This window comes from Variovorax sp. Soil_C_19 (assembly GCF_057657255.1).
Window position 1 is genome coordinate 332,387 of the sequence record NZ_JBDGIV010000001.1, and the last position, 54,942, is coordinate 387,328.

Here is a 54,942-nt window from a genome sequence, read left to right on the forward strand (position 1 = left end):
CTCCTATGCCGACAATGACCCGTCGGCCGACCGCCAAGTTGCCAAGCTCCGGATTCCGCCTCATTCGATCGAGGCCGAGTCGAGCGTGCTCGGCGGCCTGCTGCTCGACAACGGGGCCTGGGACCGCATGGGCGACCTGCTGGTGGACGGCGATTTCTATCGCCACGAGCACAAGTTGATCTACGCCGCCATCGGCGGCCTGATCAACGCGAGCAAGCCGGCCGACGTCATCACCGTCTACGAGCAGCTGCAGGGCCTCGGCAAGGCCGAGGAGATCGGCGGGCTGGTCTACCTGAACTCGCTCGCGCAGTACGTGCCGAGCGCGAGCAACATCCGCCGCTATGCGGAGATCGTGCGCGAGCGCTCGATCCTGCGCAAGCTGGTGTCGGCGAGCGACGAGATCGCGACCAATGCGTTCAACACGCAGGGCAAGTCGGTCGACAAGATCCTCGACGAGGCCGAGCAGAAGATCTTCAACATCGGCGAAGAAGGCACGCGGATGAAGCAGGGCTTCCAGAGCATGGATGCCCTGGTGGTCGAACTGCTCGACCGCGTGACCGAGATGGCCGAGAACCCGAACGACATCACGGGCGTGCGCACCGGCTTCTACGAGTTCGACAAGATGACCTCGGGCCTGCAGCCGGGCGACATGATCGTGCTGGCCGCACGGCCCTCGATGGGCAAGACCTCGCTGGCCATCAACATTGCAGAGCATGTCGCGCTCAACGAAGGCCTGCCGGTGGCGGTCTTCTCGATGGAAATGGGCGCTTCGCAGCTCGCGGTGCGTATCGTCGGCTCGATCGGGCGCATCGACCAGGGCCATCTGCGCACCGGCAAGCTCAGCGACGAGGAATGGCCGCGCCTGACCGAGGCGATCGAGAAGCTGCGCAACGTGTCGCTGCACATCGACGAGACGCCGGGCCTCACGACCAGTGAGCTGCGCGCCAACGCGCGCCGCCTGGCACGCCAGTACGGGCGGCTCGGCCTGATCGTGGTCGACTACCTCCAGCTCATGAGCGTGTCGAGCAGCATGAGCGACGAGAACCGCGCCACCGCCGTGGGCGAAATCTCGCGCGGCCTCAAGATGCTCGCCAAGGAGCTCAAGTGCCCGGTGATTGCGCTGTCGCAGTTGAGCCGTGGTGTCGAGAGCCGCACCGACAAGCGCCCGATGATGAGCGACCTGCGCGAATCCGGCGCCATCGAGCAGGACGCGGACATCATCATGTTCATCTACCGCGACGACTACTACGACAAGAACAGCAAGGAGCCGGGCGTTGCCGAGGTGATCATCAGCAAGCACCGCAACGGCCCCACCGGCACCGTCAAGCTCGCGTTCCTCAAGCCGCTCACCAAGTTCGAGAACCTCGCGAGCTACGGCGGCAGCGACGACTACTGACGATGGGTTGCCGGGCGGGCATCAGGCCTGCAGCGGCGGCCGGTTCTCCTCGGCGTGCCGTGCCTTGAGTTGGCGCAGCATGTCGGCCAGCGTCTTGCCCGGCTCGTCGCGGAAGCGCTCGGGCAGCGCGTCGAGGCCGTCCATGCGGTCGAGGCGGAAAGCGCGGAAGTCGGCACGCAGCTCGCACCAGGTCGAGAGCGTCCAGACCTTCCCCCAATAGAAACAACCGAGCGGGCGCACCGTGCGTTCGCTCGCATCGCCCGACACGTCGCGGTAGCGCAGATGCAGCTTCTGCCGCGCCGCCACCGCCTCGCGCAGCACCTGCAGCCGGGCGCGCATTGCATCGTCCAGCCCCATTCCGGGCGCGTAGAGCGCGAGTGCTTCTGCGCCGACCCGCGCGGCCGGCGGCAGCACCGAGAGGATCTTGCCGAGCCCGGTTTCGATGTTGCGCGCCAGCGCCGGATCGACCCAGCTCTGCGCGACGCGCGCCGCTGCCACGAGCGCCGAGGCTTCCTCCTGCGTGAACATCAGCGGCGGCAGTTCGAAGCCCGCGCCCAGCCGGTAGCCCACACCCGCTTCGCCCTCGATCGGCACACCCTGGTGCTGCAGGTCGGCCACGTCGCGATAGACGGTGCGCTCCGACACCTCGAGGCGCTGGGCCAGGAAAGCGGCCGTGGTGAGCCGGCGGCCGCGGATGAGCTGGACGAGCTGGAACAGGCGGTCGGCGCGGCGCATCGATGTCAGTCGGCAAAAGGGCAGGGCAGGGTCATGCAACCCCGATGTGAATGGCCACCGCATCCGGCCCGTCGTAGGCCTCGAAATCACTGCGGTAGCGGCGCACGATCTCCGGGTGCGCCTCGAAATAGTCCCAGACGCGCTGCCACGCATCGATCACCAGCCGCGGCATCTCGCCGCGCGCAGTGAAGACGAGGTAGTCGCCGGCCTCGATGGCCACGCTGCTGCCCACGCCCTCGGCCACCGACGCGCCTGCGGTCACGTCGAACGCGCCGTGGGCATCCGATTCGTAGCCCGAGTAGACGCCGAACAGGCGCTTGTCGGCATTGCGGTGCGGTGTCGAGGCATAGATCTCCTGGTCGAAGAACCGAGTCCAGAGCGCCGCGAGGCGGCCGCTCGACGGGTCGCTTTCGTCGCCGTTCGTGGTGCGGACCGTGAGGCCCGCCACATGGAACGCCGCTTGGGGTTGACGGACAGGTTCCATGCTTCAGGCGAGCGCGTGCAGCCCGACCTCGTTGCCTTCGGTGTCGCGCAGGTGGGCGATGAAGCCGAGGCCCTTGGGCAGTTCGGTCTTGGGCACGGTCACTTCGCCGCCCGCCGCTGCGATGCGCCCGAGCACGGTGTCGATGCTCGGGTTGCAGTCGAGATAGATCCGGATGCCGCTGCTCGGTGCGGCGCTGCCGCTGGTGCTGGGTTGCAGGCAACCGCCGGTCGCAGGCTCGTCGTGGGGAAACATGGCCAGCGCTTCGGCACCGAACGTCTCGCGGCGCAATGCGCGGCCGAGCACGGTTTCGTAGAAGCGCTGGGCCCGGTCCAGGTCGGCGACCGGGATCTCGAACCAGGTGATGGCGTTTTGCATGAAAGACTCTCTTTCGTTTCTGTGGAAGGGAGCCCGATGGTGCGGCGCGGCTCCTGACAGCGTCTTGTCAGGAGCCTGTCTGCGGCCGCCATCTTCCACAAATGAAAAGGCCCGCAATGCGCAGGGCGCATTGCGGGCCGATCGGCTACCGAAGGCCTGGCGTCGTCAGAGCACCTCGCTCGCGAAGTCGGCCAGCCGGGAGCGTTCGCCGCGCGCCAGCGTGATGTGGCCGCTGTGGGGCCAGCCCTTGAACTTGTCGACCGCGAAGGTCAGTCCGGAGGAGCCCTCGGTCAGGTAGGGCGTGTCGATTTGCGCCAGGTTGCCCATGCAGACGATCTTGGTGCCCGGGCCTGCGCGCGTCACCAGGGTCTTCATCTGCTTGGGCGTGAGGTTCTGCGCCTCGTCGATGATCACGTACTTGTTGAGGAAGGTGCGCCCGCGCATGAAGTTCATGCTCTTGATCTTGATGCGGCTGCGGATCAGCTCGTTGGTGGCGGCGCGGCCCCATTCCCCGGCGTTGCCGCCGTCGCCCTTGGCGAGGAATTCGAGGTTGTCGTCGAGCGCACCCATCCAGGGGCCCATCTTCTCTTCCTCGGTGCCGGGCAGGAAGCCGATGTCCTCGCCCACGCTCACAGTGGCGCGGGTCATGATGATCTCGGTGTAGCGGCGGTCGTCGAGCACCTGCGTGAGGCCCGAGGCCAGCGCCATCAGCGTCTTGCCCGTGCCGGCGGTGCCCGTAAGCGTGACGAAGTCGATCTCGGGGTCCATCAGCAGGTTCATCGCGAAGTTCTGCTCGCGGTTGCGGGTGTTCACGCCCCAGACCGCGTTCTTGCCCGAGCTGTAGTCCTTGAGCGTCTTGAACACCGCCGTCTTGTCGCGGATCTCGGTCACGCGCGCGTACATGCTCGGTTCGCCCGGCGCCTCGAAATACACGAACTGGTTGATGTACAGGTTCGGCACCAGCGGGCCGCTCACGCGGTAGAAGGTGTTGCTGCCGCTCTGCCAGCTCTCGACGGTCTTGCTCTGGCGGGTCCAGAAATCGGGCGGCAGCGCGAGCGAGCCCGAATAGAGAAGGTCGCCGTCTTCGAGCGTCTTGTCGTTCTGGTAGTCGTCGGCGGCCAGGCCCAGCGCGCGCGCCTTGACGCGCATGTTGATGTCCTTCGACACCAGCACCACTTCGCGCTTCGCGCGGCCGGGCTGTTCCTTCGCGTATTCGTCGCGCAGTGCGTGCACCACGCCGAGGATCTGGTTGTCGGCCTTGCCCTGCGGCAGGCTGATCGGCAAAGCGTAGTCGAGCGGGGCGGTCTGGAAGAACAGGCGGCCGCCGGCCTCGCGATGGCCGGTGGTGTCGAGCTTCAGGCCCTTGTCGATGTCGGCGTCCTGCGCGGCTGCCAGTGCGTCGAGCGTGCGGCTGGTCTGGCGGCCGTTGCGTGCGACCTCGGTGGTGCCCTTCTTGTGGCCATCGAGTTCCTCCAGCACGATCATCGGCAGGAAGATATCGTGCTCCTCGAAGCGGAACAGGCACATCGGGTCGTGCAGCAGCACGTTGGTGTCGAGCACGAAGAGCTTGGCGGGGCCGGTGGATCTGGCGCGCTTCGGGCGGGCCGGCGCCTGCGGGGCCGGCGCGACAGGGGCGGGGGGCGCTGCCTGGACGCGCGTCTCGACCTGCACAGCGGCGGGCTGCTGGGGCTGCGGCGGTGCGCTCACGTGCGACGGCGCCGCCCGCGACTTGGTGGCCGCACGGCGTGGCGGGCGCGAGTTTGTGCTGTTGCTGTTGCCGCCGCCCGGCGTCTCGCTGGCGGGGCTGTCGAACAACTCGAGGGGCTGGGGCAGGTTCGGTGCCGCGGCCTCGTCATCGCGTTGATCGCCGGCGCGGCGCGAGCCCCTGTGCGTGGAGCGGGCGGGTGCGTCGACCGCATCCGGCGAGAGCAGTGCGGCGCGTTTCGTAGGGGCGGGAGGCAATGGCATGAGTCAGGTCGCTCGCAGGAAAGTGGAAACCGGAAAACGAAAAAGCCGCCTGAGGGCCAGGCGGCTTCGTTCGGAGGATGCGGTCGTGGAGCTCAACGGCATGAGGCCATTATGCACACCGCAGGTGACGCGTTCTGCGCTCTTTGCACAAGCCGTTGGGCATTCCCCACGGCATGATGCAAAAGCGCACAGTCGGCGCAAGCTGTAACTCGGTCGGCTTTTCAGGCGGCTTTCTTCAGCGCCTTGACGGCCTTGAGCACGTCATCGACGTGGCCCGGCACCTTGAGGCCGCGCCATTCGGCCTTGAGGATGCCATCTGCGCCGATCAGGAAGGTGCTGCGCTCGATGCCCTTGACCTTCTTGCCGTACATGATCTTGTTCTTGACCACGCCGAACATGTGGCACATTTTTTCTTCGGTGTCGGCGATGAGCTCGAAGGGGAGCTCAAGCTTGGCCTTGAATTCGTCGTGCGACTTCATGTTGTCGCGCGACACGCCGAACACCGTGGCGCCGGCTTTCTCGAAGTCCTTGAAGCGGTCGCGGAACTGCATGGCTTCGGTCGTGCAACCCGGGGTGTTATCTTTCGGGTAAAAATACATGACCAGCACTTGGCCGAGATGCGAGGTATTCGAGACTTTCAAGCCGCCCGTGGCGTTGGCGTCGAATTCAGGAATGGGTTTGTTGACAACGATCGCCATGAAACTTGTTTTCTCCGTTGGTTGCCATGGCTCGGCGCGTAGACGCGCGCCCGGACATGGCGTATTGGTCGTTGCTAACTGAGGGCAGCAGGCCTGTTCGCAACCCGGTATTTTACCTCGAAATGGCCCTCAGCTGCCGGTTGCAGGCTCGACCAGAAGGGCTGCCACCACGTGGCGCCCCTCGCCGGCCAGGATGTTGTAGGTGCGGCAGGCGGCGGGCGTGTCCATGGTTTCCACGCCGGTTCGCCGGGCCATCAGCGGCTGGAGCCAGGCGGGCTGCGGGAAGCGGATGCGGGATCCGCTGCCGAAAATGATCAGCTCGGCGCCGAGCGCCGCAAGCTGCGCGAAGTGCTCGGGGCCGATTTCGTCGAAGCGGGTGCAGTTCCACTCGAAACGCTCCCCGTGGGAGCCGACGACGACGCTGCCCTCGACCTTTTCGTTGTTGATCGCGACCCAGCCGGGGCCGTGAGCGGTCAGGGCCTGGGCGTCGGATTTGTCGGGCTGGAGCTTCATCGGTGCACTGGGAACTGTGGTCAAATTATAGGTTTTCCCAGTGACACGGGGCCTCCAAGGGCCTTTTGACATCGAGTAACCCGCGCCCGGGAGGGCCCTTTGAAGCAGTTCAGGAAATCGGCCAAACTGGCCAATGTGCTCTACGACATTCGCGGCCCCATCATGGATGCGGCCAAGCAGATGGAGGAAGAGGGCCAGAAGATCATCAAGCTCAACATCGGCAACCTCGCCGTGTTCGGCTTCGACGCGCCGGAAGAAGTCCAGCAGGACATGATCCGCAACCTTCCGGCATCCGCGGGCTATTCGGACAGCAAGGGCATCTTCGCGGCGCGCAAGGCCGTGATGCACGAGACCCAGAAGCAGGGCATCGCCGGCGTCGCGCTCGACGACATCTACCTGGGCAACGGGGCGAGCGAGCTGATCGCGATGTCCACCAACGCGCTGCTCAACGACGGCGACGAGATGCTGCTGCCCGCGCCCGACTATCCGCTCTGGACCGCCGCCTCGAGCCTGTCGGGCGGCACGCCGGTGCACTATCTCTGCGACGAGGCCAACGGCTGGATGCCCGACCTCGATGACATCCGCGCCAAGATCACGCCCCGCACCAAGGGGATCGTGGTGATCAACCCGAACAACCCGACCGGCGCCCTTTACTCCGACGACCTGCTCAAGCGCATCGTGGCGATCGCGCGCGAACACGACCTCGTGATCTTCGCCGACGAGGTGTACGACAAGGTGCTCTACGACGGCGTGAAGCACACCGCGATCGCGAGCCTGTCGACCGACGTGCTCACGCTCACCTTCAACTCGCTGTCCAAGAGCTATCGCTCCTGCGGCTACCGCGCGGGGTGGCTCGTGGTGTCGGGCGACAAGAAGCGCGCGCGCGACTACATCGAGGGCCTCAACATGCTCTCGAACATGCGGCTGTGCGCCAACGTGCCGGGGCAATGGGCGATCCAGACCGCGCTGGGCGGCTACCAGAGCATCAACGACCTCGTCGGCGAGGGCGGCCGTCTGCGGCGCCAGCGCGACCTGGCCTACGAGCTCATCACCGCGATCCCGGGCGTGAGCTGCGTCAAGCCGAGCGCCGCGCTCTACATGTTTCCGAAGCTCGATCCCGCGGTCTACCCGATCGAGGACGACCGGCAGTTCTTCCTCGAGCTGCTGAAGGAAACCCGGGTGATGCTGGTGCAGGGGACGGGCTTCAACTGGGCGACGCCCGACCATTTCCGTATCGTGTTCCTGCCGCATGAAGACGACCTGCGCGAGGCCATCAACCGCATCGCCATGTTCCTGGAGACCTACCGCCTGCGCAGCAAGAGCGCGTGAGGCCTTCGCCGACCGCTGCTGCTGCGCCGCTGACGAGGCCGCCGCGCGGCGGCGGGCCCTGTTGTCCATTTCTACGAAACCATTGAACCCGAATCTCCCATGAAACCCATCCAGGTAGGCCTGCTCGGCGCAGGAACGGTCGGCAGCGGCACCTTCAAGGTGCTGCTGCGCAACCAGGAAGAAATCAAGCGCCGTGCCGGCAGAGGCATCGAGATCACCATGGTCGCCGACCTCGACCAGGCGCGCGCACGCGAGGTGGCGGGCGCGGGCGTTCAGGTGGTGGCCGACGCGCGCGCCGTCATCGCCAACCCCGACATCGACATCGTGATCGAGCTGATCGGCGGCTACGGCATCGCCAAGCAGCTGGTGCTCGAGGCCATCGCGGCCGGCAAGCACGTGGTCACGGCCAACAAGGCGCTGCTCGCGGTGCACGGCACCGAGATCTTCGCGGCCGCCCATGCCAAGGGCGTGATGGTGGCCTTCGAGGCTGCGGTGGCCGGCGGCATCCCGATCATCAAGGCGCTGCGCGAAGGCCTCACCGCCAACAGCATCCAGTGGATCGCCGGCATCATCAACGGCACCACCAACTTCATCCTCTCCGAGATGCGCGACAAGGGGCTCGACTTCGCGACCGTGCTCAAGGAGGCGCAGCGCCTCGGCTATGCCGAGGCCGACCCCACCTTCGACATCGAGGGCGTCGACGCCGCGCACAAGGCCACCCTCATGAGCGCGATCGCGTTCGGCATCCCGGTGCAGTTCGACAAGGCGCACATCGAGGGCATCACCAAGCTCGCGGCGCAGGACATCAAGTACGCCGAGCAGCTCGGCTACCGCATCAAGCTGCTCGGCATCACCAAGCGCACGGCCCAAGGCGTCGAACTGCGCGTGCATCCGGCGCTCGTGCCGTCGAAGCGGCTGCTCGCCAACGTCGAGGGCGCGATGAACGCGGTGGTGGTGCACGGCGATGCCGTCGGCACCACGCTCTACTACGGCAAGGGCGCAGGCAGCGAGCCGACCGCGAGCGCGGTGATCGCCGACCTGGTCGACATCACCCGGTTGCACACGGCCGACGCGGCCCACCGCGTGCCGCACCTCGCCTTCCATCCCGATGCGATGAGCGACCTGCAGGTGCTGCCGATGGCCGAGGTCGTCACCAGCTACTACCTGCGCCTGCGCGTGGCCGACGAGGCCGGCGTGCTGGCCAAGGTGACGGGCCTGCTCGCCAATGCCGGCATCAGCATCGACGCGGTGCTGCAGCGCGAAGCCGACGAAGTGGGCGGCGAAGGCTCGAACCAGACCGACCTCATCATCCTCACGCACGATGCGCGCGAAGGCACGATGGACGATGCGCTCGCGCATCTGCAGGCGCTGCCCACGGTGCTGCAGCCGATCGTGCGCATCCGCAAGGAAGAGTTGAAGTGAACTACCTGAGCACCCGCGGCCATCCCGACCGCAAGCGCTTCTGCGAGATTTTGCTCGAGGGCCTCGCGCCGGACGGCGGGCTCTACCTGCCCGCGCACTATCCGCAGGTCGACGCGGCCACGCTCGCGAAGTGGCGCAGCCTGCCGTACGCCGAACTCGCCTTCGAGATCCTCTCGCTCTACATCGACGACATTCCGCCGGCGGACCTGAAGGCGCTCTGCGCCAAGACCTACACCGCGGAGGTCTTCGGCTCCGACGAGATCGTGCCGCTGCGCGAGCTCGAAGACGGCGTCTACCTCGAAGCCCTGTCGAACGGCCCCACGCTGGCCTTCAAGGACATGGCGATGCAGCTGCTCGGCAACCTGTTCGAGTACGAACTGGCTCGCCGCGACGCCGAGCTCAACATCCTCGGCGCCACCAGCGGCGACACCGGCAGCGCGGCCGAGTACGCGATGCGCGGAAAGAAGGGCGTGCGCGTCTTCATGACCTCGCCCGACGGTCGCATGAGCCCGTTCCAGCAGGCGCAGATGTTCAGCCTGCAGGACGCGAACATCCACAACATCGCCATCACCGGCGTGTTCGACGACTGCCAGGACATCGTCAAGGCGGTGTCGAGCGACCTGGGCTTCAAGCGCAAGTACCGCATCGGCACGGTCAACTCGATCAACTGGGCGCGGCTGCTCGCACAGGTGGTCTACTATTTCGCGGGCTACTTCCAAGCCACGGCATCGAACGACAAGCCCGTGAGCTTCGCGGTGCCCTCGGGCAACTTCGGCAACGTCTGCGCGGGCCACGTGGCGCGCATGATGGGCCTGCCGATCCACACGCTGGTGGTCGCCACCAACGAGAACGACGTGCTCGACGAGTTCTTCCGCACCGGCGTCTACCGCGTGCGCGCTGGGGCCGACACGCACGAGACCTCCAGCCCGTCGATGGACATCAGCAAGGCCAGCAACTTCGAGCGCTTCGTGTTCGACCTGGTCGGACGCGATGCCGGCAGGCTGCGCGCGCTGTTCGTCGACCAGCTGGGCCGCGAGGCGAAGTTCGACCTCGGCGCCGACCCGGTCTTCGCGCAGGCCGCCGAGCGCTTCGGCTTCCGCAGCGGCCGCAGCACGCATGCAGACCGGCTCGCGACGATCCGTGACACCGAGAAGCGCTTCGCCACGCTGATCGATCCGCACACCGCCGACGGCCTCAAGACCGCGCGCGAGCACCTCACGCCGGGCGTGCCGATGGTGGTGCTCGAGACCGCGCTGCCGATCAAGTTCGCCGCCACGCTGGTGGAAGCGCTCGGGCAGGAGCCCCCGCGACCGGCCAGGTTCGAGGGCATCGAGTCGCTGCCCAAGCGAGTCGTCAGGCTTGCGGCCGATGCGGAGGCCGTGAAGGCCTACATCGCCGAGAACTGCGATTGAACGGCGCCGGCCAGCACGTCGTGATGGCCGCCTTGCATCAGCATTCGGCTCGCGCTTGACGCGCGGCCTCAGGAACTCGTCATGAAGGTGATCGGTTTTTCCGGGTATTCGGGTTCGGGCAAGACCACGCTCGTCGAGCGCCTGATCCCCGTGCTCAGGCTCCATGGGCAGCGCGTCTCGGTCGTGAAGCATGCGCACCACAAGTTCGACATCGACCACCCCGGCAAGGACACCTACCGCCACCGCGAGGCCGGCGCCTTCGAAGTGGTCGTGGCGTCCGACCGGCGGCTGGCGCTGATCCGCGAATTCGAGCAGCCCGCGCAGCTGTCGGTGCACGCGCTCATCGCCGAGCTCTACGACGGTGTCGACTGGGTGCTGGTCGAGGGCTTCAAGCACAGCGACTTGCTCAAGATCGAGGTCTGGCGCGCGCCCGAGCCGGGCCAGAAGCCGCGACCCCTGCAGTACATCGATGATCCGTTCGTGACCGCCGTTGCCACCAATGCGCCCGAGAGCCTGCCCGAGCCCACCGAGCGGCCGCTGTTCGACCTCGACGACATCGAGGGCATCGCCCAGTGGCTGATCGACAGCGGCGATCGCTTCGACTACAAACCGAGGCACCATGGCTGATTCACCGCCTTCTCCCATATCGTCGCGCCCGCCGTTGATGGCGCTCGACGAGGCGCTGGCCATCCTGCTCGCCAAGGCCAGGCCGATGCTGCCGGCCGAGAGCGTCGGCACCTTCGATGCCGATGGCCGCGTGCTCGCCCAGGACCTGGTGGCCGCGATCACGGTGCCGCCGCGCGACAACAGTTCGATGGACGGCTACGCGGTTCGCGTGGCCGACTGCGCCGCGCCAGGGGCCGTGCTGCAGGTCGCGCAGCGCATCCCGGCGGGCAGCGTCGGCACGCCGTTGGCAGCCGGCACCGCGGCGCGCATCTTCACCGGCGCGCAGGTGCCCGAGGGTGCCGATGCCATCGTGATGCAGGAAGACACCGAGCCGTTGCCGCAGGAGGGAGGCCTCGGCGCCGTGCGCATCGCCTCGGTGCCCTCCGCCGGCCAGTGGATCCGCCGTGCCAGTGAGGACGTGGCGGCCGGCCATGTCGTGCTCGGCAAGGGCGAGCGCCTGACGCCCGCAGGGCTCGGCCTTGCGGCCAGCGTCGGGTTCGATCGGCTGCAGGTGGCGCGGCGCCCGCGTGTCGCGCTGCTGTCCACCGGCGACGAGCTGGTGATGCCCGGCGAGGTCGCACCCGAGGCCATGAAGCCCGGCGCCATCTACAACTCAAACCGCTTCTTCATGCGCGCCTTGCTGCACAGGCTCGGCTGCGAGGTGAACGATCTCGGCATCGTGCCCGACCGGCGCGACGCCACCATCGAGGCGCTGCGTGGCGCGGCCGAAGGCAACGACCTGATCATCACCACCGGCGGCGTCTCGGTCGGAGAGGAAGACCACATCAAGGCCGCCGTGCAGGCGCTCGGCGAACTGCAGTTGTGGTCGCTCTCGATGAAGCCCGGCAAACCCTTTGCCTACGGATCGATCCAGCGGGCCGGCGGCGAAGCGCAGGGGCGCTGCCACGTCACGGGGTTGCCCGGCAACCCGGTGTCGAGCTTCCTGACCTTCCTGCTGCTCGTGCGCCCGTTCCTGCTGACGCTGCAGGGCGCAAGCCGGGTGGCGCCCGAACCCGTGCCGATGCGCGCCGACTTCGACTGGCCGCGTGCCGACCGGCGCCGCGAGTTCCTGCGCGCGCGCCGCAATGCCGCGGGCGGGCTCGACCTGTTCACCAACCAGAGTTCGGGCGTGCTGACGTCGATGGTCTGGGGCGATGGCGTCATCGACAACCTGCCCGGCCAGACCATCCGGGCCGGCGACACCGTCAACTTCATTTCCCTGGCCTCGCTGCTGGCCTGACCGAGGCTGCTCCCATGAAGGTCCACATCCGCTATTTCGCCTCGGTGCGCGAGGCGCTCGCCACGGGCGGCGAGACCGTCGACACCACGGCCGACACGCTGGCCGCGCTGCGCGACGAACTCATCGCACGCGGCGGCGCCCATGCCGCGGCGCTCGCACGCGGCAGGGCGGTGCGCATGGCGCTCGACCAGGTCATGAGTGCCGAGTCGGCCGCGCTGCACGAAGGTGCCGAGGTCGCGTTCTTCCCGCCGGTCACCGGCGGCTGAGGGCGGGCTCGAGCGCTGCGAGCCGCTCCCCCAGCGCCGCCGAGGCGCGCGTCATCGGCAAGCGCAGTTCGTCGCGCACCGACCCCTGCTGCGCCAGCAGCGCCTTGAGCGGCCCGGGGTTCGGTTCGGCAAACAGCATCGCGATCAACGGCAGCAGCGGCTGCCATTCGGCGCGCGCCTCCACCAGCCGGTTCTCGGCCAGCAGGCGCAGCACCTGGACGAAGCGCCGCGTCTGCACATGCGCGCTGGCCGCAATGGCGCCTGCGCCGCCTTCGGCCACGGTCGCGAAGATCTGGTGGTCTTCGCCCGCGAGCACCTGGAGCCGGCCGTCGGCGATCAGCGCGCGCGTCTTGGCCATGTCGCCGCCGCAGTCCTTGACGCCGCGGATGCGCGGGTGCTCGGCCAGCGCCAGCAGCGTGTCGCGCGCGAGGGTCGCACCGGTGCGGTAGGGAATGTCGTAGACCAGCAGCGGCACCGTGCTGGCGTCGGCAATGGCGCCGAACCACGCGCGCAGGCCGTCCTGCGATGGCCGGATGTAGTGCGGCGCAGGCACCAGCAGCCCGGCCAGCGGCCGTTCGGCCAGCCGGCGCACCCAGGCCGTGGTCTTGCCCAGGTGGTAGCCCGACAGGCCCATGACGATCGGCAGCCCGCCTGCGGCGGCATGAACGGTGTCGAGCGCGGCGAGCTGCTCGGCCTCGTCGAGTGCGGCAGCCTCGCCGGTCGAGCCGCAGACCACGAAGCCGGCCACGCCGTCGCCGGTGAGCCGCTGGGTGAGCGCCGACAGCGCGGCATGGTCCACCGCGGCGCCATGGAACGGCGTGACGAGCGGAATCCAGAGGCCCGAGAAATCAGGCGCGGGGTCGACGGGAACGGATGATGGTTGTTGCGGCACGTGGGCCTCCTTGCGGGATCGACCGATGGACAGTAACCGTCATCGTTCGGTGCGCGCGCAACCCATTCGGGGCCAAGGCCTTGGCAGGTTCCGTCGCTCATCCGACGACGGAACCGCAGCTCCGGTCAGACGAGCTTTGGTTTTTTGGGGGCTTGGCTGCCCTGGCGCGCACGGGTGCTCTCGGCGCGCGAAAGCACGGGCAAGAGCGTGGCGAGGCAGGGCATTGTCGAAGTATAGGAGGCGGTCGGGCTTGGGCATGGCCCCGCGCCGCAGGCGGCCCGAAGGGTTGCGCGAGACAGGGCGCATGCGGCGTTGCCAATGCTCGCTGGACATCAGTCCAGCTTGCGCTTGGCGCCTTGCCTGCACCCTGTCTCGCGCAACGCAGGGCCATGCCCAAGCCCGACAGCCTCCTGGCGCGGTGCCACAATCCCGGCATGAATGGCCCACGCGTTTCGATCCAGACAGCCGATTTCAACCTGGCGGAGGAGGTTGCCGCGCTGCGTGCCGGCGACAAGCGCGTGGGCGCGGTCTGCAGTTTCATCGGCACGGTGCGCGACCGCAACGACGGCAGCACGGTGGCGTCGATGGAGCTCGAGCACTACCCCGGCATGACCGAGAAGGCCATCGAGGCCATGATCGACGAGGCGCACCGGCGCTTCGACATCCTCGGCGTGCGCGTGATCCACCGCGTGGGCCTGTTGCAGCCGCTCGACCAGATCATGATGGTCGCGGTGGCCTCGGCGCACCGCGGCCAGAGCTTCGAGGCCTGCGAATTTCTGATGGACTACCTCAAGACCCAGGCACCGTTCTGGAAAAAAGAACAGACGCCCGAAGGCGCCCGCTGGGTCGATGCGCGCGTAGCCGACGATGCGGCGCTCGCGCGCTGGGGTATCACGGCCCCGAACGCCTGACGCGCGTGGTCAGAGGGGCTTGAACCCGCTGGCCTGGATGATCCGCTCCCAAGTCTGCGTGTAGCTGCGCACGCGGCCCGCGAACTGGCCCTGCGGCTCGTAGCCCACCGTGAGGCCCATGGCCGTGAGCTTCTGCTTCACGTCGGGCATGGCCAGCACTTTCTGCAGTGCCTCGCCGTAGCGGTCGATGACCGGCTGCGGCGTGCCCACGGGCGCGAAGATGCCGTAGTAGGGCAGGTCTTCGAGGTTCGAGAAGCCCAGCTCGGTGAAGGTCGGCACGTTGGGCAGCACGGCCTGGCGCTTGGCGCCGATCGACGCGACGATGCGCACCTTGCCGGCCTTGTGGTTCTCGATGAAGTCGGGCACCGACGCGATGCCGGCGGTGATCTGGTTGCCCAGCATGTCGGCCGTCATCGGCGCGCTGCCGCGGTAGGGCGCGGGCTGCACGTCGATCTTGTACTTCTCCGAGATCATCTTCACCAGGAACTCCGGGATCGAGGCGGGTGCCGGGATGCCGATGGTTTCCTTGCCGCCGCGCTGGGTGCGGACCCATTTCACGTACTCGTCGATGCTCTTGGCCGGCGTGCCGCCCGAGACGGCCAGCACGTTGGCGAAGGTGGCGAAGCCCGCCACCGGCACGAAGTCGGTGGCCGGGTTGAAGCCCGGGTTCTTCACCACCTGCGGAAGGATCGAAATCGAGTGGTCGTGCGAGATGAACAGCGTGTGGCCGTCGGCGGGCGCCGCCTTCAGCGCCTGCGCGGCGATTTGACCGCCCGCGCCGGCGCGGTTCTCGACCACCACCGGCGTGCCCAGCACGTCCTTGAGCTTCTCGGCCAGCGTGCGCGCGATGGCATCGGTGCCTGCGCCCGCGGGAAAGCCCACCAGCAAGCGCACGGGCGTGCCTTGCGCTTGCGCAAGCCCGGACAGGCCCAGGCCCGCCAGGATGAGGCTCGCGCTGAGCGCCCGTCGGATCGCTTTGGTGCGCTGCATTGAAAAAACCATGTTCGACTCCAATGGAAAGAGGAAAGGGGCACAGTGCAATCGCCGTGCCCGAAAGTGCTGGACACCTTGAATCGTGCCCGAACAGCCCTATTTTGGATGCAGGAATACCACCATGCGACAAGACAAACTCACCACCAAATTTCAGGAAGCGCTCGGCGACGCCCAGTCGCTTGCGCTCGGCAACGACAACGCCTACATCGAACCGGCCCACCTGCTGGCGGCGATGCTGCGCCAGGACGACGGCCCGCGCGCGCTGCTCGAGCGCGCCGGCGTCAACGTGCCCGGCCTTGCCAAGGCGGCCGAGGAGGCCATCAAGCGCCTGCCGCAGGTGCAGGGGCACGATGTCGTGCAGGTCGGTCCCGAGCTCGGAAAGCTGCTGCAGGCCACCGAGAAGGAGGCCATCAAGCGCAACGACCAGTTCATTGCGGGCGAACTGTTCCTGTTGGCCGTGGCCGACAGCAAGTCGGACATCGGCCGCATCGCCAAGGAGAACGGGCTCTCGCGCAAGTCGCTCGAGGCGGCCATCGACGCGGTGCGCGGCGGCCAGGGCGTGAACAGCGCCGATGCCGAAGGCCAGCGCGAGGCGCTGAAGAAATACTGCCTCGACCTCACCGAGCGCGCACGGCTCGGCAAGCTCGACCCGGTCATTGGCCGCGACGAGGAGATCCGCCGCGCCATCCAGGTGCTGCAGCGCCGCACCAAGAACAACCCCGTGCTCATCGGCGAGCCCGGCGTGGGCAAGACCGCGATCGTCGAAGGCCTGGCGCAGCGCATCGTCGCGGGCGAGGTGCCCGAGTCGCTCAAGGGCAAGCGCGTGCTGTCGCTCGACATGGCCGCGCTGCTCGCGGGCGCCAAGTTCCGCGGCGAGTTCGAGGAGCGCCTGAAGACCGTGCTCAACGAGCTGGCCAAGGACGAGGGCCAGACCATCGTCTTCATCGACGAGCTGCACACCATGGTGGGCGCCGGCAAGGCCGAAGGCGCCATGGATGCGGGCAACATGCTCAAGCCCGCGCTCGCGCGCGGCGAGCTGCACTGCGTGGGTGCCACCACGCTCGACGAATACCGCAAGTACATCGAGAAGGACGCCGCGCTCGAGCGCCGCTTCCAGAAGATCATCGTGGGCGAGCCCAGCGTCGAGGCCACCATCGCCATCCTGCGCGGCCTGCAGGAAAAATACGAGGTGCACCACGGCGTGCAGATCACCGACCCGGCCATCGTGGCCGCGGCCGAGTTGTCCGACCGCTACATCACCGACCGCTTCCTGCCCGACAAGGCCATCGACCTGATCGACGAGGCCGCGGCCAAGATCAAGATCGAGATGGACTCCAAGCCCGAGGTGATGGACCGCCTCGACCGCCGCCTGATCCAGTTGCAGATCGAGCGCGAAGCCGTGCGCCGCGAGAAGGACGAGGCCTCGCAGAAGCGCTTCGGCCTGATCGAGGACGAGATCGCCAAGCTGCAGAAGGAGATCGCCGACTACGACGAGATCTGGCAGGCCGAGAAGGCGCAGGCTCAGGGGAGCGCGCACATCCGCGAGGAGATCGAGAAGCTCAAGATCGAAATCAAGGAATGGGAGCGCAAAGGCGATTTCAACAAGCTCGCCGAGCTGCAATATGGCCAGCTGCCGGCGCTCGAGAAGCGCCTGCGCGAGGCCGAGGAAAGCGAGGCGAGCAAGGGCAAGTCGAGTGCGCCGACGCTGCTGCGCACGCAGGTCGGCGCCGAGGAGATCGCCGAGGTGGTGGCGCGCGCCACCGGCATTCCGGTCGCCAAGCTGATGCAGGGCGAACGCGACAAGCTGCTCGTGATGGAAGCCAAGCTGCACGAGCGCGTGGTCGGCCAGGACGAGGCCATCGGTGCGGTCGCGAACGCGATCCGCCGCTCGCGCTCGGGCCTGTCGGACCCGAACCGTCCCACCGGCTCGTTCCTGTTCCTCGGCCCCACGGGCGTGGGCAAGACCGAACTCTGCAAGGCGCTCGCGGGCTTCCTGTTCGACAGCGAAGACCACCTGATCCGCATCGACATGAGCGAGTTCATGGAGAAGCATTCGGTGGCCCGCCTGATCGGCGCGCCGCCGGGCTACGTGGGCTACGAGGAGGGCGGCTACCTCACCGAGGCCGTGCGCCGCAAGCCCTACAGCGTGGTGCTGCTCGACGAGGTCGAGAAGGCGCATCCGGACGTCTTCAACGTGCTGCTGCAGGTGCTCGACGACGGCCGCCTGACCGATGGACAGGGCCGCACCGTCGACTTCAAGAACACGGTGATCGTGATGACCAGCAACATCGGCTCGCCGATCATCCAGTCGATGGTGGGCCAGCCTGCCGAGGAGATCAAGGAAGCGGTCTGGGACGAGCTGAAGAACTACTTCCGCCCCGAGTTCCTGAACCGCATCGACGAGACGGTGGTGTTCCACGCGCTCGACGCGAAGAACATCGAGTCGATCGCCGCGATCCAGCTCAAGGTGCTGCAGGCGCGGCTTGCCAAGATGGACCTGGGCCTGGAGGTGTCGCCCGCCGCGCTGGCCGAGATCGCGAAGGTCGGCTTCGATCCGGTGTTCGGTGCGCGCCCGCTCAAGCGTGCCATCCAGCAGCGCATCGAGAACCCGCTCTCGAGGCTGCTGCTCGACGGCAGCTTCGGGCCCAAGGACACGATCGAGGTCACGACCGATCCGATCCGCTCGCCGGGGCAGTTCGGCTTTGCAAAAGCAGGAAATTCCGGCAAAAACGGGGAACCTGCGGCCGAAGCCTCGGCCTAAGATCGGATGATGAACTTTATTCTTCGCGTGATCCTGCTGATGCTGGGCCTGGTCTTTGCGGCCAGCCTGGCGGTGGCCGTGATGCTGTTGGCCGCCGTGTGGGGCGTTCGCTACGCCTGGGCCCGGCTCACGGGCAAGCCCGTGTCGCCCTGGGTGATGCGCTTCAACCCGCGTTCGGGATTCGAACGTTTTCGCACGGCTGCGCAGCCGGCCGAGCCTTCGGCCGCCGACGTGGCCGGCGCGCGGGCGCGGGGCGAGTCGGTGCGCAGCCCGCTGCTGCGCAACCGCGGTGCCGGCGACGACGTGACCGACGTGCGCGCACGCCCGGCCACGCGCGGCGAGTAGTCTCCCCGCCTACCTGGGGCGCTCAGCGGTACAGCGCCTCGATCTCCTCCGCATACGCCTTGTAGATGCTCGAGCGCCGCACCTTCATGGTCGCGGTGACCTCGCCATCGTCATGGTCGAGTTCCTTGGTCAGCAGATGGAAGCGGCGCACCTGGGACACCTGCGCGAGGCGTGCATTGCCGCGCTGGATTTCGGCATCGATGAGTTCGCGCACGCGCGGCAGTTCGACCAGCGAACGGAAGTGCGTGAAGGCCAGGCGTTCGGCCTCGGCCCATTTCCCGACCGTCTCGTAGTCGATCTGCACCAGCGCCGAGACGAACTTGCGCCCCTCCGCCACCACGATGCATTCCTTCAGGTAGGGGCTCGCCTTCATGGTGTTCTCGATCTCCGAGGGCGTGAGGTTCTTGCCGCCCGCGGTGATCATGATGTCCTTGAGCCGGTCGACGATGCGCAATTGGCCGTCGGCTTCCTCGGCCACCACGTCGCCGGTGTGCAGCCAGCCCGCTTGCACCGACGCCGTCGTGGCTTCGGGGTTCTTGTAGTAGCCGCAGAACACCATCTCGCCGCGGATCTGCAGCTCGCCCTGCGCACCCACGCGGTATTCGACGCCCTCGGTCACCGGCCCGACGGTGCCCACCTTGACCTGGTCGATGCGGTGGCCGCAGACCATGCCGGTGGATTCGGTGAGGCCATACACCTCGACCAGCGGCACGCCGAGCGTGCGGAAGAAGCGAACCACGTCGGGCGGGATCGGCGCCGCGCCGGTCAGCGCCACGCGCGCATTGCGCAGGCCGATGAAGTTCTGCAGCGCGCGCAGCACCGTCCAGTAAGCCAGAAAGAAGCGCAGCCGTTCGCCGGCGTTCCATTGCGCGCGCGGTTTCTCGGCCAGTGGCGCACAGCCGGCCAGCGCGCGGCGGTAGAGCGCGCGCCGCAGCCGGCCGGTCTCCTGCATCTTGATGCTGATCGCGGCATGCAGCTTTTCCCAGATGCGCGGCACGCCGAGGAACATGCTCGGCGCCACCTCGCGCAGGTCTTCCTGCACGGTGCGGATCGACTCGCCGAAGTTCACCTGCGAGCCCAGGTAGAGCGGCACGAACGTGGTGAGCATCTGCTCGGCCACGTGGCACAGCGGCAGGTAAGACAGGTGCGTGGTGCCGGCATCGAGCTGCAGCCGCTCCACGATACCGGGCACGACGCCGCGGATGTTGCGCCAGGAGATCATCGCGCCCTTGGGCGCGCCGGTGGAGCCCGAGGTGTAGATCATGAGCCCGATGTGGTCGAGCGACTGCGCTGCCAGCGCGGTGTCGATGCGCGCATCGCCCTCCTGCGCCTGCAGTGCGGCGCCGGCCGCTTCTAGCTCGGCGAAGCTCATCATCCGGTCGCGCTCCGCGGGAGCGTAGCTCGCGAGGCCCTTGGTCTCGATCACGATGATGCGGCGCAGCTTCGGCAGCGCATCGATCGCCTCGAGCACCTTGTCGGCCTGCTCCTGGTCTTCGCAGACCACGACCTCGACGTCGGCATGGCCGACCACGTAGGCCACCTCGTTCGTCGGGCTCGTGGGGTACACGCCCACCGTCACCGCACCGAGCAGGCCCGCGCCCATCTGCGCCAGCACCCATTCGACCCGGTTCTCGGAAATGACGCCCAGGTGGCCGCCGGCCTGCATGCCCAGCGCCGCGAGGCCCAGGCCCACGTGCGCCGCGCGTCGGTGGTAGTCGGCCCAACTCAGCGGATGCCAGATGCCGAAGTCCTTCTGGCGGATCGCGATGCGCGCGCCCTGTGTGCGCGCCTGTTCGCGCAGCATCTGCGGCAGTGTGCGTTCGGGCAGGTTCATGACAGCCAGCGCTTGCGACGCTTGTAGTGCTTGAGCCCGCGGAAGCTCCTGGATTCGCCCGCGCCACCCACGCCGAGATAGAACTCGCGCACGTCGGGGTCGGCCGCGAGCCGCTCGGCGCTGCCGTCGATCACGATCTTGCCGTTCTCCATGATGTAGCCGCTGTCGGCCACCGCGAGCGCCAGGCTGGCGTTCTGCTCCACCAGCAGCATCGACACGCCGCGCTCGGCGTTGATGCGCGCGATGATGCCGAAGATCTCTTCCACCAGCTTGGGCGAGAGGCCCAGCGAAGGCTCGTCGAGCAGGATCAGCTTGGGCTCGGCCACCAGCGCGCGGCCGATGGCCAGCATCTGCTGTTCGCCGCCCGAAAGGTAGCCTGCGAGGCCTTTGCGCCGCTCGTGCAGCCGCGGGAAATACGCGTACACCGCATCGAAGTCGCGCGCCTGCGCGCCGCGGCCGACGCGTGCATAGGTGGCGGCCACCAGGTTCTCCTCGACGGTCAGGTCCTCGAACACGCGGCGGCCCTCCATCACATGCGCGAGCCCTCGCCGCACCAGCTGCTGCGGCGCGAGCCGGTCGGTGGGCTGGCCGTCGAAGGCGATGCGGCCGGCCTCGAGCGCGCCGTCTTCCAGTGGCAGCAGGCCAGAGATCGCCTTCAGCGTGGTCGACTTGCCCGCGCCGTTGCTGCCCAAGAGCGCCACGATCTGCCCGCGCGGCACGGCCAGCGACAGGCCGCGCAGCACCTGCACGACCTTGTTGTAGACCACCTCGACGTTGTTCACCTCCAGGATGGGCTCGCCGCTTGCGCTCATGACCGCTCTTTCGCTCACTTGTCCAGCGAAATCCAGTCCGACGCCGGCACCATCTTCTGCGCCTTCATGTCGGCGCGGTAGACGCGGCCCACCGGGATCGAGTTGCCCTTAATGGTGATCGGCACGCCGATCAGGCCGCCGGTGTCGAAGTCCTTGATGCTGTTGAGTGCGGCCTTCAGGTTCTTGCCGTCGAGTGGCTTGCCGGCGTCGAGCGTGCGCTTGGCGGCCTCGGTGAACAGCATCGCGGTGAGAAAGCCCTGCGTGTAGGCGGTGCTCTGGTACTCGGGGCGCATCGCGCGGATCTTCTCGAGCATTGGCGCCTTGGCCGAGGTGTCGTAGTAGTAGCGGTAGGGCATCACGCCCATGAAGCCGTCGCCGGCTTCGCCCATCTTCATGACGGTGGAGCTGTCCATGGTCCAGAAGGTGCCCATCCACTTGCTGGTCATGCCCATCTGCTTGCCCTGCTGCACGAACTCGGGAATCGGCGCAAGGATGTAGCCGTGGAAGATCGTGTAGTCGGGCGCGGCGCGGCGCAGCTTGATGACCTCGGTCGACACGTCGACGCTGCCGGCCGGCGTCATGATCTTGACCGGCACCGTGAGGCCCAGCTTCTTGGCGGCCGCCTCGCTGGCCTCGATCGGGTCGCGGCCGAACTCGGAGTCGGAGTAGACGAACGCGACCTTGGCACCGGGCTTCTCCTTGGCGATGTGGCGCAGCAGGATGCCGATCATTTCGGTGTAGTCGGGGCCGACCAGGAACTGGTGCGGGTACTTGGCGGGGTCGTTGAGCTCGGAGGCGAACGAGGCGCCGGCCATCAGGATCTGGCCGCTGCGGTCGAGCTCGGGGTTGATGGTCTTCGAGAAACCCGTCGAGTCGCCGTAGTAGAGGTTGACCTTGTTCTGGCTCGTGATCTTCTTGAAGGCGGCCACCGAGACATCGACCTTGTAGCCCGTGTCCTCGGGCACGTAGCGCAGCTTGCGGCCCTTGATGCCGCCCGCGTCGTTGACGATCTTCACGTAGTCGGCAATGCCGGCGTTGATGCCGATGCCCGCGAAGGCGAACACGCCGGTCATCGGGATCGAGCCGCCGATGACGATGTCTTCGGCGCTGCCTTGCGCGTGCACGGCGAGCGGCGCGGCGAGTGCGGCCGCAGCGGCCAGCACGAGTGCGCGGCGGCGCAGGGCGGGAGTCTTCTTGAAGTCGGATGCCATGTTCGTCTCCTTGTCAGTTCTTGAAAGGCCACAGATGAAAGAAACGGCGGATGCGCCGCCACACTTCGGCGAGCCCGTGTGGCTCGAAGACCAGGAAGCCGACGATCAGCAGGCCGAAGACGACCGTGCGCACCGGCGAGAGGAAGACCGTCATCTCGTGCCCGCCCGGCAGCAGGTCGAACACCAACTTGAGCAGCTCGGGCACCATGGTCATGAAGACGGCACCGAGGATGCCGCCCAGGATGGAACCCATGCCGCCGACGATGATCGCGGCCAGGAAGAAGATCGACATCAGGAGCGGAAAGCTCTCGGGCGTGACCACGCGGAAGAAGTAGGCCCACATGCCGCCGGCCACGCCGGCATAGAACGACGACAGGCCGAACGAGAGCAGCTTGTAGCGCAACAGCGGAATGCCGAGCACCTCGGCCGAGATGTCGCGGTCGCGAATGGCGATGAAGGCGCGGCCCACGCGCGTGCGAAAGAGGTTGGCCGCGCCCAGCAGCATGAGCAGGGTGATCGGCACGATGAGCCAGTAGAGGCGGAACGAGGTGTCGAGTGCGAAGCCGAAGATCTGCGCCGGCGGCAGCGAGAGGCCCGAGGTGCCGCCGGTGAGCGTGAGGTTGGCAAAGAGAAAGTGCGCGATGAACGAGGCCGCGATGGTGGCGATGGCCAGGTACAGGCCCTTCACCCGCAGCGACGGAATGCCGACGATCAACCCGCCGACCATGGCGACCACGCCGCCCGCGAAAATGTTGAGCAGGAACGGCGTGCCGAAGCGGATCTGCAGGATGGCGACGGTGTAGGCGCCCAGCCCCATGAAGGCGGCCTGGCCCATGCTGACCAGGCCGGTGTAGCCGGTCAGGATGTTGAGGCCGGTGGCGCTCGCGACGTTGATGGCGACGAGGCAGGCGAGGTACAGCCAATAGGCGTCGGCCATGAACGGAAACAGCACGAGCAGCGCGGCGCCGATGGCGAGCCAGGTCTTCTGGGTGCGCGAGTCGAACAGCGCGGCGTCGGCGGTGTAGCTTTGCTTGAGGGTGCCTATGCGCATCTCAAAGCCTCTCGATCTCATGCGTGCCGAACAGACCGTACGGACGGATCATCAGCACGACCACGAGCACGACGAAGGTCGCCAGCAGCTTGTATTCGCCGCCGAGGTACGTGCCCGCGAGCGCTTCGACGAGGCCGATGAAGAGGCCGCCCACCAGCGCGCCGAGCACGCTGTCGAGGCCGCCGACGATCACCACCACCAGCACCGACAGCCCGAACACGCCCATCGACGACGAGATGCCGCCGATCGCGCCGACCACGATGCCCGCGACCGCGGCGATCATCGCCGAGGCCACCCAGGCGAGCGAGAACACGCGCGGCACGTTGATGCCCATCATGTAGGCCGCGCCCTGGTCGGAGGCCGTGGCCCGCAGCGCCACGCCACCGCGCCAGAAGCGAAACAGCAGCAGCACCAGCGCGATCAGCACCAGCGCAGCGAGCGCGCCATACGCCACCTTGGGCGCCAGGAAAGCATCGCCCACCATCACCGGCGCATTCGGCATGAACTCGGGCAGGCGGCGCTGGTCGGCGGTCCAGACGATCTCGACCACGCCGACCAGCACCGAGGCCAGCCCCACCGTGACCATGAAGGCGGAGATCGGCGGTTGGCCGAGCAGCGGCCGGATCATCGTGCGCTCGACCACCGCGCCCAGCAGTCCGGTGCCCAGCACCGAGCCGAGCATCGCGAGCCAGATCGGCAGCGAGAAGCTCGCGGCGAACGCGAAGAAAAGGTAAGCGCCGATCATCAGCATCTCGCCGATCGCGATGTTGACCACGCGCGTGGCCTTGTAGACCAGCACGAAGGCCAGCGCCGCGAGCGCATAGAGCCCGCCGCCGGCCACACCCGTGAGCGCGATCTCGAACAGGTAGGCCCAGTCCATCAGCCGGCCTCCGCTGTGGCTGCGGCTTGCGCACTGCCGCGCAGCCTGCGCCGCAGCTCGCCCACGTCGCCGGCGCCCAGGTAGGCGCGCACCACCTCGGGGTCGGCCTGCACCTCGGCCGGCGAGCCCTGCGCGATCACCTGGCCGAAGTTGAGCACCACCACGTGGTCCGACAGGTCCATCACCATGCCCATGTCGTGCTCCACCATCAGCACCGTGATGCCCCATTCGCGGCGCACGTCGAGGATGAAGCGCGCCATGTCCTCGGTCTCTTCCCGGTTCATGCCGGCCACCGGTTCGTCGAGCATCAGCACCTTGGGCCGCATGGCCAGCGCGCGTGCCATCTCCACGCGCTTCTGCAGGCCGTAGGGCAGGGCGGCCACGCTGGCGTGGCGGATGTGATCGATCTCGAGGAAATCGATGATGCGTTCCTCCACGTCGCGGCGCAGCTCGGCCTCTTCGCGGCGTGCGCGGCCCAGGTAGAAGAGCGCATCGAACACGTTCGATTTCAGGTGCACGTGGCGCCCGAGCTTGATGTTGTCGAGCACCGTCATGCCGCGGAACAGCGCGATGTTCTGGAAGCTGCGCGCCAGCCCGAGCGCGGCGCGCTTTGGCGCCGGCAGGCGCGTGATGTCCTGGCCCTCGAAGACCACGCGGCCCGCGGTGGGCCGGTAGAAGCCCGAGACCGTGTTGAACAGCGAGGTCTTGCCCGCGCCGTTGGGGCCGATCACCGCAGTAATCGATCCGGGCTGTACGTCGAAGCCCACGCCGCTGAGTGCCTTCACGCCGCCGAAGGCCAGCGTGAGCGCTTCCACGCGCAGCACGGGCGCGGCGGTGCCCGGGTCGGCGGGCGGGTGGGCGCGCAAGGGCTCGGTGTCGGCGTGCATGGCGTCGAGTGGGTGTCTTGATGTCAGGGTTGTTACCGCGTCGGCATTCGGAGCTACTTGCCCGTAGAATTTCTACTCTTCGGTAACATGGTCATCTTGTAGACGCACTCACGCCGTGACATCAGGACTTACCCCTGCGCGCAAACCCGGATCGCCGCCATGACCCTCACCAAGCGCCGTGCCGCCGCCGTCAAGGCGCCGCCGACCGTCGCGGCCGAATCGCCCTGGGTGCCATCGGCCAAGCGCGCCATGCAGCGCGAGCTCAAGCGCCAGGCGGTGCTGCAGACTGCGGCGCAGCTGTTCAACGAGCGCGGCTTCCATGCCACCTCGCTCGACGACATTGCCGAGCGGCTGCACGTGACCAAGCCGACGCTCTACTACTACGTGAAGAGCAAGGACGACATCCTGCTCGAGTGCGTGCGTGCCGCGCTGGGCATGATGCAGGAGGGCATCGACACGGTTCGCCGCAACGGCGGCCGCGCGCTCGACCAGCTCATGGCCTGCATGCGCAGCTACGCGGGCATCGTCTGCGAGGATTTCGGCATGTGCGTGATCCGCATCGGCGAAGACCCGCTGCCCGCGCCGCTCAGGAAGGAACTGCGCCGCCTCAAGGCCGGCATCGACCACGAGTTCCGGCGGCTCATCGCCGAAGGCATCGAAGAGGGCTCGATCGCGCCTTGCGATCCGAAGATGGCCGCCTTCATGCTTGCCGGCGGGCTCAGCTGGATCGGCCGCTGGTACCGCCGCGACGGCGACTTCACGCCCGAGCAGATCGCCGACCAGGGCATCGCGCTGCTGCTGAACGGCGTGCTGCAGAAGGCGCCCGTGCCCGCCGCGGCCGGCAGCGGCGCGCGCCGCAAGCCCCGCGCAGCGGCCGCGCCCAAATTGGCTGCATGAACAAGGAGCACCCACGATGACCGACACCACTACCACCCCGGCCGCAGCGCCGCTCGAAGTCGGCCGCCAGGGGGCGATCGCCACCCTGCGCTTCAACCGCCCCGCCGCGCTGAACGCGATCGACGTGCCGATGGCCGAGGCCTTTCTGGCGGCGGTGCGTGGCATTGCCGCCGACCGCTCCGTGCGCGCGGTGCTGCTGAGCGGGGCCGGCAAGGGTTTCATGGCCGGCGGCGACCTTGCGCTGCTGCAGGCTGACCCGGCAGGCGGCGCGGCCGCGCTGATCGGTCCGCTGCACGAGGCGCTGGCCGTGCTGGCCACCATCGATGCGCCCGTGGTGGCGCAGGTGCACGGCGTTGCGGCCGGTGCCGGCCTGAGCCTGATGCTGCAGGCCGACTTCGTGCTCGCGGCCGAGGGCACGCGCTTCAACCTCGCCTACGTCAACATCGGCACGAGCTGCGACGTGGGCGCCTCGTGGGCGCTGCCGCGCTGGGTGGGGCTGCGCCGTGCGCTCGAGATCGCGCTGCTCGGCGACATGCTCGACGCCGCCGCGGCCGAGCGCGTCGGGCTCGTCAACCGCGTGGTGCCGGCAGAGGCGCTGGCGTCCGAAGCGATGGCGCTCGCCGAGCGGCTCGCAAAGGGGCCGACGGTGGCGCTCGGCCAGCTGCGGCGCCTGATGCGTGCCAGTTTCGATCGCGAGCTGCCGGCGCAGCTCGCGGCCGAATCGGCGGCCTTCCAGGTCTGCGCTGCCACGGCCGATTTCCGCACCGGCGTCGATGCCTTCTTCGCGCGCAAGCCGGCGCATTTCGAAGGCCGCTGAAGAATCCTTTCCCTACTTTCTTGATCCAGGAGCATTCCATGACCTCACGCGAGATCTTCGTCGTCGGCACCGCCCGCACGGCCATCGGCACTTTCGGCGGTTCGCTGAAGGACGTGCCCAACACCCAGCTCGCCACCACCGCGGTGAAGGCCGCCATCGAGCGCAGCGGCCTCGCGCCGTCGGCCATCGGCCATGTGGTGATGGGCAACGTGATTCCCACCGACACCAAGGACGCCTACCTGAGCCGCGTGGCGGCCATCGATGCCGGCTGCCCGATCGAGACGCCGGCCTTCAACGTCAACCGGCTCTGCGGCTCGGGCCTGCAGGCGATCGTGTCGGCGGCGCAGGCCATTGCGCTGGGCGACTGCGACATCGCGATCGGCGGCGGCGCCGAGTCGATGAGCCGCGGCCCGTACTTCGATACCGCCGCGCGCTACGGCGCGCGCATGGGCGACGCGGTGCTGGTCGACTACATGCTCGGCATCCTGCACGACCCGTGGGAGAAGATCCACATGGGCATCACCGCCGAGAACGTGGCCGCGCGCTACGGCATCACGCGCGAGCAGATGGACGAACTGGCCGCCAGCAGCCAGCAGCGCGCGGCGGCCGCCATTGCCGCAGGCCGCTTCAAGGAGCAGATCGTTCCGGTCGAGGTGAAGACGCGCAAGGGCGTGGTGCTGTTCGACACCGACGAGCATGTGCGCGCCGACACCACCGCCGACGCGCTGTCGAAGATGAAGCCCGCGTTCAAGAAGGACGGCCTCGTCACCGCCGGCAATGCTTCGGGCATCAACGACGGCGCTGCGGCCGTGGTGCTGGCCGAAGGCGCGCGCGTCAAGTCCGACGGGCTCAAGCCGCTGGCCCGCCTGGTGGGCTATGCGCACGCGGGCGTCGAGCCGGCCTACATGGGCATCGGCCCGGTGCCGGCCACGCGCAAGGTGCTGGAGCGCACCGGCCTGAAGGTGGCCGACTTCGACGTGATCGAATCGAACGAGGCGTTCGCAGCGCAGGCCTGCGCAGTCATCAAGGAGCTGGGCTTCGATCCGGCCAAGGTGAACCCCAACGGCTCGGGCATTTCGCTCGGCCATCCGGTGGGCGCGACCGGCGCGATCATCACGACCAAGGCCATTGCCGAACTGCACCGCGTCGGCGGCCGCTACGCGCTGGTGACCATGTGCATCGGCGGCGGCCAGGGCATCGCCGCGGTGTTTGAACGCGTTTGAAGGCACACTGGCGGGCATGCCTCGCCCACCGCTCCTGATCGACCCTGCCGAGGTCGAGTTCAGCGCCATCCGCGCCCAGGGCGCGGGCGGCCAGAACGTCAACAAGGTGTCGAGCGCGGTCCACCTGCGCTACGACATCCCTGCCAGCTCGCTGCCCGCCGACGTGAAGGAGCGGCTGCTCGCGCTGCGCGACAGCCGCATCACGCAGGAGGGCGTGTTCGTGCTCAAGGCGCAGACGCACCGGACGCAGGAGATGAACCGCGCCGATGCGCTCGCGCGGCTGCAGGCGGTGGTCGACAGCGTGGCGACGCCGCCGCGCGTGCGCCGCGCCACCAAGCCCACCTACGGTTCGAAGCAGCGCCGCCTCGAAGGCAAGAGCCAGCGCGCGCAGGTCAAGAGCCTGCGCGGGCCGGTGCGGGACTAGGGCCTGTTAACACTACGCAAGGGGTCGAGCTTCCCTCCGGGTTGCTCCGCCAAGGGGCCGTCTGCGGCGTTGCCCGCGCTTGCAAGGCGCCAGCCTTGCTGCGCGCGGGCGCCTTGCAGCCAGCCCCTTGGCGAAGCAACGCGATCCCCTTGCGTAGTGTTAACAGGCCCTAGACACCGCGTTGTTGCGCTCGCGAAGCACCGCGTCGAAGCGCTCGATCCGCGCCAGCGCGAAGGCCGGGCGCTGCTGCACGCGCTGCCACCAATCCGCCAGGCGCGGGCTGCGCTCGCTCGACAGCGCCTGCGGCGCGAGTTCGGCGATGCGCGCCACGAAGGGCACGGCCGCGATGTCGGCCAGCGAATAGCGCCCGCCGACCAGCCATTCGGCATCGGGCTGCAGCATCGCCTCCATCTTGTCGACCAGCGCCAGCAGCTTCTCGAGCGCGGCGGCTTTCTCTTCGTCGGTATAGGGCTGGCGGGCGATGCGCAGCCAGGCCTCGCGCCGCTCGGGCGTGGGCACGCGGTCCAGGCGTTCCTGCAGCTGGGCGTCGCTCCACTGGCTCGCGCCGGGCTGCAGCGCGATGCTCCAGTTGAGGATCAGCAGGTTGGGCAGCGATTTCTCGTCGGTCCAGCGGACGAAATTGCGCATCACCGCACGCTGGTACGGGTCGGCGGGGCGCAGCGGCGGGGCGGGGTGCAGGTCGTCCAGGTACTCGCAGATCGTCGAGCTTTCGTAGAGCGATTCGCCGTTGTCGAGCTGCAGCGCGGGCACCACGCCGTTCGGATTCATCGCCAGGTAGGCCGGCGAATGGTGTTCCTGCCGCCCCATGTCGATCGGGACGCTCTCGTAGGCCAGCCCTTTCTCGGCCAGGCAGAGGCGCACGCGGCGCGAGGCGCTGGAGAGCCAGCCGTGGTAGAGCTTCATGGAATGAGCACCGCGGCGCCGGTGGTGGCGCGGCTTTCGAGTTCCTCGTGCGCGCGCCGCACGTCGGCGAGCGCATAGCGATGGCCGACCGCCAGCTTCACCTGGCCGCCCAGCACCACGTCGAACAGCGCCGCAGCGCCGCGCCGCAGGTCGGCGGCCGTGGAGATGAAGGTGCGCAGCGTCGGGCGCGACACGCTGAGCGACTTCGCATGCAGCCGCTGCAGGTCGAAGGCCTCCACGTCGCCCGATGCGGTGCCGTAGTTGATGGCCATGCCGAGCGGGCGCAGGCAGTCGAGCGACGGCAGGAACACGTCCTTGCCGACCGCGTCGTAGACCACGGCCACGCCCTGGCCGTCGGTGGCCGCCAGCGTGCGCGCGACGAAGTCCTCGCTGCGGTAGTCGATCACGTGGTGGCAGCCGTGCGCCAGCGCCACCGCCTTCTTCGCCTCGGAGCCGACGGTGCCGATCACGATGGCGCCGAGCGCGCGCGCCCACTGCGACAGGATCACGCCCATGCCGCCCGCCGCCGCATGCACCAGCACCGCCTCGCCGGGCTGCACCACGTGGAGCCGGCGCAGCAGGTACTCGGCCGTGAGGCCGCGCAGCAGCGTGGCGCCCGCCACTTCCTCCGACACGCCCGCCGGCAGCGGCACCACGCGGTGCGCCGGCACGTTGCGCACCGCCTGGTAGGCGCCGGGATGGAAATACGCCACCGACTGCCCCACCCGCAGGCCCGCAGTCTCGGTGCCGGGCCCGAGGGCGTCGACCGTGCCCGCGCCCTGCGCGCCGAGCACGACCGGAAACGCGGTCACCGCATGCGGCCCGTGCGAACCGCGGCGCTGGTAGATGTCGGCGAAGTTGAGGCCGATCGCCGACTGCCGGATGCGGACTTCGCCCGGGCCGGGCTCGCCGACGTCGACCTCGACCGTTTCGAGCACGTCGGGGCCGCCGTGGCGCTGGATTCGAATGGCTTGGGTGCGCATGGTGTCAGGCCTTGCTTGTCGACTTGCGCCGGCCGGTGGCGGCGCGCTGCGTCACCGCCAGTGCATCGGCCGCGACCTCGGGCGTGGCGATCGGCGCCGCCACCGGCACGCCGTGCGGCATGCTGGCGATGGCGTCGGCATACACGTTGCCGCCGCTCGAGATGTGCCCCGTCATGCCGCGGTCGGCGGCGTCCTCGTCGCCATTGAGGATCGCCTCGAGCACCACGCGGTGCTCGGCCAGCGAGTTGCGGATGCGGCCGGGCCGGTCGAACAGCGTGCGCTGCGGATGGCGCATGCGCAGCCGCATCGCACGCAGCTGGCGCGCCAGCACTTCATTGAGGCTGCCGTCGTAGATGATTTCGTGGAAGCTGCGGTTGGCCGCGCCGTAGAGCTCGGCATCGTTCCTGGAGGCGGCATCGCGGCAGGCCTTGTCGGCCTCTTCGAGCAGCTTGCGCTGCACCGCCGGCATGCGGCGCGCCGCGAGCCGCGCTGCCAGGCCTTCGAGCTCCATCAGGATCTCGAGCATTGCGACGTATTCGGGCACCGACAGGCTCGCCACCACCGCGCCCTGGCGCGGCACCGTGGTGACCAGGCCCGCCGACATCAGCTGCAGCAGCGCTTCGCGTGCGGGGGTGCGCGACACCTCGAAGCGCTCCATGAGCTCCTGTTCGTCGATGCGGGAGCCGGCCGTCAGGTGGCCGGAAGTGATTTCCGCCTCGAGGGCGGCGCGGATCTTGTCGCTGAGGTTGATGCGTGTCGATGGGGGCATGGGCGTCTCCGATGGGTTGGATTCTATCTAGCACCGTGCACGGAAGATCGATTTAAGAATACGTATAAACCCGTTATGTATTTTTATAAGGTTCATACGTACACTGAAAAAGAGCCGGCGCATTTCGCCAACGACCCCGGCCACGGAGACCCCCATGCCACTGAACAGACGCCATTTCCACGCCCTGGCCGGCGCGGCCGCATCGGCAGCCGCGCTCTCGCCGTGGCTTGCCGCGCACGCCCAGGCCTCTTCTTCCTCGTCGCTCGACGCGCTGCACGAAGCCGCGAAGAAGGAGGGCGAACTCACCTGGTACATCGTCTACCTGCCCTCGGAAGATGCCGAGCTCATGTCGCGCACCTTCACCGCGCGCTATCCGGGCGTGAAGGTCAACGTGGTGCGCACCACCGCGCAGGTCGCGTTCCAGCGGCTCAACCAGGACCTGAAGGCGAAGACGGCCAACTGCGACGTCTTCTCCTCGACCGACGTCGCGCACTACCTCGACCTCAAGAAGCGCAAGCTCCTCGCCAGGTACGTGCCCGCGGCCTCTGCGTCGATGGACAAGCGGCTGCAGAACCTCGACCCCGACGGCTACTTCCACGTGGCGAGCGTCGCGATGGTCGGCCTGGTCTACAACACGCAGAAGGTCAAGCCCGAGGACGCGCCCAAGAGCTGGAACGACCTGATCGACCCGAAGTGGCGCGGCCTGGTGTCGGTGGGGCATCCGGGCTTCAGCGGCTTCGTGGGCGTCTGGGCGATCGAGATGCGCAAGCTCTATGGCGACGGCTGGTTCAAGAAGCTCGCAGCCAACAAGCCGCAGGTGGGCCGCTCGATCATCGACACGGTCACCACCGTGACCTCGGGCGAACGGTCGATCGGGGCCGGTCCTATCAACCTCGCGGCCATGATGGCCAACAAGGGCAATCCGCTCGCCATCGTCGCACCGAAGGAGGGGCCGGTGCTCATGCTCTCGCCCTCGGCGATCATGGCCAACGCGCCGCATCCGAATGCGTCGAAGCTGTTCATGGAGTGGCTGCTCGGCAGCGAAGACGTCGACAAGCTCTCGATCGAGCGCTTCGGCGTGCCCAAGCGTGCAGGCGCCAAGCCGCGCCCGGGCGTGCTGGGCCTCGACGACAGCAAGGCCGCGCTGCGTCCCGATCCGCAGGAATCGGTGGACGGCGTGCCCGAAGTCATCGACCTGTGGCGCGATGCCTTCGGTGTCTGAGGCGGTGGTGCCGTCCTCCGCGCAGGTGCTGCGCGCACCGGTGCCGTCGCGGTTCGCCGATCCGTCGCTGTGGCTGTTCGGCATCCTCGTCGTGCTGCTGGTGCTGCTGGTCGCCAACCCGATCCTGCGGCTGGTGTGGGACAGCTTCAGCGCCACCGACGGCGGCGCCACGCTGCGCAACTACACGAGCGCTCTCGGGCGCAGCCGGAACCTGCAGGCGCTGCTGAATTCGCTGTACCTCGGCGGCGCGGTCACCGTGCTGGCGCTCGCGCTCGGCGTGCCGCTCGCGCTGGCGGTCTCGCGCACCAACATGCCGTTTCGCAACCTCACGCACATGGGCGTGCTCGCGGCCTTCGTCATGCCGAACTTCCTCGGCGCCATCGCGTGGATCCTGCTGGGCGGGCCGAACGCGGGCTGGCTCAACCGGCTCTGGCTCGGGGTGTTCGGCGGCGACGCGGGGCCCTTCAACATCTACAGCTTCTGGGGCCTGGCGTTCGTCATCGCGCTCTACACCTTTCCGCTGATCTACGTCTTCACCAAGTCGGCGCTCGACCTGATCTCGACCGAGCTCGAAGACGCCGCATCGATCCACGGCGCGGGCAAGTTCCGCACGCTCACGCGCGTCACGCTGCCGCTCGTCTTGCCGTCGATCGTGGGCGCGGCGATCCTGATCTTCCTGGAGTCGGTGGCGCTCTACGGCACGCCCGCGCTGATCGCGATTCCCGCGGGCATCAACCTCGCGACCACGCAGATCGTGTCCTTCTTCGAGTACCCGATGCGCGTGGAGCAGGCGGCGGCGTTCTCGATGCCGATCCTGGTGCTCACGGTGGTGATGCTCTGGGTGCAGCGCCGGCTGCTCTCGCGCAAGGGCTTCGTCTCGGTGTCGGGCAAGGGCGGCGAGCGCCGGCCGTTCGACATCGGCTGGTGGAAGTGGCCGCTGCTGGGCTATGCCGCCTTCGTGTCGCTGCTCACGGTGGTGATGCCGCTCGCCATCCTGGTGACCGCATCGCTGTCGAAGGCCTGGGGTCGCGGGCTCGCCAGCGGCAACCTCACGCTGGCCAACTACCGCGCCATCTTCTTCGAGCAACTGACGGTGCGCGAAGCCATCGTGAACACCGTGCTGTATTCGGGCGCGACCGCGCTGGTCTGCGTGCTGATGGGCCTGTGCGTGGCCTATGCGGTGCAGCGGCGCATCACGCCGTGGCCGAACGTGGTGCAGTTTCTGGCGCTGGCGCCGATCGCGGTGCCGGGCCTGATCCTGGCGATCGGGCTCTACGCCGCCTACGCCGGGCCGCCGTTCTCGCTCTATGGCACCGGCACGCTGATCGTGGTGGCCTTCACCACGCGCTTCCTGCCGATCGCGGTGACCGCCTGCGCCGCCGCGGTGCGCTCGCTCAACCCCGAGCTCGAGGAAGCGGTGCGCGTGCTCGGCGGCGGGCGCATCACGGTGCTGTCGCGCGTGGTGTTCCCGCTGCTCAAGACCACGCTCGTGGGCGTGTTCATCCTGGTGTTCGTGATCTGCACCAAGGAGCTCTCGACCGCGGTGTTCCTCACGGGCCCGGCCTCGCGCGTGGTGTCGGTGCTGACGCTCGACCTCAGCGAGCAGGGCAACTACGAGGTGCTGGCCGCAATGGGCGTGGTGCTGGTGGTGATCACCACGCTGGTGGTGGCTGCCGGGATGCGCATCGCGGGGCGCGACTTCATGCTGCGCCGCGGCTGAACGAAACGAAGAACGAAACGAAGAACGAAACGAAGAACCCACCCATGTCCAAGCTTCGACTGCAGAACATCCACAAGCGCTACGGCGCCACCGCGGTGGTCAACGACCTGAGCCTCGAACTGCGCCAGGGCGAGCTCGTCACGCTGCTCGGCCCCTCGGGCTGCGGCAAGACGACCACGCTGCGCATGATCGCGGGCTTCATCGAACTATCGGAAGGCGCCATCGAGATGGACGGCCGCGAGATCTCGGGTGCCGGGCGCACCGTGCCGCCCGAGCACCGCGGCATGTCGATGATCTTCCAGAGCTATGCGATCTGGCCGAACATGACGGTCGCCGAGAACGTGAGCTTCGGCCTCGACGTGCGGCGCACGCCGGCCGAGGAGTCGAAGCGCCGCGTGGGCGAGATGCTCGAGGTGGTGCACCTGTCGCACCTGGCCGAGCGCTATCCGGCCGAGCTCTCGGGCGGCCAGCAGCAGCGCGTGGCGCTGGCGCGCGCAATGGTGGTGCGGCCCGAGGTGCTGCTGCTCGATGAGCCGCTGTCGAACCTCGACGCCAACCTGCGCGAAGAAATGGCCGGCGAAATCCGGCGGCTGCACGACGAGTTCCGCTTCACCACGGTCTACGTCACGCACGACCAGTCGGAGGCGATGACCATCTCCGACCGCATTGCGGTGCTCAACCTCGGCCGGCTCGAACAGGTCGACACGCCGTGGAACCTCTACAACCGGCCGCACACGCCGTTCGTGGCGGGATTCATCGGCCGCACCAACCTCGTCAACGCGACGCTGAGCGCGGGCTGCATCCGGCTCGACGGCCTGCACGGCGAAGTGCCGGTCGACGGCGAGGACGCCCGCGACCGCGCCGACGCGCGCGTGTCGATCCGTCCGCAGTCGCTCTATCTCGGCACACCCGTGAGCGGCTCGCTGCCGATGGGGCAGGTGTCGGTGGTGGCGCGCACCTACCTCGGCGAATACTGGGACTACGTGGTGCAGCCGGTGGGCGGCGGCGGCACGCTCAAGGTGCATGCGCCGCCGTCGAGCGTGCTCGAGATCGGGCACGAGTCGGCGCTGTCGCTCGACCCGCGCGGCGTCGCCGTGGTGAGCTGAGCATGCAGCTGCCACATCAAAGAAAGCACATGATGTCCGATACAGCCACTCCGTCCCCACTGCCGCTCTCGCGCTACAAGGTGCTGGACCTCACGATTGCCCGTGCCGGTCCCGTGGCCGTGCGGCTGCTGGCCGACTGGGGCGCCGACGTGACGCGCGTCGACCCGCCGCCCGCGCAGGACCGCGGCTCCGTCACCGGCCGCCGGCGCGGGTCCGACGAGCAGAACCTGCATCGCAACAAGCGCAGCCTCTGTCTCGACCTGAAATCGCCGCGCGGCGCGGAGGTGCTGCGGCGGCTCATCGCGCGCAGCGACGTGGTGGTCGAGAACTTCCGCGCCGACGTGAAGGAGCGGCTCGGCCTGGGCTACGAGCAGCTCCGTCGCATCAACCCGCGCATCATCCTCGCGAGCATCTCGGGCTTCGGTCAGGACGGGCCCTACAGCGACCGGCCCGGCGTCGACCAGATCGTGCAGGGCATGTGCGGGCTGAGCTCGGTCACCGGCGAGCCGGGCCGTGGGCCGGTGCGCGTGGGCATCGCCATCTCCGACACCACGGCGGGCATGTTCCTCGGCCAGGGCATCCTGCTCGCGCTGCTGCACCGCGAGCACACGGGCGAGGGCCAGTGGGTGCATACCTCGCTGATCGAGAGCATGCTCAACAAGCTCGACTTCCAGGCCGCGCGCTATACCGTCGACGGCGAGGTGGCGCAGCAGCAGGGCAATTCGCATCCCACGCTCGCACCCATGGGCACCTACCGCGCGCGCGACGGCATGGTCAACATCGCGGCCACAACGGCCCGAATGTGGGCGGGCTTCTGCGAGGCGCTCGATGCCCAGGCGCTGCTCGCGCACCCCGACTACCAGGAGGCTGCCTCGCGGCTCGCGCACCGCGCACAGCTCGATGCCGACATCGACGGCATCACCTCGCGCTTCGACACCGCCGAATTGGTGGCGCGGCTCAACCCCGCGGGCGTGCCGTGCGGCCCGATCTACGACATCGGCCAGGCCTTCGAGGACGCGCAGGTCAGGCACCTCGGCATGACGCGGCCCGCACGGCATCCGGTGCTCGGCGACATCGCGCTGCTGCGCTCGCCGATCAACCTTTCGGCTTGCCCGCATCCGGCGCAGTTCCACCTGGCGGGGCCCGACCCCGGCGCGCAAAGCGACGCGCTGCTCGAAGAGCTGGGCTACGACACGGGCGCCATCGAGGCGCTGCGCGCCGAAGGGGCAGTGGCATGAACCGCCTTCAATTGGCCACGCCGAAGATCATCGCCGAGATCGAGGACGGCGTGGGCTGGCTCACCTTCAACAACCCCGAGCGCCGCAACGCGGTGTCGCTCGAGATGTGGCAGGGGCTCGGCGATGCGGCCGAGGCCTTCGAGGCCGACCCGCAGGTGCGCGTGGTGGTGATGCGCGGTGCCGGCGGCCGGTCGTTCGCGGCCGGGGCCGACATTTCGGAGTTCGAGCAGTTCCGCGCCAATGCCGAGCAGAAGGCCGCCTACGGCAAGGTCGCCGCGCGCGGGCAGGGCGGGCTGGCACGGCTCAGCAAGCCGCTGGTCGCGATGATCGAGGGCTTCTGCATCGGCGGCGGGCTGGCATTGGCGCTGACCGCCGACGTCCGGATCGCCACCGCGGGCTCGCGCTTCGGCATTCCCGCGGCCAAGCTGGGGCTGGGCTACGAATACGCGGGCATTGCGGCGCTCGCGCGGCTGGTGGGGCCCTCGGCCGCGAAGGACATCCTGTTCAGCGCGCGTTTTCTCGAGGCTGACGAGGCGCATCGCATCGGCCTGGTGAACATGATCGCGGCCGACGGGCCGCAGCTCCTCGAACAGGTGCGCGCCTATGCCGCCGGCATTGCCGGCAACGCGCCGCTCACGGTGCATGCGGCCAAGGCGGCGGTGCGTGCCTTCGAAGGCTACTCGGCCACGCCCGAGGCCGAGGCGATCGAGGCATTGGTCGACCGCTGCTTCGACAGCGAGGACTACCGCGAAGGCCGCCGCGCCTTCATGGAAAAGCGCACCCCGGTTTTCAAAGGACGATGACAAAGATGGGCATTCCCGAACTGACGATCGACGGCGCCGTGGCGCGCATCACGCTTCGACGCCCCGCGCAGGCCAACCGGCTCGAACCCGATGACCTCGCGGCCATCGCCGCGCACATCGCGGCGGTGAACGCGAAGCCCGAGGTGCTGGTGCTCGCGCTGCAGGCCGAAGGAAAGTACTTCTGCAGCGGCTACGACATCGGGCGCATCGGTGCCTCGCGCGACGTGGCCTTCGACGCGGTGGTGAACGCGCTCGAGGAGGCCCGGCCCGTGACGCTGGCGCTGCTGCAGGGCAGCGTCTACGGCGGCGCCACCGACTTCTCGCTGGCCTGCGATTTCCGGCTCGGCGTGGTGGGCATGGACATGTTCATGCCGGCCGCGCGGCTCGGGCTGCACTTCTATGGCCGCGGCCTGGAACGCTACGTGACGCGGCTCGGCCTGGACAACGCCAAGCGGCTGTTCCTCACGGCCGAGCGCATCGGCGCCGAGGAGATGAAGGCGATCGGCTTCCTGACGCACCTGGTGCCCGCGGCCGAACTCGCGGCGGTGGGACAGCGCCTGATCGACACGCTCTCGGCGATGGCGCCGATCCCGCTGGTCGGCATGAAGAAGCACCTGAACCGCATCGCGTGCGGCAGGCTCGACGCGGCCGAGCTCCAGCACGACATGGCGCAGGCCGCCCGGTCGGAAGACCTGCAGGAAGGCCAGCGCGCCTGGGCCGAGAAGCGGGCGCCGCGCTTCACCGGACGGTAGGGCACGCGCACGCGACCGGTCAGGCCATGCGCTCCGACAGGAAGTCGAGAAACGATGTGATCCGCGCCGACAGCTGCGTGTTGCGGTAGTACACCGCGTTGACCGGCTGGCGCACGTCGACCGTGTCCCTGGGCAGCAACTGCACCAGGTCACCGCGCGCGCGGTCGGCCGCGGTCATGAAGTCGGACAGGCACACGATGCCCACGCCGGCAAGCGCGAGCTGGCGCAGCGTCTCGCCGCTCGATGCCGAGAGCGACGGCGTGATCGTCCATTCGTCGCCATGCAGGCCGCGCAGCGGCCAGCGGTTGAGCGACTCGGGCTGCGTGAAGCCGAGCAGCGCATGCCCGGCCAGCTCGGCCACCTTGCGCGGCTTGCCGTGCGCTGCGAGGTAGGCCGGGCTCGCGAGCACGCGCAGGCGGTGGGTGCCGAGCGGACGGGCATGCAGCGTGGAGTCGCGCAGCGGCCCGATGCGGATCGCGATGTCGGTGCGGCGCTCGAGCAGGTCGATCGGCAGATCGTCGGTGTCGAGCTCGAGCGCGATCTGCGGAAAGCGCCGGCGGAATTCCGGCACCAGCGGCACGATCGCATGCAGCATGAAAGGCGACGCTGCGTTCACGCGCAGCCGCCCGGCCGGCTGCTCGCGCCGCGCAGCGAGCAGCTCTTCGGCCTCGTCGATCGCATCGAGGATGGCCCGGGTGCGCTGCAGGAAGGCGGCGCCTTCCTCGGTCAGTTCGAGCCGGCGCGTGGTCCGCCGCAGCAGCGTGGTCTGGAGCTTCTGTTCGAGCCGGCTCAGCGCGCGGCTGACGCCCGAGACCGTTTGCGAAAGCTGCTCGGCCGCGGCCGTGATCGAGCCGGTGTCGACCACCGCGCGGAACGCGGCCAGTTCATCGAGCGTGGTCTTCATGCGGCGCTTCGCCGGTGTTGCGGCTCGTGAGTGCCGCGAGCGCCTCGCTGTCGGTGCGGTAGCTGAAGAGCATCGGCCCTGGCGCGAGCAGCCCGGCGCGCTCGAGCACCTGCAGCGCCGGCAGCTTCAGGCCGCTCAGGTGCAGGCGCACGCCCTTGGCTTCGAGCATGCGGCGGATCGAGCCGAACACTTCGGCGCCCGTGATGTCGATGCGGTTGATCGGCTGGGCGAACAGGCACACGTCGGTCAGCTCGGGCCGCTCGGCCAGCGCGACGGTCAGGGTGCGCTCGAGCGTGGAGGCAGTCGCGAAGTCGAGCTCGGCGTCCATGCGCAGCGCATAGAGCTGCGGCGCCAGCGGCGGCAGCTTCCAGAGCTGGCGGTCGCGCAGGCTGCCGTCGGGATGCAGCCCCACCTCGATGATGCGCGGATGCAGGTGGCGGTACATGTAGTGCGCCAGGCTCGCGAGCAGCCCGCCCAGCACGCCCCAGTAGATGCTCGGCGCCGTGGCGATGGTGAGCACGAAGGTGCCGAACGAGATGCCGGCCTCGATGCGCGACACGCGCCACAGCGCCACGAAGCTCGCCGGCCTGACCAGCCCGAGGATGGCCGTGACCACCACCGCCGCCAGCACCGCCTGCGGCACGTGGTAGAGCAGCGGCATCAACCAGAGCAATGCACCGGCCACGACCACCACGCTGAACAGCGTGGCCCAGCCGGTCTGCGCGCCGGCATAGAGCGTGATGGCCGAACGCGAGAACGACGAGCTGGTAGGGAACGCGCCCGAGAAGCCCGAGGCCAGCTTGGCCAGCCCCTGGCCGATCAGGTCCTGGTTCTCGTTCCACAGCGTGCCCGCGCGCGCGTTGTCGACCTTGGCGCTCGAGGCGGTCTCGAGAAAGCTAACGAGCGTGATCATCAGCGCCGGCAGCACCAGCGCGCTGAAGGTGTCCAGGGGCAGCAGGCTCGGCCAGTAGAAATCGGGCAGGCCCGAGGGCAGGCTGCCGACCACGGCACCGCCGCGCAACGCGTAGTCGATGGTCCAGCTGATGGCCGCCGCACCCGCGACCAGCGCCATCGTGGTCGGAAAGCGCGGCACCAGCCGCTTGCCGAGCCACAGCACCGCGATGCCGCCGAGCCCGAAGGCGATTGCCACGAAGTCGGGCGGTGGCCCGCCCTGCAGCACCTGCGGCAGGGCGCGCCCCGTGTAGCCGAGCAGCGCCGGCAGTTGCGAGATGGCGATCAGCACCGACGCGCCCTGCGTGAAGCCGATGAGCACCGGCGAGTTGACCAGCCGCAGCAGCCAGCCGAAGCGCCCGACGCCCAGCACGATCTGGATCACACCCGACATCAGCGTGAGCCACACCGCCATCGCCACCCATTCGGGGCTGCCGGGCACCGCGAGCGGCGCCAGCGAAGCGCCGACCAGCAGGCTAGTGAGTGCCGTGGGCCCGACCGACAGCCGCTGCGACGAGCTGAAGATCACTGCGATGAGCGCCGGGAACAGCGCGGCATACACGCCCGTGACCAGCGGCATTCCCGCGAGCGCCGCATAGGCCACGCCTTGCGGCAGCACCATCAGCGCCACCGTGATGCCGGCGATGGCCTCGTTGCGCAGCAGCGCGGCAGAAGGGCGGGGCCATGCAAGGCAGGGAACCCAGCGCGACAGGCGCTGGCGCAGGGAGGGCGAAGAGGAGGAGGCTGCGGAATTCATGAAAGAGAGATGGCGACCGCGTAGCACCCGCCTGTTGTGTTCCTAGGGCCTGCGGAACAGCAGCACGGAATTGGTTCCGCCGAAGGCAAAGGAGTTGCTGATGGCGGCTTCGATGCCGGGTGCGGCCGCATCGCCGGGCCTGACCAGGTCGAGGCTGCAGGCGGGATCGGGCGCGTCGCAATGCGCGTTGGGAGGCAGCTCGCGCCGGTGCAGCGCGAGGATGGTGATCACCGCTTCGATCGCACCCGCCGCGCCGAGCATGTGGCCGTGCAGTGCCTTGGTCGAGCTCACGCGCAGTCGGTCGAGGTCGGGGCCCCAGACTTCCGCGAGTGCGTTGCGTTCGACCACGTCGCCGATGCGGGTGGCCGTGCCATGTGCGTTGCAATAGCCCACGTCGCGCGGCTGCAGCCCGGCTTGGCGCAGCGCGGCTCGCAATGCGCGGGCCTGGCCCGGCGCGTCGGGCCTGGTGAGGTGGGTGGCATCGCTGCTGAGGCCCCAGCCGGCCAGCGTGGCATGGCTGCGGGCACCGCGGCGGCGTGCGCGTTCGGCGGATTCGAGCACCAGGAAGGCTGCGCCTTCGCCCAGTGCGAATCCGCTGCGGTCGCTCGCAAAGGGCCGCACCGAACTGGCCGCTTCGCCCGGCGCGAAGGTGGCCAGGGTCTGCATCGCCTGCCAGGCCAGCACCACGCCGGGCACGATCAGCGCCTCGCTGCCGCCCGCGATCGCGAGGTCGACCTCGCCGCGCTGCACCGCCTTGGCGGCTTCCGCGATGGCGACCGACGACGAAGCGCAGGCGACCGAGTAGGTCAGCACCGGGCCCTGCACCCCGTTGCGCATCGCGACGTGCGCCGCGGGCGCGTTGGGCATGAAGGCCGGAATGGTGAGCGGCGGTACGCGCATGCCGCCGCGGTAGGCGGCCTCGAGCGCCGCTGCACCGCCCATGCCGCAGCCGGCATAGACGCCGATGCGCTCGGGATCGGTGTCGGCGCGGTCGAGGAAGCCTGCGTCGTGCAGGGCAAGGTCGGCGGCGGCCACTGCGAGCTGGCTCACGCGGTCGACGCCCGCGAGCTGCAGCTTGGTGAACCAGCGGGTTTCGTCGAAAGCCACGGTGGCCGCGGCCGCGGGCTTTGGCAGGTCGGGAAAGACGGGCTGGATGGCCGAGCGGCCGTCGAGCAGCGCCTGGAACAGTGCGTCGGGCGCGCTGCCGTGCGGCGCCATGACGCCGAGCCCGGTGACGCTGACCTCGTGGTTCACGCGACCTTGGCGGCCCTGACCTTGTCGACCAGCAGCGCGAGCTCGCCCAGCGTGTCGATGTTCGCGTCGTCGTCGGGCATGGTGATGCCGAAATGGTCTTCGATGGCGAAAAGGAACTCGGCGAGGGCCAGCGAGTCGAGCCCGCCCGTTTCGCGCATCGATGCGTCGGGGTCGAGTTTCGACGGTTCGATACCGTACTTCTCGTGGATCAGGTCCTGCAATTCCTTCAGCGAACTCATCGTGCGATGCCTGTTGTCATTTGCCGTCGCTGATCGATCGGGCCGCCGCAAGGTGCGCCATGGGATCGACCCCTTCCTCGCTCGGCATGTGGTCAGTGATTGCCAATGATATCCGCTCCGACCGGCACAGTGCTCCGCTCGGCGCGCCCCGGCCGCCAGCGCAGCGACGGGTAGGCGAAGGCGATGCCGAGCAGCGCGCCGGCCAGCGCATCGAGCACCACGTGCTGTTTGACCGCCAGGGTCGAATACGCAATGGCCGCGAACCAGACCCAGTTGGCCACGCGAAAGGCTACCGGCGTGCGGGTCTCGCGCAGCACATGGTCGAGGCGGATGGCCGTGAAGATGGCCACCGCCACGTGCATCGAGGGGCAGGCATTGCCCGCGGCGTCCACGCCCTGCAGCATCGCGAAACCCGGGTAGCCCGACACGTCGATCGTGAGCGGCGGGATCTGCGTCGGCCACAGGTAGAACAGCCCCAGGCCCGTGAGGCACAGCGCGCCGATCCAGAGCCCGTACACCAGCAGTTCGCGGAAGTTCGGCAACAGCCCGGGCGCGAACCCGACGTAGAACCAGAGCGACAGGTACGCGCCGAGCGCGTAGGGCTGGAACGGGATCAGATGGTCGAGCGCGGTGAGCGGCATCACCGTGACGGGGTACGCCGGGTTGCGCAGCAGGTGGAAGTAGCCGATGAAGAACAGCCAGGTGAAGGCCGTGGTGCCGATCGCCTTGAGCCAGAAGAGGCGGCGCATGCGCGCACCGATGTCGGCGGTCCAGGTGGGGGGGCGATGCGGTCGGGAAGGGGGCGCCATGGGGCTGGTTTGTGGTCCGTGGTTTCGTCTTGAAACCCGCCGATCTTGCCAGAGCGCCATGACGGCGCCGCCTGCGCCCTCAGGCGAGCGCCGCGGAACGCTTCTTGTGCTGGAACGAGGTGGGCGAGCGCCCCGTGGCGGCCTTGAACATTGCGCAGAACGCGCTGTCGGTGGCATAGCCGCTGGCCGCCGCCACCTGGCTCACGGCCATGCCGCGCGCCAGCAGCGGCAGCGCGTGCGCCATCACGGCCTGCTGCCGCCACTGCTGCCAGCTCATGCCGAGCTGGTCGCGAAACAGTCGCGCCACGGTGCGCTCGCTGGCGCCGATGGCGGCGGCGCGTTCGGCCAGCGTCGCGCGGTCGGCGGGGTTGCGCAGCAGCACTTCGCACAGCTGGCGCAGCCGCTTGTCGGCGGGCAGCGGCACGTCGATGCGGATCTGCGGGGCGCGCTCGAGCTCGTCGATCAGGAGCGGCGCGATCATGCGTTCGCGCTGCGGCGCATGCGCATCGGCCAGCGGCAGGCCGTCGGGCGTGGTGTCGAGCGCGAGCATCAGCGCACGCAGCAGCGGGCTGATGTCGAGCACTTCGCATTTTTCCCACGGGGGGCCGAGCCAGGCATGCAGGTACACGGTGCGCAGCTCGGCGTCTTCGATCAGCATGATGCTGTGCGGCATGTCGGCCGGCACCCAGACCGCCCGCGACGGCGGCACGATGTAGCTGCCGTCCTGCGTGTTGAGGCGGATCACGCCGCGCGTCGAGAAGGTGAGCTGCGGCCACGGGTGCTGGTGCAGCTCGACGAAGGTGTCGGCGCTCAGGAAGTGTTCCTTGGCGCGAAGCGGCCGCACCGCGTCGGGCGCATAGAGGTGCGGCGTGAGCGACGCCACGCTGGTGACGGGTGACGGAGACGAAGGCGGTGAAGAAAGTGCGCGTGGCATGGTTTCGACAAATGTTGTCGCTGTATCGCCATTCTGCCGCGGCGCGCCCGCATAGCATCGGTGCCTGCCCTGGTTTTTTGTAAGCAATCCATGTCCTCCCCGACTTCTACGAACGCCGCGCCCGCAACCAACCTGCGCGGCGATGCCCAACTGATCGGCCTCGTCGGCCTGGCCCATGCGATCAGCCATTTCAGCCAACTCATCCTCGCGCCGCTGTTCCCCTGGCTGAAGGACGCGTTCGACGTGAGCTACACCGAACTCGGTGCGGTGCTGACGGTGTTCTTCGTCGTCTCGTGCGTGGTGCAGGCCGCTTCGGGCTTCGTGGTCGACAAGCTCGGGCCGCGGCCGGTGCTGTTCGTGGGGCTCGGTGCGCTGGCGCTGGCGGCCTTCGGTTATGCGCTCGCGCAAAGCTACTGGATGCTGCTGCTGGCCGCGGTCGTCGGCGGCATCGGCAACGGGGTGTTCCACCCGGTCGACTACACCCTGTTCAACCGCAAGGTGGCGCCGACCCGGCTCGGCCACGCCTACAGCGTGCATGGCATTACCGGCAGTCTGGGCTGGGCGCTGGCGCCGGCTTTCGTGGTGCCGATCGCGATCGCCTTCTCGTGGCGCGTGGCGCTGGCGTCGGCGGGCGTGCTGGCGGTGGTGGTGCTGCTCGTGCTCTGGTTCTACCGCAGCGTGCTCGCGGTCGACGTGGCGGCGGTGCACAAGGCCACGGGGCAGGACGGGCCGGCGCCGATCGGCGGTGCGTTCGACTTTCTGCGCATTCCGGCCGTGTGGATGTGCTTCGGTTTCTTCTTCTTCTATGCCGTGGTGATCAGCGTGGTGCAGACCTTCGCGCCGGTGGCGGCCGGCCACCTGCATGCGGTGCCGGTGGCGCTGGTGGCGGTCTGCCTAACGGTGTACATGGTGGCGAGTGCGGCCGGCATGGTGGTGGGCGGCTTCCTGGCGTCCGATCCGAGCCGCTGTGAGCGCATCGTGGGCACCGGCTTCGGCGTGGCCGCCGCGCTGGCGCTGGTGCTGGCCTTCGCGGAGTTTCCGCCGGTGCTGGTGCCGGTGCTGTTCGGCGCGATGGGCCTGGTCACGGGCGTGGCGGGGCCCTCGCGCGACCTGCTGGTCAAGCGCTCGACGCCGCCCAATGCCACCGGGCGCGTCTACGGCGTGGTGTATGCGGGGCTCGACATCGGCCAGGCGCTGGCGCCGCTGGTGTTCGGCCGGCTCATGGACCACGGCCAGTACACGAGCGTGATCGTGGGCCTCGCGCTGGTGCAGGGCATGCTGATCGCGAGCGCGTTCAACGTGACGCGCGCGCGCCGCACCACGCTCGTGGCCGCCTGAAAGAGACGCCCTTCAGCCCGCGCCGCGCTCCCAGCCCGGCACGAACGGAAAGCGCGCGGCCCAGAACGCGGCCAGGCGCGGATCGGCATCGACGCGCTTCACGGGCTCGGCCATGCGCGGCGCCTCGCGGTAGAAGCGCTCGCGATGCGGTGTCCAGCGCGACACCACGGCCACGTACAGGTCGAGCATGCTCAGGCGCTCGCCGAGCAGGTAGGGCGCGGGCGTGCCGATCTGCGCGTCCATCAGGCGCCAGCATTCGGCCACGCGCTCGGCGGTGCGCTCGAGCAGCGCGGGCTGCGCCGCCGGATCGGGCGCGAGCCGCGAAGGCGCGTCGCGCACCCAGAACATCGAATAGATCGCGGCCGGCACATAGACCATCCAGCGCAGGTAGCGCGCACGCAGCGGGTCGCCGGGCGCGGGGCAGAGGCCCGCCTCGGGATGGCGGTCGCCGAGCCAGAGCAGGATCGCCGCGCTCTCGGTCATGAGCTCGCCCGAGGGCAGCACCAGCGCCGGCACCTGCCGCATCGGATTGACCGGCGCGATGCGCTCGCGCTCGGCGTCACCCTCCCAGGGCGCGACGTCGACGACGTCGACCTGCGCGCCGATCAGCGTGAGTGCGGCATGCACCGGCGTGGCGCCCGAGCCGGGCGCGCCGTAGAGGGTGTAGCGGTCGTTCGAAGGCGTGGAGGCGGAAGTCATCCGCCCAGATTACGCCAGCCGGTGACCGGTTGTCACGCGGCCAGCAGCGCGTCGACCTTCTTCAGGCCCTCGAGCGTCTTCACGCAGGCCTCGGCCACCTCGGTGCCCTTGACTGCGAAGTGGCGGTGGAAATATTTGCGGTGTTCCACATGCTCGTGGAAGTGGTGCGGCGTGAGCACGGCCGAGAAGATCGGCACGTCGGTCTCGAGCTGCAGCGACATCAATGTGCTGACGACGGTGCTCGCGACGAACTCGTGGCGGTAGATGCCGCCGTCGACCACCAGCGCGCAGGCGACGATGCCGGCGTACTTGCCGGAGCGCGCGAGCCGTCGCGCGTGCAGCGGGATCTCGAACGCGCCGGGCACGTCGAACACGTCGATCGTGTCGCGGGCCACGCCGAGCCGCTCCATTTCTTCGAGGAAGGCGTCGCGCGCCTGGTGGACGATGTCGGCATGCCACTGCGCCTGCACGAAGGCGATGCGCTGGCCGCGCGGTTGGCCCGACGCGTCGATGGCCGAAAGGGGAAGGTCGTTGATCTGACTCATGGTGTGCCTCTTGAAAGCAGGTTTCCTGAATCAGGGCGCACGAAACCGCAGGGCAGCCGAACGCGCGTTTCGCCATGGCGAAGCACGCGGGGCCGGCCCGCATTTCGCGCTCTCTTTCATCCGGACTGTGACCGTCGGCTTCGGAATCGCACCGAAATCTGCTGACCCCGCAGCCCTTGCCGGACTGCGGGCGCTCGCGGGCTCGTGCGGTCCTTCTCGCGAAGAGAACCGCCATGACCGCCGGTGGGGAATTTCGCCCCGCCCTGAGAACGCTGCCCCGGCTTGCACCGGGAGCGGGGCCATTCTAGGCAGGACGGCGGCGCCATGCTGTCACCCACGAGCCAAAGCCCCTTGCCGGCCGGGGAGAGCCGCCGCGGCACTCAGCGTCGTACCAGGAATTGCGCCATGCGCGCGAGTTCCTCTTCCAGGCCGCTACGAAACTCCGCATCGCGCGGCGCCTTGCCTGCGTAGCCGAAGGCGGGCTGCAACCCGCCCGCGCCGGCCGCGACATTGGCCCAGCCGATCACGCGATCGCCCCACAGCATCGGCAGCGCGTAGTAGCCGAACTGCCGCTTCGGCGCGGGCATGTAGGCCTCGAACTTGTACGACCAACCCCAAAGCTGCTCGAAGCGGCGGCGGTCCCACACCACCGGGTCGAACGGGGCGAGCAGGCGCACCGCGTCGTCGGGCGCGTGCCGCCGCGAGGCCGGGTTCTCGTCGGCGGGCCAGTACCAGGTGGTGCCGTCGATGCGGCAGCTGGCGAGCATATCCTCGCGTGCGATGCGCAGCGCGGCCTGGGTCTGCGCCGAAAGATGCGGCGCGCCGTAGCCGAGCAGCCGCACGAGGTAGGTCAGGCTCGCCGCGGGCAGCGGTGCGTACTTGCGCACCACCAGTTCGATCAGCGCGGCGGCGCGCCGGGCGCGGCCCGCGGGGCTTTCATCGGCGGGTGGATGGGCCACGGCCGCGTACACGCGCGTGCCGCTGTCGCGCCGCACCACGCGCAACTGGCCGCGGTAGTGCAGGCCGTCGAGCAGCCGCGTCGTCGCATTGCTCGAGCCCCCCCAGTAGTTCTTCACGCTGCCGTGCGCAAAGTGCTGTTCGACTTCGCGCGGATGCACGGCCCCGCGCTCGCGCACGAAGGCGAGCACGTCGGCAGCCTTGCGGCGGGTGTCTTCGTCCCATTGCGTGCGGGCTTCGCGCGGATGCATCAGCGCCAGGTGCTCGCGCGGCAGGAAGCCGTAGTTGACGAGGCAGTCTTCCTCGACTGCCAGGCGGGTGTAGCGGCTTTCGAGGTCGCCCGCGCGGTAGTCCTTCACGCGGTGGCGCAGCGTGAGATCTTGTGCGCGTGCGGGTGCGCGGATCGGATCGGCCTGCACGAAGCCGAGCTGGCGGATCGCGGCCGGCAGCGTGGTCGGCCGGAAGAGGGTGCGCGCCACCGCGTAGCGGCGCAAGTCGTCGAGGGTCGGGTCAGCCATGCGCCGAATTGCAGCACAGGCGGCGCCGCGTTGCTTCGGCTGCCCGATCCTTGGGTCTACACCGCCGAACGGTGCCGCTCGATGCAGGTGTCGAGCGTCTCGGCGCCTGGGCGCTGCCACCAATCGAGGTTGGAGAAGATCTCGACTTCGCTGAAGCCCGCGAAGCCTGCGGCCTCGACCCAGCCGCGGATCTTCTTGAGCTCGACCACGCCGTCGCCCATCATCCCGCGGTCGGACAGCAGGTCGCGCGTCGGCGTGCGCCAGTCGCACACGTGGTAGGCCAGCAGGCGCTCGCGGCCGGCGCGGGCGATCTGCTGCTCGAGCTTCGGGTCCCACCACACGTGGTAGATGTCGAGCGCCACGCCCAGCATGCCGCTCTTGTCCGCGTCGAGTTCGTCGCAGATGTCGAGCGCATGTTCGAGCGTGTTGATGCAGGCGCGGTCGGCGGCCTGCATCGGGTGCAGGGGCTCGATCGCCAGCGGCATGCCGACCTCGCGCGCGTAGGCCAGCGACGCGGCAATGCCGTCGCGCACCTCGCTGCGGGCGCGCGCGATATCGGTGTAGGCCGCCTTGCCTTCGAGCGCGCCGGGCAGGGCGCCCACCACCAGCACGACGCAAGGGGCGTCGAGCGTCTTGGCTTCGTCGATGGCACGGCGGTTGTCGTCGAGCGCGGCCTTCAGGCCGGCCGCATCGGGTGCCGGGAAGAAGCCGCCGCGGCAGTAGCCCGACAGGCCGATGCCGTGCGCCTTCAGCTGCCTGGCCACCTTGTCGAGCCCGACCGCCGCCACCTGGTCGCGCCAGGGGCTGATCGCGCGGATGCCGCGCTCGGCGCACTGGTCGATGATGCGGTCCAGCGGCACCTCGGCGCCCGACTGCTTGCGCACGGTGGCGGTGTTGATCGACAGCCAGTCGTGGTTTTGCGAGAAATCGCGCATCGGCCGCTCAACTTTCCACGCCGTGCAGCGCCAGCAGCGTTTGCATGCGCTTCACCGCGAGTTCGGGCTGTTCGAGCAGGTTGGCCGCGTCCGCAAGACGGAACAGCTCGGCAAAGTGTTGCAGCGAGCGCGTGCTCTGCTGGCCGCCCACCATCGTGAAGTGCTTCTGGTGGCCGTTGAGCCAGGCCATGAACACCACGCCGGTCTTGTAGAAGCGCGTGGGCGCCGCGAAGATGTGGCGCGACAGCGGCACGGTGGGCCCGAGGATCGCGTGGAACTTCTCGGTGTTGCCTTGCGCGAGCGCACCGAGCGCGGCACTGGCCGCCGGCGCGATGGCGTCGAAGATGCCGAGCAGCGCGTCGCTTTGGCCATGCATGGGTTCGCTGCCGAAGCCGTCGCCGGCAATCAGCTCGGCGTAGTTGAAGTCGTCGCCGGTGTACATGCGCACGCCGGACGGCAGGCGCCGGCGCATCGCGATTTCCTTGTCCTTGTCGAGCAGCGAGATCTTGATGCCGTCGACCTTGTGCGGATGCGCCGCGATGATGCCCACGGCCGTGTCCATCGCCGCATCGACATCCTTCGTGCCCCAGTAGCCTGCGAGCGCCGGGTCGAACATGTCGCCGAGCCAGTGCAGCACCACGGGCTGCTTCGCCTGGCTGAGGATGCGGTCGTACACGCGTTCGTAGTCGGCCGGGCTCTTGGCAACACGTGCGAGCGCGCGGCTCGCCATGACGATCAGTTTGCCGCCGAGCGCTTCGATCGCGGCCATCTGCTCCTCGTAGCCGCGGATCACGTCGTCGACGCTCTTCACGTCGTCGATGTTCAGGTGGTCGGTGCCGCAGCCCGAGGCCACCAGCGCGCCCGGCACATCCTTGGCCGCGTCGAGCGAGCGGCGGATCAGCTCGAGCGAGGTCGGCCAGTCGAGGCCCATGCCGCGCTGCGCCGTGTCCATGGCCTCGGCCACGCCCAGGCCGAGCGAGAACAGGTGGCGGCGGTAGGCGATCGTGGTGTCCCAGTCGACCGCGGACTGCAGCCACGGATCGATGGCCGCGAGCGGGTCGGCCACGACGTGGGCGGCCGAGTAGGCGATGCGGTTGAACTTGACGCCCGCGTCGGGCTTGACCGGTGCGGTGCCGCGCAGGGCGTAGGGCGCGAGCGCGCCGCTCGCGGTGGGAAGGGTCAGCGACAGTGCCATGGCGACGGGCCTCAGACCTTCAGCGCCGGCACGTCGACCCAGCGGCGGTCCTGCCACGATTCGAGCGCGGCCTCGACCAGCTGCACGCCCTTGGCGCCTTCGGGCAGCGTCCACTTGTAGGGCTCGTTCTCGACCACGTGGCGAATGAAGTGCTCCCACTGGATCTTGAAGCCGTTGTCGTAGGCCTGCGAATCGGGGATCTCCTGCCACTGGTCGAAGAAGTTCATCGTCTGCTTCTCGTCGGGGTTCCACACTGGGCGCGGCGTGGCCACACGCGACTGGGCGCGGCAGCTCGACAGGCCCGCGACGGCCGAGCCGTCGGTGCCGTCGACGTGGAAGGTGACAAGGTCGTCGCGCCGCACGCGCGTGGCCCAGCTCATGTTGAGCTGCGCGATCACCGGCTCGCCGTTGTGGCCGGTGAGTTCGCAGGTGGCGTAGGCCGCATCGTCGGCGGTGGCCTCGTAGGGCTTGCCGGCTTCGTCCCAGCGCGTCGGGATGTGCGTGGCACCGATGCACGAGACCGACTTCACTTCGCCGAACAGGTTGTCGAGCACATAGCGCCAGTGGCACATCATGTCGAGGATCATGCCGCCGCCGTCTTCCTTGCGGTAGTTCCAGCTCGGGCGCTGGATCGGCTGCAGGTCGCCCTCGAACACCCAGTAGCCGAACTCCAGGCGCACGCTCAGCATGCGGCCGAAGAAGCCCGCGCGGCGCAGCATGTCGAGCTTGCGCAGGCCGGGCAGGAAGAGCTTGTCCTGCACCGCGCCGTGCTTCAGGCCCGATTCCTGCGCGAGGCGCGCGACCTCGACGGCTTCGTTGAGGTTGGTGGCGATCGGCTTCTCGCAGTACACGTGCTTGCCGGCGCGGATCGCCTTGGCGAGCAGCGTCGGGCGCATCTGCGTGGTGCCGGCGTCGAAGAAGACGGTGTCTTCCTTGTTCTCGAGGGCCTTGTCCAGGTCGGTACCCCAGCGCGCGATACCGTGGGCCTTGGCGAGCGCTTCCATCTTCTCGGCGTTGCGGCCGATGAGGATCGGGTCGGGCATGACCTTGTCGCCATTGGAAAGCGTCACGCCGCCCTGGGCGCGGATTGCGCAGATGGAGCGGATCAAATGCTGGTTCATGCCCATGCGTCCGGTGACGCCGTGCATGATCAGTCCGAGTCGTTGTGTAGCCATGTCTTCAGCCGAAAAGGAGTTGGAGAGAGAAGAAAGAAGAAGAAGGGAGACGGGCCGATGCAGCTCACTGCGGCGACAGGCCGGCGGCCTTGACGAGCGTCGCGTTGCTCTTGATCTCGTCCTTGATGTAGGCGTCGAACTGCTCGGGCTTGAGCGTCCAGGCGTCGGCGCCGAGCTTCAGGAAGCGTTCCTTGACCTCGGGCGAGGCGAGTGCCTTGGCCACCTCGTCGTGCAGGCGGTTGACGATGTCGCGCGGCGTCTTGGCGGGCGCCATCATGCCGATCCAGAAGTTGAATTCCGAGCCGGGCACGCCCGCTTCGGTGGTGGTCGGCACGTCGGGCAGGGCGGCGGAGCGCTTGGGCGAACCCACGGCCAGCGCGAGCAGCTGACCGTCCTTGATCTGGCCGATCACCGGCGCGATCGGCGAGAAGTAGTAGTCGACCCGGCCCGAGAGCACTTCGGTCACGGCCTCGGCCGAACCCTTGAACGGGATGTTGGTGGCGTCGATCTTCGCGGCCATCTTGAACTTCTCGGCATTCAGGTGGGTGGCGCTGCCCTGGCCTGCCGATGCGAAGTTGATGGTGCCGGGCTTGGCCGTGGCGGCCGCCACCAGCTCCTGCAGCGTCTTGATGCCCTTGGAAGGCGCGATGACCAGTGCGTTCGACAGCGACGAGATGGGCGACACCCCGGCGAAGTCGGCCACCGTGTCGAACGGCAGCTTTGCAAAGGTCGAGGGGCTGACCGTGTGCGACGACGAGTGGATCATGACCGTGTAGCCGTCGGGCGCGGCCGTGGCCACGGCCTGCTGGCCGATGGTGCCGCTGGCGCCGCCGCGGTTGTCCACCACCAGCGTCTGGCCCATGCTCTGGCCCATCTTGTCGGCGATGGCGCGCGCAATGATGTCGGTGGTGCTGCCGGCCGCGAACGGCACGATCACGCGGATCGGTTTGGTGGGATAGCCGTTTTGCGCCGACGCGAGGCCCGGCATCAGGGCGGCCATGCAGGTGAGCGTGGCCAGTGCGGTGGTGCGTGCGAGTTGCTTCATGGTTGTCTCCGTGCGGGCGGGCCGCTTGTCGTCGAAATCGATTAATTCACCAGTGGGTGAATTGTGGATTCTAGAAAGCCCGCCGCACCAGCGCAACCGCTGCGAATCCGTGAATACCCTTAAAGGCCCGCGAACGGGCGTGCGCCGCTCAGTGCAGCACGTACCCGAGCACCAGGTCGGTCATGTGCGAGAGGCGCTGCGCCATCGCCTTGGGCGCGCGCAGGTCGCGCCCGAACACCGCCGACAGCGTGTTGTTGTTCGACAGGTAGAAGTAGCAGAGCGAGGCGATCGAGATGTAGAGCTGCACCGGGTCGACGCCGGCGCGGAACAGGTTGTCGCGCTTGCCGCGCTCGAGCACCGTGTCGAGCAGTTGCACCAGCGGCGAGTTCATCTCCTGGATGCGGTCGGAGCGCTTCAGGTGTGCCGCCCCGTGCAGGTTCTCGCTGTTGAGCAGCGTGATGAACTCGGGATGCTCGAGGTAGTAATGCCAGGTGAACGAGACCAGCTGCCGGATGGCCTCGACGGGATCGATCTCGTCGAGGTGCAGCTTCTGCTCGGCTTCGCGGATGTCGGCGTAGGTGCGCTCGAGCACCGCGAGGAACAGGTCGTCCTTGCTGCCGAAGTAGTAGTAGATGAGGCGTTTGTTGAGCCCCGCCCGCGCGGCGATGCTGTCCATGCGCGCGCCGGCCAGGCCGCGCTGGGCGAACTCGTCGCGTGCCGACGCAAGGATGGCGAGCTGCGACCGATCGGCGTCGCGCGAGCGCGGCTCGAGCGCTTCGGGCGGGGAATCCTTGGGGGCCTTCATGGCGCGAATTTAACCATTTGGTGAATTAACGCAAGGCGACGAGAGGGGATGCACATAATTGCCGAGACATTGACTGCAACGAGGTTCGACTTCTCATGAGTACATCACAACCCGCGGGCCACCTGATCGTCGAGTGCCTGATCGCACAGGGCATGGAGATCGCATTCGGCGTGCCGGGCGAAAGCTTCCTCGCGGTGCTCGACGGCTTCCATGCCTTCGGCGACCGCGCCCGCTTCATCGTCAACCGCCAGGAGGGCGGTGCGGCCTTCATGGCCGAGGCGCACGGCAAGCTCACCGGACGGCCGGGCGTGTGCTTCGTGACGCGCGGCCCGGGTGCCACCAACGCCTCGATCGGCGTGCACAACGCGTTCCAGGATTCGACGCCGATGGTGCTGTTCGTCGGCGACGTGGGCAGCGACTTCCGCGACCGCGAGGCCTTCCAGGAGGTGGACTACGCGAGCTTCTTCGGCCCGAGCACCAAGGGCTTCGCCAAGCGCGTCGAGCGCATCGACGACGCCGACCGCATTCCCGAATACGTGTCGCGTGCCTTCGCGACCGCGATGAACGGCCGCCCCGGCCCCGTGGTGCTGGTGCTGCCCGAGGACATGCTGCGCACGCACACCGCGGCACGGCCGCTGCCGCGCGTCGAGGCCGTGCAGCCGTGGAGCGACCCCGGCGCGCTGCGCAGCCTGCGCGAGCTGCTGCTGAAGTCCGAACGCCCGCTGGTGATCGCGGGCGGCGGCGGCTGGACGCCGCAGGCCGCGCAGGCGCTGCAGCGCTTTGCCGAGAACTGGCGCCTGCCCGTGGCCAACGCCTTCCGCTTTCAGGACACCTTCGACAACCACCATTCGCTCTATGCGGGCGACGTGGGCATCGCGATCAACCCCAAGCTGGCGCAGCGCGTGAAGGACAGCGACCTCGTCATTGCGATCGGTCCGCGCCTGGGCGAGATGACGACTGGCGGCTACACGCTGCTCGAAGCGCCCAAGGCGCGCCAGAAGCTGGTGCACATCCACGCCAGCGCCGAGGAGCTCAACCGCGTCTACCAGGCCGACCTGGCGATCAACGCCGGCATGAGTGCCGCCGCGCGCAGCCTCGAGGTGCTGAGCGCGCCGCCGACGCTGCCCTGGGAAGCCTGGACCGCGCAGGCACATGCCGACTACGAAGCCAACCTCGTGCCGCAGGCGCTCGCGGGCATGCCCGCCGATGCGCCGCGCGGGCCCGTCGACATGGCAGAGGTCGTGGCGCTGCTGCAGAAGCACCTGCCGGCCGATGCCGCCATCACCAACGGGGCAGGCAACTTCGCGAGCTGGGTGCACCGCTACTTCCGCTACCACGGCCTGGCCAAGGGCGCGAAGACGCAGCTGGCACCCACCAGCGGCGCGATGGGCTACGGCGTGCCGGCTGCCATCGCGGCCAACCTCGCGACCGGCCGCGTGGGCTTCACGATCGCGGGCGACGGCGATTTCCTCATGAACGGGCAGGAGCTCGCGACGGCGGCGCAGCACGGCGGCAAGACGATCATCGTGCTGCTCAACAACGGCATGTTCGGCACCATCCGCATGCACCAGGAGCGCGAGTACCCCGAGCGCACGAGCGGCACCGCGCTGCGCAATCCCGACTTCTGCGGCCTCGCGCGCGCCTACGGCTACGCGGCCGAGCGCGTGACCGAGACCGCGCAGTTCGAAGCCGCGCTGCTGCGTGCGCTGGCCGCCGACACCGGCACGCTGATCGAGATTCCGCTCGACCCCGAGGTGATCAGCACGCGAGGCACGCTGGGCACGATCACGCGCGCGGCAAGGCAGCAGCAACAGGCGCAGGGCTGAAGGCGGCGAGATGCTGCGCGACCTCCGCGCGCAGGATGGGCGAGCGCAGCTCGAACACCTCGAACAGGCCCAGTGCCTCGAGCGCGGGGATCAGTGC

General features: G+C 68.6%; 54 protein-coding genes and 1 riboswitch (2 of these 55 only partly in view). Of the genes, 22 read left to right on the forward strand and 32 right to left on the reverse strand.

Annotated features, from left to right (window positions below; all coding sequences use genetic code 11):
- On the forward strand, positions 1-1,396 hold the 3' portion of the coding sequence (dnaB, locus tag AC3A6R_RS01640) for a replicative DNA helicase (protein WP_487859978.1). The gene continues 14 nt to the left of window position 1, outside the view; the window shows 1,396 of its 1,410 coding nt (coding positions 15-1,410); the start codon falls outside the window, past its left edge; the stop codon is at positions 1,394-1,396.
- Between the two features lie 21 nt (positions 1,397-1,417).
- On the opposite strand, the gene AC3A6R_RS01645 is transcribed toward dnaB, so the two are convergent.
- The 6 genes from AC3A6R_RS01645 to AC3A6R_RS01670 form a co-directional block, all read right to left on the reverse strand.
- The gene (locus AC3A6R_RS01645; protein WP_487859979.1) at positions 1,418-2,131 is read right to left on the reverse strand and encodes a helix-turn-helix transcriptional regulator; all 714 of its coding nucleotides are present in this window, start codon (positions 2,129-2,131) and stop codon (positions 1,418-1,420) included.
- Positions 2,132-2,162: 31 nt separating this feature from the next.
- On the reverse strand, positions 2,163-2,615 hold the full coding sequence (locus AC3A6R_RS01650) for a GyrI-like domain-containing protein (RefSeq protein WP_487863577.1): 453 nt from the start codon (positions 2,613-2,615) through the stop codon (positions 2,163-2,165).
- A 3-nt stretch (positions 2,616-2,618) separates the two neighbouring features.
- Positions 2,619-2,990, reverse strand: coding sequence for a VOC family protein (locus tag AC3A6R_RS01655; protein WP_487863578.1), 372 nt, complete (start codon positions 2,988-2,990; stop codon positions 2,619-2,621).
- Between the two features lie 165 nt (positions 2,991-3,155).
- Positions 3,156-4,958: a PhoH family protein gene (locus AC3A6R_RS01660; RefSeq protein ID WP_487859982.1), complete on the reverse strand. Its 1,803-nt coding sequence runs from the start codon at positions 4,956-4,958 to the stop codon at positions 3,156-3,158.
- 221 nt (positions 4,959-5,179) lie between these two features.
- Positions 5,180-5,656 (reverse strand): peroxiredoxin, encoded by a 477-nt coding sequence (locus tag AC3A6R_RS01665; protein ID WP_487859983.1) that lies wholly within the window; start codon positions 5,654-5,656, stop codon positions 5,180-5,182.
- A gap of 129 nt (positions 5,657-5,785) precedes the next feature.
- Complete coding sequence (locus AC3A6R_RS01670) at positions 5,786-6,169, reverse strand: Mth938-like domain-containing protein (protein ID WP_487859984.1); 384 nt, start codon at positions 6,167-6,169, stop codon at positions 5,786-5,788.
- Between the two features lie 99 nt (positions 6,170-6,268).
- On the opposite strand from AC3A6R_RS01670, the gene AC3A6R_RS01675 reads away from it, so the two are divergent.
- From AC3A6R_RS01675 to AC3A6R_RS01700, 6 genes are all read left to right on the forward strand, one after another.
- Entirely contained in the window at positions 6,269-7,498 is a 1,230-nt protein-coding gene (locus AC3A6R_RS01675) for a pyridoxal phosphate-dependent aminotransferase (RefSeq protein ID WP_487859985.1), read from the forward strand.
- Positions 7,499-7,597: 99 nt separating this feature from the next.
- Complete coding sequence (locus AC3A6R_RS01680) at positions 7,598-8,920, forward strand: homoserine dehydrogenase (protein ID WP_487859986.1); 1,323 nt, start codon at positions 7,598-7,600, stop codon at positions 8,918-8,920.
- Positions 8,917-10,332 carry a threonine synthase gene (gene thrC / locus AC3A6R_RS01685; RefSeq protein ID WP_487863579.1) on the forward strand — a complete coding sequence of 472 codons (1,416 nt, stop codon included), beginning with the start codon at positions 8,917-8,919 and terminating at the stop codon, positions 10,330-10,332. Before AC3A6R_RS01680 ends, thrC begins: the two co-directional genes overlap by 4 nt.
- An 81-nt stretch (positions 10,333-10,413) precedes the next feature.
- Positions 10,414-10,959, forward strand: a complete 546-nt coding sequence (gene mobB, locus AC3A6R_RS01690) for a molybdopterin-guanine dinucleotide biosynthesis protein B (RefSeq protein ID WP_487863580.1) — start codon at positions 10,414-10,416, stop codon at positions 10,957-10,959.
- Positions 10,952-12,238: a molybdopterin molybdotransferase MoeA gene (locus AC3A6R_RS01695; protein WP_487863581.1), complete on the forward strand. Its 1,287-nt coding sequence runs from the start codon at positions 10,952-10,954 to the stop codon at positions 12,236-12,238. The genes mobB and AC3A6R_RS01695 overlap by 8 nt, the downstream gene beginning before the upstream one ends.
- A gap of 14 nt (positions 12,239-12,252) precedes the next feature.
- A complete protein-coding gene (locus tag AC3A6R_RS01700; RefSeq protein ID WP_487863582.1) occupies positions 12,253-12,504 on the forward strand; it encodes a MoaD/ThiS family protein in 252 nt (83 codons plus the stop codon).
- Here AC3A6R_RS01700 and dapA read toward each other — a convergent pair.
- Positions 12,491-13,396 carry a 4-hydroxy-tetrahydrodipicolinate synthase gene (gene dapA / locus AC3A6R_RS01705; protein WP_487863583.1) on the reverse strand — a complete coding sequence of 302 codons (906 nt, stop codon included), beginning with the start codon at positions 13,394-13,396 and terminating at the stop codon, positions 12,491-12,493. The two genes, AC3A6R_RS01700 and dapA, sit on opposite strands and share 14 nt — an antisense overlap.
- A gap of 434 nt (positions 13,397-13,830) precedes the next feature.
- Between dapA and AC3A6R_RS01710 the strand changes: the two genes are divergently transcribed.
- A complete protein-coding gene (locus tag AC3A6R_RS01710; protein WP_487863584.1) occupies positions 13,831-14,307 on the forward strand; it encodes a molybdenum cofactor biosynthesis protein MoaE in 477 nt (158 codons plus the stop codon).
- A gap of 9 nt (positions 14,308-14,316) precedes the next feature.
- Here AC3A6R_RS01710 and AC3A6R_RS01715 read toward each other — a convergent pair whose 3' ends face one another.
- On the reverse strand, positions 14,317-15,309 hold the full coding sequence (locus AC3A6R_RS01715) for a Bug family tripartite tricarboxylate transporter substrate binding protein (protein ID WP_487863585.1): 993 nt from the start codon (positions 15,307-15,309) through the stop codon (positions 14,317-14,319).
- A 112-nt stretch (positions 15,310-15,421) separates the two neighbouring features.
- Here AC3A6R_RS01715 and clpB point away from each other — a divergent pair, with 112 nt between their 5' ends.
- On the forward strand, positions 15,422-18,061 hold the full coding sequence (gene clpB / locus AC3A6R_RS01720; RefSeq protein WP_487859994.1) for an ATP-dependent chaperone ClpB: 2,640 nt from the start codon (positions 15,422-15,424) through the stop codon (positions 18,059-18,061).
- 6 nt (positions 18,062-18,067) lie between these two features.
- Positions 18,068-18,406: a hypothetical protein gene (locus AC3A6R_RS01725; protein WP_487859995.1), complete on the forward strand. Its 339-nt coding sequence runs from the start codon at positions 18,068-18,070 to the stop codon at positions 18,404-18,406.
- Between the two features lie 22 nt (positions 18,407-18,428).
- On the opposite strand, the gene AC3A6R_RS01730 is transcribed toward AC3A6R_RS01725, so the two are convergent.
- From AC3A6R_RS01730 to AC3A6R_RS01755, 6 genes are read right to left on the reverse strand one after another with little or no spacing between them, the layout of a single operon-like run.
- Positions 18,429-20,240: an AMP-dependent synthetase/ligase gene (locus AC3A6R_RS01730; RefSeq protein ID WP_487863586.1), complete on the reverse strand. Its 1,812-nt coding sequence runs from the start codon at positions 20,238-20,240 to the stop codon at positions 18,429-18,431.
- Entirely contained in the window at positions 20,237-21,052 is an 816-nt protein-coding gene (locus AC3A6R_RS01735) for an ABC transporter ATP-binding protein (protein WP_487863587.1), read from the reverse strand. Before AC3A6R_RS01735 ends, AC3A6R_RS01730 begins: the two co-directional genes overlap by 4 nt.
- Positions 21,053-21,066: 14 nt before the next feature.
- Positions 21,067-22,263, reverse strand: a complete 1,197-nt coding sequence (locus AC3A6R_RS01740; protein WP_487863588.1) for an ABC transporter substrate-binding protein — start codon at positions 22,261-22,263, stop codon at positions 21,067-21,069.
- 13 nt (positions 22,264-22,276) lie between these two features.
- Positions 22,277-23,314 carry a branched-chain amino acid ABC transporter permease gene (locus AC3A6R_RS01745; RefSeq protein WP_487863589.1) on the reverse strand — a complete coding sequence of 346 codons (1,038 nt, stop codon included), beginning with the start codon at positions 23,312-23,314 and terminating at the stop codon, positions 22,277-22,279.
- Between the two features lies 1 nt (position 23,315).
- Entirely contained in the window at positions 23,316-24,194 is an 879-nt protein-coding gene (locus tag AC3A6R_RS01750; protein WP_487863590.1) for a branched-chain amino acid ABC transporter permease, read from the reverse strand.
- A complete protein-coding gene (locus AC3A6R_RS01755) occupies positions 24,194-25,081 on the reverse strand; it encodes an ABC transporter ATP-binding protein (protein WP_487863591.1) in 888 nt (295 codons plus the stop codon). The genes AC3A6R_RS01750 and AC3A6R_RS01755 overlap by 1 nt, the downstream gene beginning before the upstream one ends.
- Before the next feature lie 159 nt (positions 25,082-25,240).
- Between AC3A6R_RS01755 and AC3A6R_RS01760 the strand changes: the two genes are divergently transcribed.
- From AC3A6R_RS01760 to arfB, 4 genes are read left to right on the forward strand one after another with little or no spacing between them, the layout of a single operon-like run.
- Positions 25,241-25,978: a TetR/AcrR family transcriptional regulator gene (locus AC3A6R_RS01760; RefSeq protein WP_487863592.1), complete on the forward strand. Its 738-nt coding sequence runs from the start codon at positions 25,241-25,243 to the stop codon at positions 25,976-25,978.
- A 16-nt stretch (positions 25,979-25,994) separates the two neighbouring features.
- Complete coding sequence (locus AC3A6R_RS01765; RefSeq protein ID WP_487863593.1) at positions 25,995-26,795, forward strand: enoyl-CoA hydratase/isomerase family protein; 801 nt, start codon at positions 25,995-25,997, stop codon at positions 26,793-26,795.
- Between the two features lie 38 nt (positions 26,796-26,833).
- On the forward strand, positions 26,834-28,018 hold the full coding sequence (locus tag AC3A6R_RS01770) for an acetyl-CoA C-acyltransferase family protein (RefSeq protein ID WP_487863594.1): 1,185 nt from the start codon (positions 26,834-26,836) through the stop codon (positions 28,016-28,018).
- Between the two features lie 16 nt (positions 28,019-28,034).
- Positions 28,035-28,442: an alternative ribosome rescue aminoacyl-tRNA hydrolase ArfB gene (arfB, locus tag AC3A6R_RS01775; protein WP_487860005.1), complete on the forward strand. Its 408-nt coding sequence runs from the start codon at positions 28,035-28,037 to the stop codon at positions 28,440-28,442.
- Between the two features lie 159 nt (positions 28,443-28,601).
- On the opposite strand, the gene AC3A6R_RS01780 is transcribed toward arfB, so the two are convergent.
- The 3 genes from AC3A6R_RS01780 to AC3A6R_RS01790 are packed head-to-tail and all read right to left on the reverse strand — an operon-like array spanning position 28,602 to position 31,118.
- Positions 28,602-29,366 carry a glutathione S-transferase family protein gene (locus tag AC3A6R_RS01780; RefSeq protein WP_487860006.1) on the reverse strand — a complete coding sequence of 255 codons (765 nt, stop codon included), beginning with the start codon at positions 29,364-29,366 and terminating at the stop codon, positions 28,602-28,604.
- Complete coding sequence (locus AC3A6R_RS01785; RefSeq protein WP_487860007.1) at positions 29,363-30,349, reverse strand: quinone oxidoreductase family protein; 987 nt, start codon at positions 30,347-30,349, stop codon at positions 29,363-29,365. Before AC3A6R_RS01785 ends, AC3A6R_RS01780 begins: the two co-directional genes overlap by 4 nt.
- Before the next feature lie 4 nt (positions 30,350-30,353).
- Positions 30,354-31,118, reverse strand: a complete 765-nt coding sequence (locus AC3A6R_RS01790) for a GntR family transcriptional regulator (protein WP_487860008.1) — start codon at positions 31,116-31,118, stop codon at positions 30,354-30,356.
- Between the two features lie 154 nt (positions 31,119-31,272).
- On the opposite strand from AC3A6R_RS01790, the gene AC3A6R_RS01795 reads away from it, so the two are divergent.
- From AC3A6R_RS01795 to AC3A6R_RS01820, 6 genes are read left to right on the forward strand one after another with little or no spacing between them, the layout of a single operon-like run.
- Complete coding sequence (locus AC3A6R_RS01795; RefSeq protein ID WP_487860009.1) at positions 31,273-32,340, forward strand: ABC transporter substrate-binding protein; 1,068 nt, start codon at positions 31,273-31,275, stop codon at positions 32,338-32,340.
- Entirely contained in the window at positions 32,324-34,060 is a 1,737-nt protein-coding gene (locus tag AC3A6R_RS01800; protein WP_487860010.1) for an ABC transporter permease, read from the forward strand. The genes AC3A6R_RS01795 and AC3A6R_RS01800 overlap by 17 nt, the downstream gene beginning before the upstream one ends.
- 44 nt (positions 34,061-34,104) lie before the next feature.
- The gene (locus AC3A6R_RS01805; protein WP_487863595.1) at positions 34,105-35,166 is read left to right on the forward strand and encodes an ABC transporter ATP-binding protein; all 1,062 of its coding nucleotides are present in this window, start codon (positions 34,105-34,107) and stop codon (positions 35,164-35,166) included.
- Between the two features lie 32 nt (positions 35,167-35,198).
- Entirely contained in the window at positions 35,199-36,404 is a 1,206-nt protein-coding gene (locus AC3A6R_RS01810; protein ID WP_487860058.1) for a CaiB/BaiF CoA transferase family protein, read from the forward strand.
- Positions 36,401-37,207 carry an enoyl-CoA hydratase gene (locus AC3A6R_RS01815; protein WP_487863596.1) on the forward strand — a complete coding sequence of 269 codons (807 nt, stop codon included), beginning with the start codon at positions 36,401-36,403 and terminating at the stop codon, positions 37,205-37,207. Before AC3A6R_RS01810 ends, AC3A6R_RS01815 begins: the two co-directional genes overlap by 4 nt.
- 5 nt (positions 37,208-37,212) lie before the next feature.
- Entirely contained in the window at positions 37,213-37,959 is a 747-nt protein-coding gene (locus tag AC3A6R_RS01820) for an enoyl-CoA hydratase/isomerase family protein (RefSeq protein WP_487863597.1), read from the forward strand.
- 19 nt (positions 37,960-37,978) lie between these two features.
- On the opposite strand, the gene AC3A6R_RS01825 is transcribed toward AC3A6R_RS01820, so the two are convergent.
- The 6 genes from AC3A6R_RS01825 to AC3A6R_RS01850 form a co-directional block, all read right to left on the reverse strand.
- Positions 37,979-38,863, reverse strand: a complete 885-nt coding sequence (locus tag AC3A6R_RS01825) for a LysR substrate-binding domain-containing protein (RefSeq protein ID WP_487860014.1) — start codon at positions 38,861-38,863, stop codon at positions 37,979-37,981.
- Complete coding sequence (locus AC3A6R_RS01830) at positions 38,844-40,571, reverse strand: SulP family inorganic anion transporter (protein WP_487860015.1); 1,728 nt, start codon at positions 40,569-40,571, stop codon at positions 38,844-38,846. Before AC3A6R_RS01830 ends, AC3A6R_RS01825 begins: the two co-directional genes overlap by 20 nt.
- A gap of 42 nt (positions 40,572-40,613) precedes the next feature.
- Positions 40,614-41,825 (reverse strand): beta-ketoacyl-[acyl-carrier-protein] synthase family protein, encoded by a 1,212-nt coding sequence (locus tag AC3A6R_RS01835; RefSeq protein ID WP_487863598.1) that lies wholly within the window; start codon positions 41,823-41,825, stop codon positions 40,614-40,616.
- Positions 41,822-42,064 (reverse strand): acyl carrier protein, encoded by a 243-nt coding sequence (locus AC3A6R_RS01840; RefSeq protein WP_487860017.1) that lies wholly within the window; start codon positions 42,062-42,064, stop codon positions 41,822-41,824. Before AC3A6R_RS01840 ends, AC3A6R_RS01835 begins: the two co-directional genes overlap by 4 nt.
- Positions 42,065-42,156: 92 nt before the next feature.
- Positions 42,157-42,873, reverse strand: coding sequence for a phosphatase PAP2 family protein (locus AC3A6R_RS01845; RefSeq protein WP_487863599.1), 717 nt, complete (start codon positions 42,871-42,873; stop codon positions 42,157-42,159).
- A 79-nt stretch (positions 42,874-42,952) separates the two neighbouring features.
- Positions 42,953-43,807 carry an AraC family transcriptional regulator gene (locus AC3A6R_RS01850; RefSeq protein ID WP_487860019.1) on the reverse strand — a complete coding sequence of 285 codons (855 nt, stop codon included), beginning with the start codon at positions 43,805-43,807 and terminating at the stop codon, positions 42,953-42,955.
- A 90-nt stretch (positions 43,808-43,897) separates the two neighbouring features.
- On the opposite strand from AC3A6R_RS01850, the gene AC3A6R_RS01855 reads away from it, so the two are divergent.
- Positions 43,898-45,145 (forward strand): MFS transporter, encoded by a 1,248-nt coding sequence (locus AC3A6R_RS01855; RefSeq protein ID WP_487860020.1) that lies wholly within the window; start codon positions 43,898-43,900, stop codon positions 45,143-45,145.
- Positions 45,146-45,157: 12 nt separating this feature from the next.
- Here AC3A6R_RS01855 and AC3A6R_RS01860 read toward each other — a convergent pair whose 3' ends face one another.
- From AC3A6R_RS01860 to AC3A6R_RS01895, 8 genes are all read right to left on the reverse strand, one after another.
- Entirely contained in the window at positions 45,158-45,844 is a 687-nt protein-coding gene (locus tag AC3A6R_RS01860; RefSeq protein ID WP_487863600.1) for a glutathione S-transferase family protein, read from the reverse strand.
- Positions 45,845-45,876: 32 nt separating this feature from the next.
- Positions 45,877-46,389 carry a 6,7-dimethyl-8-ribityllumazine synthase gene (locus AC3A6R_RS01865; protein ID WP_487863601.1) on the reverse strand — a complete coding sequence of 171 codons (513 nt, stop codon included), beginning with the start codon at positions 46,387-46,389 and terminating at the stop codon, positions 45,877-45,879.
- 104 nt (positions 46,390-46,493) lie between these two features.
- Positions 46,494-46,664, reverse strand: a riboswitch (FMN riboswitch).
- 105 nt (positions 46,665-46,769) lie between these two features.
- Complete coding sequence (locus AC3A6R_RS01870; protein WP_487863602.1) at positions 46,770-47,864, reverse strand: DNA glycosylase AlkZ-like family protein; 1,095 nt, start codon at positions 47,862-47,864, stop codon at positions 46,770-46,772.
- A 56-nt stretch (positions 47,865-47,920) separates the two neighbouring features.
- Positions 47,921-48,799, reverse strand: a complete 879-nt coding sequence (locus AC3A6R_RS01875; protein ID WP_487863603.1) for a sugar phosphate isomerase/epimerase family protein — start codon at positions 48,797-48,799, stop codon at positions 47,921-47,923.
- Positions 48,800-48,806: 7 nt separating this feature from the next.
- Positions 48,807-49,994, reverse strand: coding sequence for a dihydrodipicolinate synthase family protein (locus AC3A6R_RS01880; RefSeq protein ID WP_487863604.1), 1,188 nt, complete (start codon positions 49,992-49,994; stop codon positions 48,807-48,809).
- Between the two features lie 11 nt (positions 49,995-50,005).
- Positions 50,006-51,169, reverse strand: a complete 1,164-nt coding sequence (locus tag AC3A6R_RS01885; RefSeq protein WP_487863605.1) for a Gfo/Idh/MocA family protein — start codon at positions 51,167-51,169, stop codon at positions 50,006-50,008.
- A 64-nt stretch (positions 51,170-51,233) separates the two neighbouring features.
- Positions 51,234-52,214, reverse strand: a complete 981-nt coding sequence (locus tag AC3A6R_RS01890; protein WP_487863606.1) for a tripartite tricarboxylate transporter substrate binding protein — start codon at positions 52,212-52,214, stop codon at positions 51,234-51,236.
- Positions 52,215-52,362: 148 nt separating this feature from the next.
- Positions 52,363-53,019, reverse strand: a complete 657-nt coding sequence (locus AC3A6R_RS01895) for a TetR/AcrR family transcriptional regulator (RefSeq protein WP_487863607.1) — start codon at positions 53,017-53,019, stop codon at positions 52,363-52,365.
- Positions 53,020-53,114: 95 nt separating this feature from the next.
- Here AC3A6R_RS01895 and AC3A6R_RS01900 point away from each other — a divergent pair, with 95 nt between their 5' ends.
- On the forward strand, positions 53,115-54,845 hold the full coding sequence (locus AC3A6R_RS01900) for a thiamine pyrophosphate-binding protein (RefSeq protein ID WP_487863608.1): 1,731 nt from the start codon (positions 53,115-53,117) through the stop codon (positions 54,843-54,845).
- Here the strand turns inward: AC3A6R_RS01900 and AC3A6R_RS01905 are convergent.
- Positions 54,805-54,942 carry the final stretch of a hypothetical protein gene (locus AC3A6R_RS01905; protein WP_487860030.1) on the reverse strand. It continues 162 nt past the right edge of the window, so 138 of the gene's 300 nt are visible here — the last part of the coding sequence; its start codon lies beyond the right edge, outside the window; it ends in the stop codon at positions 54,805-54,807. The two genes, AC3A6R_RS01900 and AC3A6R_RS01905, sit on opposite strands and share 41 nt — an antisense overlap.

Coding starts and splice junctions, on each gene's coding strand:
- AC3A6R_RS01875 (WP_487863603.1), bottom strand. CDS start 48,799: ATGCGCGATTTCTCGCAAAACCACGACTGGCTGTCGATCAACACCGCC.
- AC3A6R_RS01715 (WP_487863585.1), bottom strand. CDS start 15,309: ATGGTTTTTTCAATGCAGCGCACCAAAGCGATCCGACGGGCGCTCAGC.
- AC3A6R_RS01830 (WP_487860015.1), bottom strand. CDS start 40,571: ATGAATTCCGCAGCCTCCTCCTCTTCGCCCTCCCTGCGCCAGCGCCTG.
- AC3A6R_RS01760 (WP_487863592.1), top strand. CDS start 25,241: ATGACCCTCACCAAGCGCCGTGCCGCCGCCGTCAAGGCGCCGCCGACC.
- AC3A6R_RS01655 (WP_487863578.1), bottom strand. CDS start 2,990: ATGCAAAACGCCATCACCTGGTTCGAGATCCCGGTCGCCGACCTGGAC.
- AC3A6R_RS01670 (WP_487859984.1), bottom strand. CDS start 6,169: ATGAAGCTCCAGCCCGACAAATCCGACGCCCAGGCCCTGACCGCTCAC.
- mobB (WP_487863580.1), top strand. CDS start 10,414: ATGAAGGTGATCGGTTTTTCCGGGTATTCGGGTTCGGGCAAGACCACG.
- AC3A6R_RS01820 (WP_487863597.1), top strand. CDS start 37,213: ATGGGCATTCCCGAACTGACGATCGACGGCGCCGTGGCGCGCATCACG.
- AC3A6R_RS01790 (WP_487860008.1), bottom strand. CDS start 31,118: ATGCCCCCATCGACACGCATCAACCTCAGCGACAAGATCCGCGCCGCC.
- AC3A6R_RS01795 (WP_487860009.1), top strand. CDS start 31,273: ATGCCACTGAACAGACGCCATTTCCACGCCCTGGCCGGCGCGGCCGCA.
- AC3A6R_RS01865 (WP_487863601.1), bottom strand. CDS start 46,389: ATGAGTCAGATCAACGACCTTCCCCTTTCGGCCATCGACGCGTCGGGC.
- AC3A6R_RS01805 (WP_487863595.1), top strand. CDS start 34,105: ATGTCCAAGCTTCGACTGCAGAACATCCACAAGCGCTACGGCGCCACC.
- AC3A6R_RS01815 (WP_487863596.1), top strand. CDS start 36,401: ATGAACCGCCTTCAATTGGCCACGCCGAAGATCATCGCCGAGATCGAG.
- AC3A6R_RS01855 (WP_487860020.1), top strand. CDS start 43,898: ATGTCCTCCCCGACTTCTACGAACGCCGCGCCCGCAACCAACCTGCGC.
- AC3A6R_RS01645 (WP_487859979.1), bottom strand. CDS start 2,131: ATGCGCCGCGCCGACCGCCTGTTCCAGCTCGTCCAGCTCATCCGCGGC.
- clpB (WP_487859994.1), top strand. CDS start 15,422: ATGCGACAAGACAAACTCACCACCAAATTTCAGGAAGCGCTCGGCGAC.
- arfB (WP_487860005.1), top strand. CDS start 28,035: ATGCCTCGCCCACCGCTCCTGATCGACCCTGCCGAGGTCGAGTTCAGC.
- AC3A6R_RS01880 (WP_487863604.1), bottom strand. CDS start 49,994: ATGGCACTGTCGCTGACCCTTCCCACCGCGAGCGGCGCGCTCGCGCCC.
- AC3A6R_RS01890 (WP_487863606.1), bottom strand. CDS start 52,214: ATGAAGCAACTCGCACGCACCACCGCACTGGCCACGCTCACCTGCATG.
- AC3A6R_RS01680 (WP_487859986.1), top strand. CDS start 7,598: ATGAAACCCATCCAGGTAGGCCTGCTCGGCGCAGGAACGGTCGGCAGC.
- AC3A6R_RS01735 (WP_487863587.1), bottom strand. CDS start 21,052: ATGAGCGCAAGCGGCGAGCCCATCCTGGAGGTGAACAACGTCGAGGTG.
- AC3A6R_RS01900 (WP_487863608.1), top strand. CDS start 53,115: ATGAGTACATCACAACCCGCGGGCCACCTGATCGTCGAGTGCCTGATC.
- AC3A6R_RS01780 (WP_487860006.1), bottom strand. CDS start 29,366: ATGAAGCTCTACCACGGCTGGCTCTCCAGCGCCTCGCGCCGCGTGCGC.
- AC3A6R_RS01810 (WP_487860058.1), top strand. CDS start 35,199: ATGTCCGATACAGCCACTCCGTCCCCACTGCCGCTCTCGCGCTACAAG.
- AC3A6R_RS01785 (WP_487860007.1), bottom strand. CDS start 30,349: ATGCGCACCCAAGCCATTCGAATCCAGCGCCACGGCGGCCCCGACGTG.
- AC3A6R_RS01770 (WP_487863594.1), top strand. CDS start 26,834: ATGACCTCACGCGAGATCTTCGTCGTCGGCACCGCCCGCACGGCCATC.
- AC3A6R_RS01745 (WP_487863589.1), bottom strand. CDS start 23,314: ATGCGCATAGGCACCCTCAAGCAAAGCTACACCGCCGACGCCGCGCTG.
- AC3A6R_RS01700 (WP_487863582.1), top strand. CDS start 12,253: ATGAAGGTCCACATCCGCTATTTCGCCTCGGTGCGCGAGGCGCTCGCC.
- AC3A6R_RS01765 (WP_487863593.1), top strand. CDS start 25,995: ATGACCGACACCACTACCACCCCGGCCGCAGCGCCGCTCGAAGTCGGC.
- AC3A6R_RS01650 (WP_487863577.1), bottom strand. CDS start 2,615: ATGGAACCTGTCCGTCAACCCCAAGCGGCGTTCCATGTGGCGGGCCTC.
- AC3A6R_RS01750 (WP_487863590.1), bottom strand. CDS start 24,194: ATGGACTGGGCCTACCTGTTCGAGATCGCGCTCACGGGTGTGGCCGGC.
- AC3A6R_RS01825 (WP_487860014.1), bottom strand. CDS start 38,863: ATGAAGACCACGCTCGATGAACTGGCCGCGTTCCGCGCGGTGGTCGAC.
- AC3A6R_RS01665 (WP_487859983.1), bottom strand. CDS start 5,656: ATGGCGATCGTTGTCAACAAACCCATTCCTGAATTCGACGCCAACGCC.
- AC3A6R_RS01860 (WP_487863600.1), bottom strand. CDS start 45,844: ATGACTTCCGCCTCCACGCCTTCGAACGACCGCTACACCCTCTACGGC.
- AC3A6R_RS01710 (WP_487863584.1), top strand. CDS start 13,831: ATGAATGGCCCACGCGTTTCGATCCAGACAGCCGATTTCAACCTGGCG.
- AC3A6R_RS01755 (WP_487863591.1), bottom strand. CDS start 25,081: ATGCACGCCGACACCGAGCCCTTGCGCGCCCACCCGCCCGCCGACCCG.
- AC3A6R_RS01800 (WP_487860010.1), top strand. CDS start 32,324: ATGCCTTCGGTGTCTGAGGCGGTGGTGCCGTCCTCCGCGCAGGTGCTG.
- AC3A6R_RS01725 (WP_487859995.1), top strand. CDS start 18,068: ATGATGAACTTTATTCTTCGCGTGATCCTGCTGATGCTGGGCCTGGTC.
- AC3A6R_RS01740 (WP_487863588.1), bottom strand. CDS start 22,263: ATGGCATCCGACTTCAAGAAGACTCCCGCCCTGCGCCGCCGCGCACTC.
- AC3A6R_RS01840 (WP_487860017.1), bottom strand. CDS start 42,064: ATGAGTTCGCTGAAGGAATTGCAGGACCTGATCCACGAGAAGTACGGT.
- AC3A6R_RS01895 (WP_487863607.1), bottom strand. CDS start 53,019: ATGAAGGCCCCCAAGGATTCCCCGCCCGAAGCGCTCGAGCCGCGCTCG.
- AC3A6R_RS01870 (WP_487863602.1), bottom strand. CDS start 47,864: ATGGCTGACCCGACCCTCGACGACTTGCGCCGCTACGCGGTGGCGCGC.
- AC3A6R_RS01730 (WP_487863586.1), bottom strand. CDS start 20,240: ATGAACCTGCCCGAACGCACACTGCCGCAGATGCTGCGCGAACAGGCG.
- AC3A6R_RS01660 (WP_487859982.1), bottom strand. CDS start 4,958: ATGCCATTGCCTCCCGCCCCTACGAAACGCGCCGCACTGCTCTCGCCG.
- AC3A6R_RS01850 (WP_487860019.1), bottom strand. CDS start 43,807: ATGCCACGCGCACTTTCTTCACCGCCTTCGTCTCCGTCACCCGTCACC.
- AC3A6R_RS01845 (WP_487863599.1), bottom strand. CDS start 42,873: ATGGCGCCCCCTTCCCGACCGCATCGCCCCCCCACCTGGACCGCCGAC.
- AC3A6R_RS01885 (WP_487863605.1), bottom strand. CDS start 51,169: ATGGCTACACAACGACTCGGACTGATCATGCACGGCGTCACCGGACGC.
- AC3A6R_RS01695 (WP_487863581.1), top strand. CDS start 10,952: ATGGCTGATTCACCGCCTTCTCCCATATCGTCGCGCCCGCCGTTGATG.